Annotated in this window: 56 protein-coding genes and 1 pseudogene (1 of these 57 cut by a window edge); 27 read left to right on the forward strand and 30 right to left on the reverse strand. The window is 59.2% G+C overall.

The window, feature by feature from the left end; translation table 11 throughout:
- A pseudogene (locus BLV67_RS29065) lies at window positions 1-273 on the forward strand (IS110 family transposase); the annotation flags it as partial.
- 155 nt (window positions 274-428) lie between these two features.
- On the opposite strand, the gene BLV67_RS29070 reads toward BLV67_RS29065, so the two are convergent.
- The 7 genes from BLV67_RS29070 to BLV67_RS29100 form a co-directional block, all read right to left on the reverse strand.
- On the reverse strand, window positions 429-713 hold the full coding sequence (locus tag BLV67_RS29070; RefSeq protein ID WP_065911251.1) for a YceK/YidQ family lipoprotein: 285 nt from the start codon (window positions 711-713) through the stop codon (window positions 429-431).
- On the reverse strand, window positions 706-1335 hold the full coding sequence (gene ubiX / locus BLV67_RS29075) for a flavin prenyltransferase UbiX (RefSeq protein WP_017136038.1): 630 nt from the start codon (window positions 1333-1335) through the stop codon (window positions 706-708). The genes BLV67_RS29070 and ubiX overlap by 8 nt, the downstream gene beginning before the upstream one ends.
- Entirely contained in the window at window positions 1332-2681 is a 1350-nt protein-coding gene (gene mpl, locus BLV67_RS29080) for a UDP-N-acetylmuramate:L-alanyl-gamma-D-glutamyl-meso-diaminopimelate ligase (RefSeq protein WP_069786647.1), read from the reverse strand. Before mpl ends, ubiX begins: the two co-directional genes overlap by 4 nt.
- 428 nt (window positions 2682-3109) lie before the next feature.
- Window positions 3110-6337 carry a hypothetical protein gene (locus tag BLV67_RS29085; RefSeq protein WP_141722705.1) on the reverse strand — a complete coding sequence of 1076 codons (3228 nt, stop codon included), beginning with the start codon at window positions 6335-6337 and terminating at the stop codon, window positions 3110-3112.
- Window positions 6338-6715: 378 nt separating this feature from the next.
- Window positions 6716-7669 (reverse strand): hypothetical protein, encoded by a 954-nt coding sequence (locus BLV67_RS29090; RefSeq protein WP_069786649.1) that lies wholly within the window; start codon window positions 7667-7669, stop codon window positions 6716-6718.
- A 279-nt stretch (window positions 7670-7948) separates the two neighbouring features.
- The gene (locus BLV67_RS29095) at window positions 7949-11149 is read right to left on the reverse strand and encodes a hypothetical protein (protein ID WP_141722706.1); all 3201 of its coding nucleotides are present in this window, start codon (window positions 11147-11149) and stop codon (window positions 7949-7951) included.
- 176 nt (window positions 11150-11325) lie between these two features.
- Window positions 11326-13233: a sigma-54-dependent Fis family transcriptional regulator gene (locus BLV67_RS29100; RefSeq protein WP_069786651.1), complete on the reverse strand. Its 1908-nt coding sequence runs from the start codon at window positions 13231-13233 to the stop codon at window positions 11326-11328.
- A gap of 271 nt (window positions 13234-13504) precedes the next feature.
- Between BLV67_RS29100 and exaC the strand changes: the two genes are divergently transcribed.
- From exaC to fic, 10 genes are all read left to right on the forward strand, one after another.
- A complete protein-coding gene (gene exaC, locus BLV67_RS29105) occupies window positions 13505-15025 on the forward strand; it encodes an acetaldehyde dehydrogenase ExaC (RefSeq protein ID WP_056861948.1) in 1521 nt (506 codons plus the stop codon).
- Window positions 15026-15207: 182 nt separating this feature from the next.
- Window positions 15208-16641 (forward strand): ethanolamine permease, encoded by a 1434-nt coding sequence (gene eat / locus BLV67_RS29110; protein ID WP_065911255.1) that lies wholly within the window; start codon window positions 15208-15210, stop codon window positions 16639-16641.
- A 52-nt stretch (window positions 16642-16693) separates the two neighbouring features.
- Window positions 16694-18088 (forward strand): ethanolamine ammonia-lyase subunit EutB, encoded by a 1395-nt coding sequence (locus BLV67_RS29115; RefSeq protein WP_069786652.1) that lies wholly within the window; start codon window positions 16694-16696, stop codon window positions 18086-18088.
- Window positions 18085-18918 carry an ethanolamine ammonia-lyase subunit EutC gene (gene eutC, locus BLV67_RS29120; RefSeq protein WP_069786653.1) on the forward strand — a complete coding sequence of 278 codons (834 nt, stop codon included), beginning with the start codon at window positions 18085-18087 and terminating at the stop codon, window positions 18916-18918. Before BLV67_RS29115 ends, eutC begins: the two co-directional genes overlap by 4 nt.
- A gap of 92 nt (window positions 18919-19010) precedes the next feature.
- A complete protein-coding gene (locus tag BLV67_RS29125; protein WP_065911257.1) occupies window positions 19011-19469 on the forward strand; it encodes a GNAT family N-acetyltransferase in 459 nt (152 codons plus the stop codon).
- A gap of 323 nt (window positions 19470-19792) precedes the next feature.
- Window positions 19793-20446: a DedA family protein gene (locus tag BLV67_RS29130; protein WP_065911258.1), complete on the forward strand. Its 654-nt coding sequence runs from the start codon at window positions 19793-19795 to the stop codon at window positions 20444-20446.
- A gap of 6 nt (window positions 20447-20452) precedes the next feature.
- Window positions 20453-21283 (forward strand): M90 family metallopeptidase, encoded by an 831-nt coding sequence (locus BLV67_RS29135; protein WP_065911259.1) that lies wholly within the window; start codon window positions 20453-20455, stop codon window positions 21281-21283.
- A gap of 93 nt (window positions 21284-21376) precedes the next feature.
- Window positions 21377-21904 (forward strand): inorganic diphosphatase, encoded by a 528-nt coding sequence (gene ppa, locus BLV67_RS29140; RefSeq protein ID WP_003176323.1) that lies wholly within the window; start codon window positions 21377-21379, stop codon window positions 21902-21904.
- Between the two features lie 214 nt (window positions 21905-22118).
- Window positions 22119-22889, forward strand: coding sequence for a LexA family transcriptional regulator (locus BLV67_RS29145; protein ID WP_056861941.1), 771 nt, complete (start codon window positions 22119-22121; stop codon window positions 22887-22889).
- A gap of 497 nt (window positions 22890-23386) precedes the next feature.
- Complete coding sequence (fic, locus tag BLV67_RS29155; protein ID WP_069786684.1) at window positions 23387-24508, forward strand: protein adenylyltransferase Fic; 1122 nt, start codon at window positions 23387-23389, stop codon at window positions 24506-24508.
- A gap of 65 nt (window positions 24509-24573) precedes the next feature.
- On the opposite strand, the gene BLV67_RS29160 is transcribed toward fic, so the two are convergent.
- Window positions 24574-24810 carry a DUF6124 family protein gene (locus BLV67_RS29160; RefSeq protein ID WP_065911273.1) on the reverse strand — a complete coding sequence of 79 codons (237 nt, stop codon included), beginning with the start codon at window positions 24808-24810 and terminating at the stop codon, window positions 24574-24576.
- 449 nt (window positions 24811-25259) lie between these two features.
- On the opposite strand from BLV67_RS29160, the gene ycaC reads away from it, so the two are divergent.
- Window positions 25260-25892: an isochorismate family cysteine hydrolase YcaC gene (gene ycaC / locus BLV67_RS29165; protein ID WP_069786654.1), complete on the forward strand. Its 633-nt coding sequence runs from the start codon at window positions 25260-25262 to the stop codon at window positions 25890-25892.
- A gap of 87 nt (window positions 25893-25979) precedes the next feature.
- On the opposite strand, the gene BLV67_RS29170 is transcribed toward ycaC, so the two are convergent.
- The 9 genes from BLV67_RS29170 to BLV67_RS29210 form a co-directional block, all read right to left on the reverse strand.
- A complete protein-coding gene (locus BLV67_RS29170; RefSeq protein ID WP_069786655.1) occupies window positions 25980-27137 on the reverse strand; it encodes a glutathionylspermidine synthase family protein in 1158 nt (385 codons plus the stop codon).
- A gap of 12 nt (window positions 27138-27149) precedes the next feature.
- Window positions 27150-27863 (reverse strand): DUF1190 domain-containing protein, encoded by a 714-nt coding sequence (locus BLV67_RS29175; RefSeq protein WP_056861937.1) that lies wholly within the window; start codon window positions 27861-27863, stop codon window positions 27150-27152.
- Between the two features lie 18 nt (window positions 27864-27881).
- Complete coding sequence (locus tag BLV67_RS29180) at window positions 27882-28310, reverse strand: DUF350 domain-containing protein (protein WP_056861936.1); 429 nt, start codon at window positions 28308-28310, stop codon at window positions 27882-27884.
- A 16-nt stretch (window positions 28311-28326) separates the two neighbouring features.
- Entirely contained in the window at window positions 28327-29001 is a 675-nt protein-coding gene (locus tag BLV67_RS29185) for a DUF2491 family protein (RefSeq protein ID WP_069786656.1), read from the reverse strand.
- Complete coding sequence (locus tag BLV67_RS29190) at window positions 28988-30022, reverse strand: ion channel (RefSeq protein ID WP_065911277.1); 1035 nt, start codon at window positions 30020-30022, stop codon at window positions 28988-28990. Before BLV67_RS29190 ends, BLV67_RS29185 begins: the two co-directional genes overlap by 14 nt.
- Before the next feature lie 72 nt (window positions 30023-30094).
- Entirely contained in the window at window positions 30095-30655 is a 561-nt protein-coding gene (locus BLV67_RS29195; RefSeq protein WP_069786657.1) for a rhomboid family intramembrane serine protease, read from the reverse strand.
- 226 nt (window positions 30656-30881) lie between these two features.
- Entirely contained in the window at window positions 30882-31580 is a 699-nt protein-coding gene (locus tag BLV67_RS29200) for a PspA/IM30 family protein (RefSeq protein ID WP_056861932.1), read from the reverse strand.
- 17 nt (window positions 31581-31597) lie between these two features.
- Window positions 31598-32179 (reverse strand): YjfI family protein, encoded by a 582-nt coding sequence (locus BLV67_RS29205; RefSeq protein WP_032865490.1) that lies wholly within the window; start codon window positions 32177-32179, stop codon window positions 31598-31600.
- A 285-nt stretch (window positions 32180-32464) separates the two neighbouring features.
- Window positions 32465-33424 carry a PDDEXK nuclease domain-containing protein gene (locus BLV67_RS29210; protein WP_069786658.1) on the reverse strand — a complete coding sequence of 320 codons (960 nt, stop codon included), beginning with the start codon at window positions 33422-33424 and terminating at the stop codon, window positions 32465-32467.
- Window positions 33425-33632: 208 nt separating this feature from the next.
- Between BLV67_RS29210 and BLV67_RS29215 the strand changes: the two genes are divergently transcribed.
- From BLV67_RS29215 to BLV67_RS29245, 7 genes are all read left to right on the forward strand, one after another.
- Complete coding sequence (locus BLV67_RS29215) at window positions 33633-34277, forward strand: NAD(P)H-dependent oxidoreductase (protein WP_065911280.1); 645 nt, start codon at window positions 33633-33635, stop codon at window positions 34275-34277.
- Entirely contained in the window at window positions 34216-34587 is a 372-nt protein-coding gene (locus BLV67_RS29220) for a MerR family transcriptional regulator (protein WP_065911281.1), read from the forward strand. The genes BLV67_RS29215 and BLV67_RS29220 overlap by 62 nt, the downstream gene beginning before the upstream one ends.
- 137 nt (window positions 34588-34724) lie before the next feature.
- Entirely contained in the window at window positions 34725-35864 is a 1140-nt protein-coding gene (locus BLV67_RS29225; RefSeq protein ID WP_065911283.1) for a Fic family protein, read from the forward strand.
- A 76-nt stretch (window positions 35865-35940) separates the two neighbouring features.
- The gene (locus tag BLV67_RS29230) at window positions 35941-36183 is read left to right on the forward strand and encodes an exodeoxyribonuclease VII small subunit (protein WP_003176346.1); all 243 of its coding nucleotides are present in this window, start codon (window positions 35941-35943) and stop codon (window positions 36181-36183) included.
- Window positions 36180-37067, forward strand: coding sequence for a polyprenyl synthetase family protein (locus BLV67_RS29235; protein WP_065911286.1), 888 nt, complete (start codon window positions 36180-36182; stop codon window positions 37065-37067). The genes BLV67_RS29230 and BLV67_RS29235 overlap by 4 nt, the downstream gene beginning before the upstream one ends.
- Before the next feature lie 112 nt (window positions 37068-37179).
- Window positions 37180-39078 (forward strand): 1-deoxy-D-xylulose-5-phosphate synthase, encoded by a 1899-nt coding sequence (dxs, locus tag BLV67_RS29240; protein WP_065911288.1) that lies wholly within the window; start codon window positions 37180-37182, stop codon window positions 39076-39078.
- A 157-nt stretch (window positions 39079-39235) separates the two neighbouring features.
- Entirely contained in the window at window positions 39236-41131 is a 1896-nt protein-coding gene (locus BLV67_RS29245) for a TonB-dependent receptor domain-containing protein (RefSeq protein WP_069786659.1), read from the forward strand.
- Window positions 41132-41150: 19 nt separating this feature from the next.
- Here the strand turns inward: BLV67_RS29245 and BLV67_RS29250 are convergent, their stop codons facing one another.
- From BLV67_RS29250 to nrdR, 12 genes are all read right to left on the reverse strand, one after another.
- Entirely contained in the window at window positions 41151-41498 is a 348-nt protein-coding gene (locus BLV67_RS29250; protein ID WP_065911292.1) for a transcriptional regulator, read from the reverse strand.
- Window positions 41499-41618: 120 nt separating this feature from the next.
- Window positions 41619-42419, reverse strand: coding sequence for a cobalamin-binding protein (locus tag BLV67_RS29255; protein ID WP_069786660.1), 801 nt, complete (start codon window positions 42417-42419; stop codon window positions 41619-41621).
- Complete coding sequence (locus BLV67_RS29260) at window positions 42416-42835, reverse strand: nuclear FMR1 interacting 1 family protein (RefSeq protein ID WP_056861922.1); 420 nt, start codon at window positions 42833-42835, stop codon at window positions 42416-42418. Before BLV67_RS29260 ends, BLV67_RS29255 begins: the two co-directional genes overlap by 4 nt.
- Complete coding sequence (ribA, locus tag BLV67_RS29265) at window positions 42832-43449, reverse strand: GTP cyclohydrolase II (RefSeq protein WP_069786661.1); 618 nt, start codon at window positions 43447-43449, stop codon at window positions 42832-42834. The genes BLV67_RS29260 and ribA overlap by 4 nt, the downstream gene beginning before the upstream one ends.
- A gap of 128 nt (window positions 43450-43577) precedes the next feature.
- Window positions 43578-44303, reverse strand: a complete 726-nt coding sequence (locus BLV67_RS29270; protein WP_065911294.1) for a substrate-binding periplasmic protein — start codon at window positions 44301-44303, stop codon at window positions 43578-43580.
- A gap of 55 nt (window positions 44304-44358) precedes the next feature.
- Window positions 44359-45324 carry a thiamine-phosphate kinase gene (thiL, locus tag BLV67_RS29275; RefSeq protein WP_069786662.1) on the reverse strand — a complete coding sequence of 322 codons (966 nt, stop codon included), beginning with the start codon at window positions 45322-45324 and terminating at the stop codon, window positions 44359-44361.
- A 16-nt stretch (window positions 45325-45340) separates the two neighbouring features.
- Window positions 45341-45841 carry a transcription antitermination factor NusB gene (gene nusB / locus BLV67_RS29280; RefSeq protein WP_056861918.1) on the reverse strand — a complete coding sequence of 167 codons (501 nt, stop codon included), beginning with the start codon at window positions 45839-45841 and terminating at the stop codon, window positions 45341-45343.
- On the reverse strand, window positions 45838-46314 hold the full coding sequence (ribH, locus tag BLV67_RS29285; protein ID WP_003176356.1) for a 6,7-dimethyl-8-ribityllumazine synthase: 477 nt from the start codon (window positions 46312-46314) through the stop codon (window positions 45838-45840). Before ribH ends, nusB begins: the two co-directional genes overlap by 4 nt.
- Before the next feature lie 88 nt (window positions 46315-46402).
- A complete protein-coding gene (gene ribBA, locus BLV67_RS29290; protein ID WP_069786663.1) occupies window positions 46403-47494 on the reverse strand; it encodes a bifunctional 3,4-dihydroxy-2-butanone-4-phosphate synthase/GTP cyclohydrolase II in 1092 nt (363 codons plus the stop codon).
- 15 nt (window positions 47495-47509) lie between these two features.
- Entirely contained in the window at window positions 47510-48172 is a 663-nt protein-coding gene (locus tag BLV67_RS29295) for a riboflavin synthase (RefSeq protein ID WP_017135994.1), read from the reverse strand.
- Between the two features lie 47 nt (window positions 48173-48219).
- Window positions 48220-49356, reverse strand: coding sequence for a bifunctional diaminohydroxyphosphoribosylaminopyrimidine deaminase/5-amino-6-(5-phosphoribosylamino)uracil reductase RibD (gene ribD, locus BLV67_RS29300; protein WP_069786664.1), 1137 nt, complete (start codon window positions 49354-49356; stop codon window positions 48220-48222).
- Window positions 49353-49823: a transcriptional regulator NrdR gene (nrdR, locus tag BLV67_RS29305; RefSeq protein WP_015886108.1), complete on the reverse strand. Its 471-nt coding sequence runs from the start codon at window positions 49821-49823 to the stop codon at window positions 49353-49355. The genes ribD and nrdR overlap by 4 nt, the downstream gene beginning before the upstream one ends.
- 140 nt (window positions 49824-49963) lie before the next feature.
- On the opposite strand from nrdR, the gene BLV67_RS29310 reads away from it, so the two are divergent.
- The 4 genes from BLV67_RS29310 (at window position 49964) to trxA (ending at window position 53280) form a co-directional block, all read left to right on the forward strand.
- Complete coding sequence (locus tag BLV67_RS29310; protein ID WP_065911302.1) at window positions 49964-50419, forward strand: YbaY family lipoprotein; 456 nt, start codon at window positions 49964-49966, stop codon at window positions 50417-50419.
- Window positions 50416-51069 carry a class I SAM-dependent methyltransferase gene (locus BLV67_RS29315; protein ID WP_069786665.1) on the forward strand — a complete coding sequence of 218 codons (654 nt, stop codon included), beginning with the start codon at window positions 50416-50418 and terminating at the stop codon, window positions 51067-51069. The genes BLV67_RS29310 and BLV67_RS29315 overlap by 4 nt, the downstream gene beginning before the upstream one ends.
- A 263-nt stretch (window positions 51070-51332) precedes the next feature.
- Window positions 51333-52334: an Abi family protein gene (locus BLV67_RS29320; protein WP_069786666.1), complete on the forward strand. Its 1002-nt coding sequence runs from the start codon at window positions 51333-51335 to the stop codon at window positions 52332-52334.
- Window positions 52335-52407: 73 nt separating this feature from the next.
- Window positions 52408-53280, forward strand: a complete 873-nt coding sequence (gene trxA / locus BLV67_RS29325; protein ID WP_069786667.1) for a thioredoxin — start codon at window positions 52408-52410, stop codon at window positions 53278-53280.
- Here trxA and BLV67_RS29330 read toward each other — a convergent pair.
- Window positions 53277-53618, reverse strand: a complete 342-nt coding sequence (locus BLV67_RS29330; protein WP_069786668.1) for a hypothetical protein — start codon at window positions 53616-53618, stop codon at window positions 53277-53279. The genes trxA and BLV67_RS29330 overlap by 4 nt on opposite strands.
- A 131-nt stretch (window positions 53619-53749) precedes the next feature.
- Here BLV67_RS29330 and BLV67_RS29335 point away from each other — a divergent pair, with 131 nt between their 5' ends.
- The 4 genes from BLV67_RS29335 to BLV67_RS29350 all read left to right on the forward strand — a co-directional run.
- Window positions 53750-54361 (forward strand): DUF2796 domain-containing protein, encoded by a 612-nt coding sequence (locus BLV67_RS29335; RefSeq protein WP_069786669.1) that lies wholly within the window; start codon window positions 53750-53752, stop codon window positions 54359-54361.
- Between the two features lie 149 nt (window positions 54362-54510).
- Entirely contained in the window at window positions 54511-55221 is a 711-nt protein-coding gene (locus BLV67_RS29340) for an ABC transporter ATP-binding protein (protein WP_058421322.1), read from the forward strand.
- Window position 55222: 1 nt separating this feature from the next.
- Complete coding sequence (locus BLV67_RS29345) at window positions 55223-56488, forward strand: ABC transporter permease (protein ID WP_010206853.1); 1266 nt, start codon at window positions 55223-55225, stop codon at window positions 56486-56488.
- 11 nt (window positions 56489-56499) lie between these two features.
- Window positions 56500-56893, forward strand: the 5' portion of a protein-coding gene (locus tag BLV67_RS29350; RefSeq protein ID WP_065911315.1) for a DUF3299 domain-containing protein. 128 nt of this gene lie beyond the right edge of the window; only the first 394 of its 522 coding nucleotides appear in the window; the start codon lies at window positions 56500-56502; the stop codon falls past the right edge of the window.

Consider the following 56893-nt stretch of genomic DNA (forward strand, 5'->3'; position numbering starts at 1 on the left):
CAAGCGCTGAAGCAAGCCGCCTCTATTGCACGTAACGACAAAAGTTTTATCGGTGCCAGCCACCGAGCGCGCCTGACCCGGATGGACACCTGTTGCGCGATTAAGGCGACAGCGCATCAACTGGCACGACTGATCTACGCGATGCTGACCAAAGGTCAGCCTTATGTTGAGAAAGGAATAGAGGAATTTGAAGAGCGTAGCCGGGACCGGCAACTGCGCGCCTTGGAGCGCAAGGCGCGAAAGTTGGGGTTGCAGCTGGTTAAAGCGGCTTGATTTTTAAGAGCAAAAACAATGAGTTATTTTTTGTTTGATAAGAGCGGGCTTGCTCGCGAATGCGGTGTTTCAGTCAAATTATGCATCGACTGACACACCGCATTCGCGAGCAAGCCCGCTCCCACAATAGATTCAGGTCGCTTATTAGACTGGGGTTAAAGCCCGCCCGTTGCGTTGAACCCCACCCCCAACACCGTCAATAACGACAGCGGCAACAGCAAGGTATCGAGCAGCGCACTGGCCGGCAGGTCGATATGCGGATAGCTCGGCGCCTCAGCGCCAAAGCGGTCCTTGGCGCAACAGCCGCCATTGATCGCATACAAATCCAGCCGCGTGCCGGCATACACCACCGGCGCCCCAGGTTGGGCGGCATCCAGGGTGCGCGCCGTGGCGCAGCCCGTCAGTTGCAGCGCCAACACCATCAACAGTGCCTTATTCATCGCTGCTCAAATGGTGCTCGCCCCAACGTGGCAGCATGTCCTGGGGAATGTTCAGCAGGTTGAGAATGCGCGCCACCACAAAGTCCACCAGGTCATCGATGGTTTGGGGCTGGTGATAAAACCCTGGCGAAGCCGGCAAGATGGTCACGCCCATGTTCGACAACTTGAGCATGTGCTCCAGGTGAATGCTCGAATACGGCGCCTCGCGGGGCACCAGGATCAACTGGCGGCGCTCCTTCAAGGTCACGTCCGCCGCCCGCTCGATCAGGTTGTTGCAGGCGCCCGTGGCAATCGCCGACAAGGTGCCGGTGGAGCATGGCACCACCACCATCGCCGCCGGCGCGCCGGAGCCGGACGCCACCGGCGACATCCAGTCTTCTTTACCGTACACCTTGATCTGCCCCGCCGCCGCGCCGGTGTACTCGGTGAGGAAGGCTTGCATCATCTGCACCTTGGCCGGCAGTTGCACATCCGTCTCGGTGGCCAGCACCAGTTGCGCGGCCTTGGAAATCAGGAAGTGCACCTCGCGATCTTCGCGCACCAGGCAGTCCAGCAGGCGCAGGCCGTAAGGCGCACCGGATGCGCCGGTCATCGCCAGGGTAATGCGTTCCGGGCCACTCATTGGAGCGCCTCGGCCAGCTTGCCGTGCAGGCCGCCGAAGCCGCCGTTGCTCATGACCACCACATGGGTGCCGGGCTTGGCCTGGTGTTTGACGCGCTCGATGATCGACTCAATGGAGTCACACACGATGGAGGGCACCGTGCACAGCGCCGCAATCGCCGGCAGGTCCCAGCCGAGATTGGCCGGGGCGTACCAGACCACTTGGTCGGCGTCGTTGACGCTTTGCGGCAAACCATCGCGGTGCGCGCCGAGCTTCATGGAATTGGAGCGCGGCTCGATAATGGCAATGATATTGGCATCACCGACGCGCTTGCGCAGGCCATCCAGCGTGGTCGCAATGGCTGTTGGATGGTGGGCAAAGTCGTCGTAGATGGTAATCCCGTTCACATCAGCGACTTTTTCCATGCGGCGTTTCACGCTCTTGAACGCGCTCAAGGCGGCGATGCCCATGGACGGCACCACGCCCACATGCCGTGCGGCCGCCAGGGTGACCAAGGCATTGGCGACGTTATGTTGACCGGTCATGCCCCATTCGACGACGCCTTGGGCCTCGCCTTCGAACAGCACTTCAAAGCGCGAGCCGTCTTCGCTGAGCAACTTGACCTGCCACTGCCCGCCCGCGCCGGTGGTTTGCACCGGCGTCCAGCAGCCCATGTCGATCACGCGCTGCAAGGCCGCTTCGGTGGTCGGGTGGATCACCAGGCCTTCGCTGGGGATGGTGCGCACCAAATGGTGGAACTGGCGCTCGATGGCGGCCAGATCGGGAAAAATGTCCGCGTGATCGAACTCCAGGTTGTTGAGGATCGCGGTGCGCGGGCGGTAGTGGACGAATTTGGAGCGTTTGTCGAAGAAGGCGCTGTCGTACTCATCGGCCTCAATCACAAAAAACGGCGTGTCGCCCAGGCGCGCCGACACCGAGAAGTTCTGCGGCACGCCGCCGATCAGGAAACCCGGGGCCATGCCCGCGTGCTCCAGCACCCAGGCCAGCATGCTGCTGGTGGTGGTCTTGCCGTGGGTTCCCGCGACCGCCAGTACCCAACGGCCTTGCAGCACATGGTCGGCCAGCCACTGCGGGCCGGACACATACGGCAAGCCTTTGTTGAGTACATATTCGACCGCCGGGTTGCCACGGGACATGGCGTTGCCGATCACCACCAGGTCCGGCACCGGGTCAAATTGCGCGGGGTCGTAACCTTGGGTCAGTTCAATACCCTGGGCCTGCAACTGGGTGCTCATGGGCGGGTAGACGTTGGCGTCGGAGCCGGTGACGTGATGGCCCAGCTCTTTGGCCAGAACCGCCATCGAACCCATGAATGTGCCGCAGATACCTAGAATATGAATGTGCATAGTTGACCTCGTAAACATCGAGGCAGGTTAGCGCAGGGAGTAGGAAATCGCACCTTTTAAACGGTTGCAGCGCGAGCGAACTGCGCCAGGCACTTCGCTCGAGGGCGCCTTGTTCACGCGGCGAAACACTTTAAGTAGTTGCCTTGATTGAGTGGGCAACTGCTGTTGGGTGGTTGCGTCGGAACAACTCACTGCGAGGTGTACGACACTGGCGCTAACTAGACCGCTGGAGTGTCAACTCGGGTGATCACCACTTGTCGCTCGGTCGCGTTCACGTCGGGCGATGGCTGTGAATAGCTGGCGTCGGCAGCGTAACGAGTGGGCTTGACGGCAGTAGGCTTGCTGCCAAACCAGGGCCGAGGGTGACGATCAAGGCGCGCGCCTTATTGATCATCACCCTCATGCCGTACGGATCGCCGCACCAGCACCTACCGGGTGGCCTGCAGCGCAGAAGACTGCTGAGGTGGTGTCGGACCCGATCCGTTCTCCTTGAATTCTCCTGCCGTCTCAACATGTCCATCACTGTCCTTTATAGCAGTAGAAGTGTCGTAACGAAGATCACGCAACTCTTTCACCGTAATTGGCGTGAAGTCGTTCAATGCAGGGCCATAGGGTTTCAGTGTTTGGGGGTCAATGGCATACCACTTGCTGCCTTGTTTAACCGCAACAACGGGAACGTCACTACCCGTTTTATCCAGCGGCCGGTACGTGCCATCGGCGATGGTCTGCTTGTAACTACCGTGCGGGACATTCCAACCACGCCCAGGCAGATAAAACTTATCCCTAAACGAGGCCAAGTCAACAGAAGGCGCCGCCTTCAAAGCGCTATTGCCCAACTTAAAGAAACCACTCCCGACGTCATAGAACCCCTTAAACGGAATACCTTCCTTAAGTCCTGCCTTGGCAGCGCCTTTTAAAAATGTCAGGACTGAACTTACCCCTTTGGCACCAACGTTAACCGCCTTAAAACCGCCTTTGGCAGCAGGATTAAACAAGCCGATAAAGTCATAGACCCCATTGACAACTGCATCATGCTTATTGCCTTCTATTATATTTTTCACAAGATCGTGAAAAGGCAGGAGGCTCAACAAAAAGTTTTTGACAAAGTGCAATCGAGCGCTTTTTTTTTCGGAGTCGGATAGGCCATTCGCCGCGGACTTCAGATTATCGACAGCCGTTTTATAATCATCACTTAACTGTTTGGCAAACGTACTCATCCTTTCCGAGGGGGTATTCTCCTGCGTCAACGTATGTGGCTCTGGTCGTTCCGGAGCCCCTATATAACTCCAGATCGGCTTTAGGGCGTACGCCTTCCCTTTAACAATCAAACCAGTATTACCAAGGCCTTCGTTCTTTATACGCCACCCTTCAGGAACGCCAGGCAGAGGGTCACCGTTTTTGATGATTCTCCCTAACTGTGGCAAGTAAATATAATCGACCCTTTCACCTTTATATTGCGTCTTGATGAAAAACGCACCCACTCCGAACATCTGAAATAAAGGATCACTCTCACTGTCTTGAGGAAATTTTGAGAATGGTGCCTGGCTCAAATGCTGCATTTGCGTCCTGCCGAACTCAAGTCGTTGCCGATCTTCACTCGGCAACAGCGATACTTGATGCAGGAACATCTCACCCGCCGCCTTGCTGAAGCTGTCGGCGTACGCGTCAAAACCCTCAACGAATTTTTTCTTTATGTCCGGCAACTGGTTGACACTCGCAAGAATAACCGCCCTGGAAAATTCTTTATTATTAGAAGTCCAACCATACCAGGGGTGAAGTGTTCCAGACATATAAAGGTCCACCAGGGAGGTTTTTGACGTATGCAGCCCACTGCGACGCGAGAATATTTTTTTCTCAAACAAGTGGGCGTGTTCTTCACCGAATACCTTGGTTAACGCCTCCAGCGCCAAATCCAGACGAGTCGGCAGCGGAGCCAGAACACCTTCCAGAGTAGCTGCCAGGCGCTTGGTCTGTTGTTCCATGGCCGCCGTTACGCTCGCAATGGCTTGCTCGGAGTAGCCCTCACTGTTTTCCTTGATAATGTTTTTAGCGACACCCCAATCGATCACCGCCTGCAAAACAGCAGCTTTCGTCTGATACTCTTGCTCCCGTGTAACAGGCTCCAGACTCCCTTGTTCCCGGATCTGATCATAGCGCTTGCCCGCCGACGACCCCGCGGTGTTTTGCTCACGACGAAAGACTTCAGCGCTGAACATCACCCATTGCGGGGAGCCAAAAACCACTGATTCGGGTACATCTTTGACCAAAAACTCCGGAGCCGACATAGCCAGCAATTGGTAAGCGGCCACCTTCGCCATCTCGGGGCCGACGATACCTTCCATATGGGTTTCAAAGCGCTTGACGATCTCGGCTGGCGTACGCCCCACGTTGTCTGATTGGCGCAAGTTATACCCGGCTAAATTATTACGCTCCACCCCCGCTGACGATGGGTTGACTTCCAGCCCCAACGCCGTGAGCAGTGCTTCCTGGGCACCGGTTGCGGTGGGTAATGCGCCAATAGCCTCCTGCAGTTGCTTACCCAATGCACGGGCTTGGGGGGTGTTTATCAAGACTTTCAGAAACGCTTCGGGATCGGTATCGGCCAGCGCCCTGACAGACGCTGGAACCGCACGTTTGAGATACTCGAAAAGGCTTGGAGCCTTCCCCTCTGCGCCCAGCGGAACCTGCGTTTGAAGAGCCTTCCAGGCACTGACGGTTTCGCTTATCTTTTTCCGGGCGTCCTCGCCCAGTGGTACATCCTTAGTCAGCAACCCACCAAAGTCACCCTCAGGTGGCGCACTTAAGGGCGCTGCGAACAACACATTCTCCAGATTGACGAGCGCTTCCTGTGTCGTCGGCACTCGCAAACCGTAAGCGGCCATCAATTGCTTGAGATTCATCGTGACAGGCTGCGGTTGGTCTTCGCGCCAAAAGACGGAGTGCGGTGCGATCTCTACGACGATGGATTCCAGATCCGGTTTCGCGCCGGGCGTCTCGATATGTTTTTTCAACGCAGCGAGCAGGTTATGGTACGTGTCGGCTTCACCCGTTTTACTTAAAATATCAACAGGCACCTGATGGTCGGACGACATATTCGCACCGGGGCCATTAATAAATTGACGAACAAGGTTCGAATCGACCGTGCGTGAGCGTCCTGATCCGGCAAGTTCATAGACGTCTTCCCGGCGCAATATGCCAGAAGGCGCCAATTTTTTAGCAATGGCTATCAAGTTGTTAAACAACGCTTGGCCGCCTGGAACATCCTGGATCTCAGGCGAATCTCTATTTATTTTTTTTCTTCCGAAGTCAAACCAGATCTCACCTTTGGTGTGATCAAGGTGAGTAAATGCACCATGACCACCAAACATGCTCTCCAATTGCCTGAACGCAGAGGAATGGGCCGCAAACCTCAGTGCTTCAACCCAACGACCCAGGGTCGACTCGGGTGGAACCGGCACACGCGATCCGCCTGAAGACTTCTGCTTCCAATAATCTTGCTCCACACGCGCATCGGCCGCTGTTCGGGCAGCCTCAAGGTCATCCGACGACGTGTTCTCACTCATCACGGACGGTGCATTACCCGCATGACGGTTCAGTTGAGGAAAACCACTTTTTTGTAAGCCAAAGGGCGCAGCACTTATAGTATGCACAGTCATATTTCATCTCTCTTTCAGGCTTTCGATGAACGGCTTGCAAACGCACCTGAATCAACAGCGCAAATCGCGAAAACTTTTTATAAGGCCAGCCAAATTTAAGGCTTACCTAATAAGCGCCCACCCTAAAAGGCAATCATTCAAATAGCCCAAACTGCGAGCTATTTTAATTCCCCGTACCCTGAGCGCAGACCGTGGTTCGCTGCTGCGTCATGGCACGTTGGTCGATGCGACGATCAGTTATTGCACGAATAATCAAAGTGTTCACCCGCGCGATGGTTATTGTATGAAACACGCTAAGCAGTTGCCCCTGTTACGTGAGCAACTGCCTACGCAGTGGATCCGTCGGAACAACCCACTACAACGTGTACAACGCTGGCATTAACTATTGCTTGCTGTGATAGCTTTCATCAGCTCGGTGATGTATGCCATTCTGGACTCCATGCCAATAGCCCGGCTCTTGATATCATCTTTCTGCGCGCCGAGTGTCGGGGCCTGAACTTCAATATTCAGCGCTTTCGCCTCTTTAGCAAACTCGACTTCAAGGTAGTCAAGCATCTCATCAAGATAGTCCATCCGTTCTTCATTTGTCTTTGCCAACCATTCCACACTTGGTTTGACACCCTCTTCTGAACGAAGGCTACCCAACGTATTGGCTAATAGGAATACACCCCTCTGAGATTCATCAACCAACCGCGACTCCATAACATGTTGCTCTGTAGCCGGAGTTTCCCCTGGATTGATTTTGGGCTTCAGAAATTCAAGAGCGACGCTGGCGGCGAATTTCCCGGCAACTGTTAAGGGTACTGTGATCGCGGCCGTAATTGTGGCGACTTTGACAATATTTCGCGTTTCAAGCGGAAGTGCTCGACCCGCCTTCGGAACTTTAGTGTTCACGACCGCCTTGGCGCTTTCTTCCAGTTTACTCTGCGAAAAAGGCTCCACCTCATTTCCGTCTACTCGACCTGCCGTCGGCTGTTCAAATAGCTTATCCCGGGCGCCAGCATCTTTTTGAGCTTGCCACTTCTTCCTGTTGGCTTCTCTGTGTTGAGCCACTTCCGGAGTAACTGGGGCCTCTGTATCAGGGGCATCCCCAGCCTGACGATGACCCGTGGCTTGCCCCGGCCCGTCGAAACCCACTTTTTTATCAACAAAACCCTGATCAAAATTGTTATTGCTACCGTCTGCCGGCTTGGACCCTCCCGGGCCTTCTACCTTAGGTGCTCCACCTGTCCTTATAACGCTAGGCGTCTCGGTCCTGTAGAATCCACCACTGAAAATCTCCCCAAACTTTATGAATACTACCGGCCTTGCTGCTGCATTTGAAAGCATCATAATGATCTACCTAATGATTGATTTGCATTAGAAAGCCATCCATTTCTTCCACTTACTGTGTAACAGATAGGCCGCAAGCAGTTCCAAGCTACAAAATAAATAGTTCAACCCTATGACGAATACGCAACAGTCATGGAGAATACTTTCCAGGCGCACAGGCACACTTCACCCGCCAGCCTGGCACTCATCAGCCTGCTAAATCGCTCAACGATGTGCATCGCGTATAAATCACTCACACTAATGCGGTGAGCACTCGTCAATCCACCCGTCTGAACATCATTACGTTTTATTCGACGGCGCCTGTGCGCTCAGCACACCAAATTGCGCTAACTGAGGACCAAAGGGTGTATTCATGAGGGAACTGTACGCATACCAAGCCCCGTTTTTTAAGACAGCGACTACTGGCCTACGCACACCATCTGATTCCACCTGATAGAAGCCCTTGACGATATCACCGTCCTTATAAGTCCTTGTCACTTCATAAGACCTATAATTGCCTTTGAGTCGAGGAAGCACCTCATCGGCGTGTTTGTACACCCTCGTCATATCCTTACCGACAGCCACCACCCCTCGCTTGATATTTCTCGGCAGGTTAATGGCATCGGTAACGCCCAGCGAAGCACCGAGACCAGCAAAAAAAGAGCGCTTGAGTACTTTGCCTGTTGACTTGCCCAGTTTCAACGCCTTGTTCGCGGCACTTGCCCCGGGAAGAAAAAACCCCAAAATATCGAACCCGATATTGAAAACTGCGCCTGCGACATTCCCCGATATCGCATCCTTAATACCGTCATAGAAAGGAATAAGCGAAAGGAGAAAGTTATTGACGGTTTGAATACCTGCTGTATTTTTTTCAATCCTCGTTTCACCGACAGCCTGTGCTTTCAAATGCCCATAATCTTTAGTAAAAAACTTACCCACCACAGTAGCCAGCGAACCGTTTCGTCGAGAAAAATAAGGAACTCGTCCTTCGCCGGTGACCTCAGGCACATCACGGTCCTGATTGGTGGCATCAAATTCCGTAAAAACATTATACGTGCCGGGTACGCGGGCTTTGGAATCCGGGGAAAAATACTTGCTGTCATCAAAATTTGACGGTTCTCCCGGATCCCCCTTTTCCTTGACGATCTTTCCTAGGCCTGGGTAGTAACTATAGTACTCGACCTTGCCGTCAGCTCCCTCCACTTTCATAAGTACACCTTGCCCCCCTTCCAACTCTTTAAGTTCATTAGGGGTCGGCGTTCGTGGTCGGCGCCCAGGGTACAGTTGGCTGCTGTTCGTTTCTTCTGTACCCAAAAAAGGGCGAGACACGCCCATGAACGTGACATCCGCTTGGTTGATACGCTCTTGTTCGGCTATAGGCAGCAGAGAAACCTGATACTTGAACTGGATAGCCCAGGCCGCCGTTTGAGTCTTCGTATAGTCTTCAAACGTTTCAGAAAATGTTTTATTGATGTCTGGATCAAGCTCGGAAAAGCGAGACTTAATCGTTGCCCAAGGCAATTCCTTTTCATTTATCGGCGCCCACCATTCCAGATTAAGGGGCTTCGTCATGAAGACATCAAGTGGCGATACACGGTACCCGTCATCCATTTTACTTCGTAGTGTTATCTTCGTCGGGTCAACACCCGGGAACACCCGCTTGAACTCAGCCAGCGCCAACGCCTCACGAGTGGGCGCTGGCTTCATCAGCTCAGCGCGTGCCCACGCCAATTCCTTTTTCTGCTTTTTTAACACTGTTAATGATTGCTCGACGTCTTCGAACGTATATTGACCCTTGGGGTTGTTTTTAATCACCTGATTAGCGAGCCCCCATGCAATAAGCGAATCGGCGGACGCGGCAGCTAACTCATCCCCACCGTCAAGAATACTAAGCTGCGCGTCTGCATAGTTCATGACTTGACTGAGCGTCATGTTCCCCGATGCGCCAGGCGCTTCTTGCTCTACCAGTGCAACGGCTATAGAAAAATCCGCCCACGTATGAGACCCATAAACAAGTCCAGGTGGAATATTTTTTACCAGGAGTTCAGGGGCGACGGCTGACAGTAATAGTTGCGCAGCAAGAGGCGCCGCTTCAGCACCCACCTTAGTTTCAAGGTAAGCGGTAAAACGTTTGACGATTTCAGCAGCGGAGGCACCTGCATTTTCGCTTTGATAGAGGTTATAACCCGCCAAGTTGAAGCGTGACTTTTCTGGATTAGGGTCAAGCTCTTGCACAAGCGCCGCAGTCACGGCCTCAGTTGCACCGGTCGGCGACGCTGCTGATTTGATTTTACCTTGTATAGTTTTGCCCAATGCCTGCGCCTCGGGCGACCGAATGAGTTGGTCAAATGCAAATGAAGGGTTGTCCGCAATCACCTTATTTGTAGACGTCGCAAGTGTGCTGGTCAGGCCGCGTAACAAACTGCCTGCCCCCACCCCTGCCTGCGGATCAGGTGCCTGGCTTGCATGCTTGAGCTTCCACTGATCCACCACCGCTTTCATCTTGCGTAATTCAGTTTTGTTCAGCAGCCCACCAATATGCCTGACGCCACCAGCGTCAACCCCAGGCACCTTATGCGCAAGGTCAAAGGTCAGTGCGTTAGCCAGGTCATGCGCCTGCGTGCTGTCGACGGGTAGTTTATGCCCTTGCTTTTCGAGCAGTTGTGCAACACTTATCTCTCGGCGCTGTTCGGTAAGAAATAAACTTGAACGTCGGTCAATCGGGACCATAACGTTATTCAGATCAATCTTCCCTCCAGCATCGTCTACCTGGGACCTCAGTGCAGCGATAAGTGCATGACGGTTAGCGTCATCACCCAGCGCCTTGCCCTGCTCCGCTAATGCTTCTACCGATCGCTGCGACGCATGCCCCACAGGTTCAAACTCAAACGCGGCGCCTTCTATCAATTTCTCACGGTGCGAGGCAGCTTGCGAAGGGGAGAGGTCGATAGGCGCTCCATAAAATCGCCCCACCGTGTACAGCGGCACCTTACCGTCCGGCCAGGGGTAATTGAACGCCTGGCCGAGCATTGGAGCGATCGCCTTGGCAATCGATAACAGCACGCGAGAAACATCTGACCAGCCCGAATCATCTTTTAGGGAAAACGTCTGCAGCTTGCCATTTACAAGGCCGGTCAACTCCCCGAGGACGGGATCCAGTTTGAGACTCCTGGTATCGAGCCCCTGTGCTTTCGCCCACGATAAAAATCCAGGGCTTTTGAAAGCACTGTCCAATTGGGTGCGCCAACGCCCGAGTGTGGACTCAGGGGTGACTTGAACGTCAGGCGGCGCTATTGAGGCGTGATAGGAGCGCGTCGCTAATGCGATCGCGTAGGTCTTCGCCAATTGAGCGTCAGCCATTGCACGCGCGTCGGGACTGTCAGGCATTTGCGCGTGTGTGTTGCTGTGAACGACTGCACTCTTGATGGCAGCCGCAGGAAGTTCGCTTACCACGTTGCCTGATAAGGTAGGCGTTACTCTGACGTCTTGAAAATTTGTCATTTCCACACTCGCGTACGATTCAAATGAATAACTGTTCGTACGCTGAGTGGTGCAATGTCTTACAAGTCATACAAAAAAAATTCGGAAAAGCTTACCCAGATATTTCAGTTCTAAACGTCGCCCTCATCAGCGCCTCATAATCAGGCTTCATATGTGTTGCGGTTAAAACGTGCAGATCACGCTTGTGGACACCGTTCGATACCATGCTTGCGTAACTTCCGGTAAAGCGTATTCCGGCTCACGCCCAAACTTTCTGCTGCGTGGGACATGTGCCAATGTTGCTGCTTCAGTGCGTTGAGCAACACTACGCGCTCTGCATCGTCCAAAGCGCCCCCTTGCCGGGGCTCGACAACCATCGCCGCTCGCGCCTGGCGGATGAGGGGCGGCAAATCGTCCAACCTGATTCGCCCGTTCTCGCACAAGGCCGCCAGGGTGCGAAGTACGTTGCGCAATTGCCGAACGTTGCCCGGCCAGGCGTAGTCGAGCAACGCGTGCCGCGCCTCCTCATCAAGCAAAACAACCTGTCCTGCTGCCTCTTGCGCCAGCAAAAACGCCAGTAATTGCGCTTTATCACTACGCTCACGCAGGGGCGGCACGGCTATTTCAAGGCCGTTGAGACGATAGTAAAGATCTTCGCGGAAGCTACCGTTCGCAACACGTGCCAACAGGTCACGATGGGTGGCGCTGATGATTCTGACGTCTACCGCCTGCGGCGCACCGCCGATGGGCACCACCACGCGATCTTCCAGCACCCTTAAAAGGCGGGTTTGCAACGCGAAGGGCATGTCGCCAATCTCATCGAGAAACAGCGTGCCGCCGTCGGCTTGCTGTAATTTGCCACGCATCCCTTCCTTTAACGCGCCGGTAAAGCTGCCGCCGCGGTAACCGAACAACTCACTTTCAATCAGGTTTTCCGGGATGGCGGCGCAGTTGAGAGCGACGAAGGCGTTATTGGCACGCGAGCTGGCCTGATGCACGGCCTTGGCGAACGCCTCTTTACCGCAGCCGGTTTCGCCGTTGATCAGCAGCGGCACGTCGCGTTCGAACACCCTCAGCGCCTTGTTAAAATCACGTTGCAACGCAGGGTCACCCAGGCAGATACCCGGCAGGCGTGGCGCCTCGGGCTTGGGCAGCGGCGCGGGCAAACTCTGCACCTGCCCGCGCAGCGCGGCGAATAACTGCCGGCCGTCCCGCGTACGCAACGGCCAGCTGGCCGTGGCATTGGCGCTGGCACGGCCGAGCAGTTGGTCCAGCGAACACTCGAAAAACGCCTCTACCGGCTGCCCGAGCAAACCGCCGCGCGCCTGGCCCAGCAGGTTCAACGCACCTTGGTTGACCGCACAGATACGCCCTTCACCGTCGAACGCCAGCAACCCTTCGCTGAACAACCCCACGGACTCCGCCTGCAGGTGAAAGCGCAGCAGCCAGTGCTGTTCAAAATGGCGCAGGAAGTAACAACTTTCGATCATCTTGGCCGACAAGTTCACCAGCGCCATGGTGTGGAACTGGCTTTGACGCGACACGGCCTCACGCGCCGATGACACGTCCAGCACGGCCAATAGTTCGCCATGGGGGTCGAACACCGGGCTTGCCGAGCAGGTCAGGCCGGTGTGGCGGCCGCGAAAATGCTCGTCGCGGTGAATGGTCAGGGACTGGCGCTCCACCAGGCAGGTGCCGATACCGTTGGTGCCTTCGCACGCCTCGCTCCAATCGGCGCCCAGCCACAGGCCTGCGCGCTCGAACACCTTGCGCTCGGCCGGCGCAGTCACGCAGTTGAGGATCACCCCGCGGGCGTCGGTGAGCAGCACCGCATGCCCGGCGCCGGAGAGTTGTTGATGCAGGCTGTTCATCTCGCTGCCGGCGATGTGCAGCACTTGCTGCAAGCGCTCGCGACTTTCGAGCAGGCGCCCGTGTTCAAGCACGGTGGGGGCCATGGTCAGCGCCGGGTCGAGGTGATAGTCCTCCAGGCAGCGCAGCCAGGAGCGGGCGATGGATGGGTCGCTGCCGGGGCCCTGGCCGAGGTCTTGCCCACGGGTGACGGTGAGGACTTGCTGGGCATGGCGACTGAAATGATCGTTATGCATGTTCTTATTATTCTCCCTGCGTGAGAACGGCCAGCATCCCCCAGCCATCCGGGCATTGCAATCCCGGGCCGACCCACTGGTCACAGGCTGTACCGTTTATGGCACAAACTGTCACCCCACCTGTACCGCAAGTGTCACAGCGACGCTTTGCAACAAAGCCAAAACCCTTGATTTACCTGGCGTGCAAGGCGGTGGCCCGACCTTTGCTCTACGCTTTATCACGCGCAACACCGCTGTACTCCAATAAACATAAAAGCAGGAGATACCCACCATGCGTTACGCACATCCCGGCACCGAAGGCTCGATCGTTTCCTTCAAGGCCAAGTACGGCAACTTCATCGGCGGCGAATTCGTTGCGCCGGTGGACGGCAACTATTTCACCAACACCTCGCCGGTCAACGGCAAGCCCATCGCCGAATTCCCGCGCTCCACCGCCAAAGACATCGACAAGGCCCTGGACGCGGCCCACGCCGCCGCTGACGCCTGGGGCAAGACCTCGGCCCAGGACCGTTCGCTGGTGCTGCTGAAAATCGCCGACCGTATCGAACAGAACCTCGAACTGCTGGCCATCACCGAAACCTGGGACAACGGCAAGGCCGTGCGTGAAACCCTCAACGCCGACATCCCGCTGGCCGCCGACCACTTCCGCTACTTCGCCGGTTGCATCCGCGCCCAGGAAGGCACCAGCGCCGAGATCAACGAACTCACCGCCTCCTACCACTTCCACGAGCCACTGGGCGTGGTCGGCCAGATCATCCCGTGGAACTTCCCGCTGCTGATGGCCGCCTGGAAACTCGCACCGGCCCTGGCCGCCGGTAACTGCGTGGTGCTTAAACCCGCCGAGCAAACCCCGCTGGGCATCAACGTGCTGATGGAGCTGATCGGCGACCTGCTGCCGCCTGGCGTGCTGAACGTGGTGCACGGCTTCGGTAAAGAAGCCGGTGAAGCCCTGGCCACCAGCAAGCGCATCGCCAAGATCGCCTTCACCGGTTCCACGCCGGTGGGCTCGCACATCATGCACGCGGCGGCCGAGAACATTATTCCGTCGACCGTTGAGCTGGGCGGCAAGTCGCCGAACATCTTCTTTGCCGACATCATGAAAGCCGAGCCTTCGTTTATCGAAAAAGCCGCTGAAGGCCTGGTCCTGGCGTTCTTCAACCAGGGCGAGGTGTGCACCTGCCCATCCCGCGCACTGGTGGAAGAGTCGATCTACGACGACTTCATGAAAGTGGTGATGAAGAAGATCGAGCAGATCAAACGCGGCGACCCGCTGGACACCGACACCATGGTCGGCGCCCAGGCGTCCGAGCAGCAGTTCGACAAGATCCTGTCCTACCTGGAAATCGCCAAGGGCGAAGGCGCGCAACTGCTCACCGGTGGCAAGGTCGAGCAACTGACCGGCGACATGGCCGGTGGTTATTACATCCAGCCGACGCTGCTCAAGGGCACCAATGAGATGCGCGTGTTCCAGGAAGAAATCTTCGGCCCGGTGGTGAGCATCACCACCTTCAAGGACGAAGCCGAAGCCCTGGCGATTGCCAACGACACCGAGTTCGGCCTCGGCGCCGGCGTGTGGACCCGCGACATCAACCGCGCCTACCGCATGGGCCGCGCGATCAAGGCGGGCCGCGTGTGGACCAACTGCTACCACCTGTACCCGGCGCATGCCGCGTTTGGTGGCTACAAGAAGTCCGGCGTGGGCCGTGAGACCCACAAGATGATGTTGGACCACTACCAGCAGACTAAAAACCTGCTGGTGAGTTACGACATTAATCCGCTGGGCTTTTTCTAACCCTCCCGATCGTTCCCACGCTCTGCGTGGGAATGCCGCCTGGGACGCTCCGCGTCCCGATGTCTGCACAAGGCTCAAGCCGGTGCAAGGTGACGCAGAGCGTCACGGGATGCATTCCCACGCAGAGCGTGGGAATGATCTCGCTTGCTACACACAATAATAACAACGGACGGTACTTTCCCATGCCTAGCGAACCCACTGGCTCTTCCGTCGACTTCGAAAAAGTCGGCACCGACTATTTCCAACAACGCGAACTGAAAAAAGGCGCTGCCGGTTGGGTGCTGCTGGTCGGCCTTGGCGTTGCCTACGTGATCTCCGGCGACTACGCCGGTTGGAACTTCGGCCTGGCCCAGGGTGGCTGGGGCGGTATGTTCCTCGCCACCTTGCTGATGGCCACCATGTACCTGTGCATGTGTTTCTCCCTGGCCGAACTGTCTTCAATGATTCCTACCGCCGGCGGTGGCTACGGCTTTGCCCGCAGTGCCTTCGGCCCTTGGGGCGGGTTCCTCACGGGCACCGCCATCCTCATTGAATATGCGATCGCGCCCGCCGCCATCGCGGTGTTTATCGGCGCCTATTGCGAGTCGTTGTTCGGCATCGGCGGCTGGATGATTTACCTGGCGTTCTACATCATCTTTATCGGCATCCACATCTTCGGCGTGGGTGAAGCCCTGAAGCTGATGTTTGTGATCACCGCCATCGCAGCGATTGCCTTGGCTGTGTTCCTGGTGTCGATGGTGCCGCACTTCAACGTCGCCAACTTGCTCGATATCCCGGTGACCGAGGCCAAGGGCGCCAGCAGCTTCCTGCCGTTTGGCTATGTCGGCGTGTGGGCGGCGATTCCCTACGCGATCTGGTTTTTCCTCGCCGTCGAAGGCGTGCCCCTGGCCGCCGAAGAAACCAAGAACCCCAAGCGTGACCTGCCGCGTGGCTTGATCGGCGCCATTGTGGTGCTGACCAGCTTTGCCCTGTTGATTCTGGTGATTGCGCCAGGCGGTGCGGGCACTTACGCACTGGTCAAGTCGGGCAACCCGCTGGTTGAAGCGCTGGCATTGTCGTACGGCGGTTCGACCTGGATGGGCAGCTTCGTCAACCTGGTGGGCCTGGCCGGGCTGATCGCGAGCTTTTTCTCGATTATCTACGCCTATTCGCGGCAGATCTTTGCTCTGTCCCGCGCCGGCTACCTGCCACGCAAGCTGTCGCAGACCAACAAAAGCAAGGCGCCGGTGCTGGCCTTGATCATTCCCGGCATCATCGGCTTTGGCCTGTCGCTGACCGGTCAAGGTGACCTGCTGATTCTGGTGGCGGTGTTCGGCGCGACCATTTCCTACGTGCTGATGATGGCCGCGCATATCACGTTGCGCATCCGTCGCCCCAAGATGGAGCGTCCGTACCGTACGCCGGGTGGCATTTTCACGTCAGGTATCGCGCTGCTACTGGCCTGCGTGGCCGTGGTGGCGGGCTTTCTGGTGGATCCACGGGTGGTGATTGGCGCGGCGATCATCTATGGAGTATTAATTGCTTACTTTGCTTTCTACAGCCGGCATCACTTAGTAGCGGGCACGCCCGAAGAGGAATTCGCGGCGATCCAGGCCGCAGAGGCCGCCTTGCACTGATAGCCGTAAACCTCGGCGCGAGCATCTGCTTGCGCCGCCCAGGAGACACTGTATGGCAAGCTTTTCCCACGCGGTGGGTACACAGACTTACCGTTTCGACAGCCTCAAGGACGTGATGGCCAAGGCCAGCCCGGCGCGCTCCGGCGACTTCCTCGCAGGCGTGGCGGCGCAAAACGACGGCGAGCGCGTGGCGGCGCAAATGGCGCTGGCCAATATCCCGTTGAAACACTTCCTCGAAGAAGTGCTGATCCCCTACGAAAGCGACGAAGTCACCCGGCTGATCATCGACACCCACGATAAACAGGCGTTTAGCGTAGTCAGCCACCTGACCGTCGGTGGCCTACGGGACTGGCTGCTCAGTGATGCGGCCGATGAACAAAGCCTGCGCGCCCTGGCGCCCGGACTGACACCGGAAATGGCCGCTGCCGTGTCGAAGATCATGCGCGTGCAGGATTTGGTGCTGGTGGCGCAGAAGATCCGCGTGGTGACACAGTTTCGCGGCACCATGGGCCGGCGCGGGCGGCTGTCGACCCGCCTGCAACCCAACCACCCGACGGATGAACCCGCAGGCATCGCCGCCAGCATTCTCGACGGCCTGCTCTACGGCAACGGCGACGCGATGATCGGCATCAACCCGGCCACCGACAGCATCGCTTCGATCTGCGCCATGCTGGAGATGCTCGACGCGATCATCCAGCGCTACGAAATCCCCACCCAAGCCTGCGTGCTGACCCACGTGACCACCTCCATCGAGGCCATCAACCGTGGCGTGCCGCTGGACCTGGTGTTCCAGTCGATTGCCGGCACCGAAGCGGCCAACGCCAGTTTCGGCATCAGCCTGAGCGTGCTGCAGGAAGGCTACGAAGCGGGTTTGAGCCTGAATCGCGGCACCTTGGGCCAGAACCTGATGTATTTCGAAACCGGCCAGGGCAGTGCCTTGTCGGCCAATGCGCACTTTGGCGTCGACCAGCAAACCTGTGAAACCCGCGCCTACGCCGTGGCGCGGCATTTCAAGCCGTTTTTGGTCAATACGGTCGTAGGTTTTATCGGCCCGGAGTACCTGTACAACGGCAAGCAGATCATCCGCGCCGGCCTTGAAGACCACTTTTGCGGCAAGCTGCTCGGCGTGCCGATGGGCTGTGATATCTGCTACACCAACCACGCCGAGGCCGACCAGGATGACATGGACACGCTGCTGACCCTGCTGGGCGTGGCCGGGATCAACTTCATCATGGGCATCCCCGGCTCCGACGACATCATGCTCAACTACCAGACCACCTCGTTTCACGATGCCCTGTACGCCCGGCAAACATTGGGTTTAAAGCCGGCGCCGGAGTTTGAACAGTGGCTGGCGAAAATGGGCATCTTCACCCAGGCCGACGGCAAGGTGCACTTTGGCAACAGCCTGCCACCGGCGTTTCGTCACGCCTTGAAGCAATTAGGATGAAGGAGCCGCCCGTGCAACTCGACCTGCCTGACAACCCGTGGCTGGAACTGCGCCGCCTCACGCCTGCACGCATTGCGCTGGGCCGCACCGGCACCAGTATTCCCACCAACGCGCAACTGGATTTCCAGTTCGCCCACGCCCAGGCGCGCGACGCGGTGCACTTGCCCTTCGACCACGCGGGCCTGAGCAGCCAAATGGCCGAGCGCGGGCGTGACAGCCTGCTGCTGCACAGCGCTGCGGTGGACCGGCACATGTACCTGCAGCGCCCGGATCTGGGTCGACGTTTAAGTGATGAGTCAGCCCAGAGCCTGCGGGACTACGCCGCCGCCAACCCAGGCGGCGTGGATTTGGCCGTGGTGGTGGCCGATGGCCTGTCGGCGCTGGCGGTGCATAAACACACATTGCCGTTTCTTACACGCATGGAGGAGCAGACCCAGGCTGAAGGCTGGTCCTTGTCGCCGGTGATCCTGGTGGAACAGGGCCGCGTGGCCGTGGCCGATGAAATCGGCCAGTTGCTGGGGGCCAAGATGGTGGTGATTCTGATCGGCGAACGGCCGGGGCTCAGCTCGCCGGACAGCCTGGGGCTGTATTTCACCTACAACCCCAAGGTCGGCCTCACCGATGCCTACCGCAACTGCATTTCCAACGTGCGCCTGGAGGGCCTGAGCTACGGCATGGCCGCCCATCGCCTGCTTTATTTGATGAAAGAAGCCTGTCGTCGGCAGCTGTCGGGGGTCAACCTCAAGGATGAGGCGCAGGTTCAAACCATCGAATCGGATGATCCTGACCTGATGAAAGGCAATTTCCTGCTTAGCCCACCCAATGACTGATCGCTGCACGATTGCGCTTTTTTGCGTCATTAGGCAGCATCGAGTCACGGCCGCGTGTGTGGTCATACCCCATTTGGAAGTTGAGGCCTGGCATGCGGATTACTCAAGCGACCCTGGAACACCTGGACCTGCTGACCCCGTTGTTCGTCAAGTACCGTGAATTTTATGGCGCACTGCCCTTCCCGGATTCGTCGCGGGCCTTTCTGGAAAAGCGCCTGCGCCGCAAGGAGTCGGTGATCTACCTGGCCCTGGCGGATGATGACGACAAAAGGTTGCTGGGTTTCTGCCAGCTGTACCCGAGCTTTTCGTCGCTGTCGCTTAAACGCGTGTGGATCCTCAACGATATCTACGTCGCCGAAGATGCCCGCCGGCAGTTGGTGGCCGACAACCTGATGCGCACCGCGAAGAAAATGGCCAAGGAAACGCACGCGGTGCGGCTGCGGGTGTCGACCAGCAGTGACAACGAGGTGGCGCAGAAGACCTATGAGTCGATCGGCTTTCGAGAGGATACGGAGTTCAAGAACTACGTGCTGCCGATCAGTGAGGACTGACGCTGTTAGCCCAACCACCATAGATCCCCTGTGGGAGCGGGCTTGCTCGCGAAAGCGGTGTATCAGTTAATAAAGACTCGACTGACCCACCGCTTTCGCGAGCAAGCCCGCTCCCACCTTTACATCTAAGCAACATTTGAATCGGTGTAGAGCCTTGCTACCAGCGACACTCCCCGCTACAAAACCAACACGCTTTTCACCTCTCAATCCGTATAATGCGGACCTCTCAGAGTTGTAAGAATCGCGACATACGCTTGTAGCCTAACTTACCCGTAGCTTCCGCACAGGCCCGCTGAGCCGGGCCATTCACACAGGTGCCATTCATGGATTTCAACCCGCTCGACCTTATCCTGCATCTCGACGTGTACCTCGACATGCTGGTAAGAAACTACGGAGTGTGGATCTACGCCATTCTGTTCCTGGTTATCTTTTGCGAAACCGGTTTGGTGGTAATGCCTTTCCTGCCCGGTGATTCCTTGCTGTTTATCGCCGGCGCCATTGCCGCAGGCGGCGGCATGGACCCGGTCCTGCTGGGCGGCCTGTTAATGCTGGCAGCCATCCTCGGCGACAGTACCAACTACGTGATCGGACGAACGGCCGGGGAACGCTTGTTCAGCAACCCGAATTCGAAAATTTTCCGCCGCGATTACCTGCAAAAAACCCACGACTTCTACGACAAACACGGCGGCAAAACCGTGACCCTGGCGCGCTTCCTGCCGATCCTGCGCACCTTTGCGCCGTTCGTGGCCGGTATCGCCAAAATGCCTTACCCGCGCTTCTTCGGCTTCAGCGTGTTCGGCACCGTCCTGTGGGTCGGCGGCCTGGTCACCCTGGGTTACTTCTTCGGCAACGTGCCGTTTATCAAGAAGAACCTCTCGCTGCTGGTGGTGTTTATTATCCTGCTGTCGCTGGTGCCGATGATCATCGGCGTGTTCCGCAGCCGGTTTGGCCGCAGCTCCGAAGCCAAGCCGCAGTAACCCGCGATGTGGTCCCTCAGCGCCTGGCGTCGCCGGCGCCTGCTGGCCAAGCACCCGATTGCCGATGACACCTGGCAGCGGGTGCGCCATCACCTGACCTTCCTCGACGGCATCAGCGCCGAGCAGGACCAGTGGCTGCGCGAAGCCTGCGTGGTGTTCCTGAGTGAAAAGCACCTCACCGCCCTGCCCGGCGTCGAGCTGCATCAGGAACAGCGCCTGCTGCTCGCTGCCCAGGCGCAATTACCACTGATGAACCTGGGCGACCTCGACTGGTACCAGGGCTTCCACGAAATCGTGCTGTACCCTGACGACTTCCTCAGCCCCCAGCGCCATCGCGATGCCAGCGGCGTTGAGCACGAGTGGGACGGTGAACACAGCGGCGAAGCCTGGCAGCAAGGCCCGGTGATCCTCGCCTGGCCCGGCGTTCTGGCCAGCGGCCAGTGGGAAGGCTACAACCTGGTGATTCACGAGCTGGCGCACAAGCTGGACATGCTCAACGGCGACGCCAACGGCTTGCCGCCGCTGCACCACGACATGCGCGTGCAGGAATGGGCCAGCGTGATGCAAAGCGCCTTTGACGACCTCAACCGCCAGCTGGATGCCAACCCGGACGCCGAAACCGACATCGACCCCTACGCCGCCGAAAACCCGGCGGAGTTCTTTGCCGTCACCAGTGAGTATTTCTTCAGTGCCCCGGATTTACTGGTCAGCAGTTATCCCCAGGTGTACGCGCAATTGAGCCGCTTTTATCGCCAGGACCCGCTGGCCCGCCTGCACCAACTGCAAACCGGCGATGCCCGCTACCAGACTGAACCGCTGGCGCCACACGACGTCTGACGCATGGCATCGGCGTCAGAATATGCCTATAATCGCCGCCACTTTTAGGCCAATCCGGCCATGTTTCATGGCCAACTACGGGGGCACCGCCCAATGAGCTACAGCAAGATTCCGGCTGGCAAAGACCTGCCGAACGACATCTACGTCGCCATCGAAATTCCGGCCAACCACGCGCCGATCAAATACGAAATCGACAAAGACAGCGACTGCCTGTTCGTTGACCGTTTCATGGCCACCCCAATGTTCTACCCGGCCAACTACGGTTTCATTCCTAACACCTTGGCTGACGACGGCGACCCCCTCGACGTGCTGGTAGTAACCCCTTACCCGGTTACCCCAGGCTCGGTCATCCGTGCGCGCCCAGTCGGCATCCTGAACATGACCGACGACGGCGGCGGCGATGCCAAAGTTATCGCGGTGCCACACGACAAGCTGTCTCAGCTGTATGTGGACGTGAAGGAATACACCGACCTGCCGCCACTGCTGCTGGAACAGATCAAGCACTTCTTCGAGAACTACAAAGACCTCGAAAAAGGCAAATGGGTGAAGATCGACGGTTGGGGCAACGCAGACGCCGCCCGCGCCGAGATCATGAAGTCGGTCGCTGCCTACAAAGGCTGATACCCGCTCCTCATTGCCTCGGCAATCTAAAAAGCCCCGACGATTCGGGGCTTTTTTTGTGGGAAAAATTAAACGCAAAGTTCAATGTTTAATTCGGAGCGTTTAATAAGATTAGATAACTGAAATATCAGACTACAACTAAGCAAATCCCTACACACGAAACTCAACGCATAGTTTATTTGATGTGTTTTTCAGGCCAGTAAACTCTGCGTTTATGAATACATCAGGTGATCGACTAAAAGCGTTACTGCGGGAAGTTCATCTTTCCGCTTCCGACTTCGCCAAGAACCGTGGTGTCACGCCTCAACACGTGAACAACTGGTTCAAGCGCGGCGTGCCCATGGGCCGACTCAACGAGATCGCAGAACTGCTCTGCGTCTCCAGCCGTTGGCTGCGCACCGGCGAAGGCCTCAAACACCCACCGGCCAACTTCCTGCTGGAAGGCCCGGACCCAAGGAAAGGCATCGCCACCCGCGAAGAAAGCGGCAAGTACCTCACGGGCCCCGTCCGTCTCCCGGAAAAAATCGACGTGGAGATTCCCCTCCACCCCACGTTCACTTCGACCGAGCGCATCCGCGTCTCCCTGCACACCCTCGAAACCCTCAACGTAAACCCCGACCGCGCGGTAGGCGCCTACATGGTCGACAACAGCATGATCGACATCATCCAGCAAGGCGCCACCCTCGCCATCGACCGAGGCCGCAGCCAAATCACCGACGGCGAAATCTACGCCGTCGAACACGACGGCATGCTACGCATCAAATACCTCTACAACCGCCCTGGCGGCGGCCTGCGCATGCGCAGCCACAACGCCGGCGAACACCCGGACGAATACCTCACCCACGAACAACGCTTTGAACAGAACTTCGAGATCGTCGGCTGGGTGTTCTGGTGGTCCACCCTGAACAACCGCCGACCGGTCCCACTGGACGAACACCTGCTGGGCTGGGAAGGCTCTAAATCGGACCCGGAGGTAGGCATATGAGGTGAATGTGGGTAGAATGCCGCCCACATTTGGCAGGGGGTGGCTTTGCGCTACCTATCCTGCCTGGCGATGCGGAGGAGTTCCCGCAGATGCCCCTACTATTCAGCCCGACTCGACGTGGGCTGAGCGATTTGAAGGCTGGTGAGGTTTGTCAAAAACAAGCTGAGGCAGTCCCCGAGAAGCCGGCCACAAGCCGGCTTTTTAATGCCATTTAAACCTCAAAAACGCGTTGGTACCTGCTGGGGCGAGTAGGTCCGCTGCGTACTATCACCTCTACTCCGCAAAAACTCTGTTCTAAAGCGCACGCCTAAATGAATAGTCGCCTGGCCGGTTGGCTCTTAGCTAAAGTGTCGTCGCCAGCGACACAAGAACAAGACATGTCGCAAAAATCACAAAATAGCGACACATGACGCCCACATGATTACACTGATGCCATGAGAGGACGTTTATGACAGCGACCTCGCCTATAAATGGACCTCGTGGACACACTCTCATCCATGACAACACCTCATTTCCCATGGCAAGCCGATAAGCCTTACAACCAGCTTCCGCCACTACCGCCGTCAGCACAGCTGGAAACCCGGGCAGTACTCAAACGCTGCATTGAAGCCCGCGCAGCCTTGGCCGAATTGAAACAAGCTGCCGAGCTGATCCCTAATCAAACGATGCTGATCAATACCATCCCCTTGCTGGAAGCCAAGGACAGCTCCGAGATTGAAAGTATCGTCACTACCACGGACCTGCTCTTCCGGCATGCCCAGGATGGGGCCAACCATGCAGATCCCGCGACCAAAGAAGCCCTGCGGTACCGCAAGGCTCTTCATAACGGTTACCAATCGTTGGCTGAGCGCCCACTCTCCACAGGCACGGCAGTAGAAATCTGTCGCACGCTCAAGGGCGTGAACATGGACATTCGCCGTGTACCAGGCGTCCAGCTAGCCAATGACCGCACCGGCGAGATCATCTACACGCCACCAGAGGGCGAAGATCGATTACGCGACTTGCTAGCCAATTGGGAACGTTTTTTACACAACGAGACAGACCTCGATCCTTTGGTACGAATGGCCGTGGGGCACTATCAATTCGAGGCCATTCACCCGTTCACCGACGGCAATGGCCGTACCGGCCGGGTACTCAATACCCTGTATCTGATTCAGGAAGGTCTGCTGAATCTACCGATTCTCTACCTAAGCCATTTCATCATTGCGCATAGAGCCGATTACTACCGACTGCTACTTGATGTGACCCGCGAGCAAGCCTGGGAGCCCTGGCTGCTCTATATGCTCACCGCCGTAGAAGAAACCGCCCGCTGGACCAGTGCCAAAATTGCCGCCATTCGCAGCCTATCCGAGCACACAAGCCAGTTTGTTCGCGAACGTCTGCCAAAAACCTATACCCGCGAATTAGTGGATGTGATTTTCGAGCAACCCTACTGCCGCATTAGCAACGTCGTCGATAAGCAGATCGCTCAACGCCAGGCCGCCTCTCGCTACCTCAAAGAGTTAGTGTCCATTGGCGTTCTACAGGAAGTTCAGATTGGCAAGGAAAAGCTCTTCATTCATCCCAAGCTGATGCAGCTATTGATTCGCGACAGCAACGACTTCAAGACGTACGCCTGAGCCGTACTGAAGAACACTGAGTATTGAGTCGCCTGAACGGTGAAGAATGAACAGGCGACATTTTCTTACTTCGGCTGCATACACTCCACAGCCCGATCCGCCACCATCTTCGCCATCTCCACCAAATGCATCACCGCCCGATGCGGCGCACCCAGCGGTTCACCCAGTGCCTGCGATGTAGCCACCGCACACTGCAGCAACTCGGCCACTCGCACCCAGGCATCTTCGAAGCTCAATTCTTCATTAACAGTAAATGGTTTAGTCGCAGCCGACGCTGGCGAATCCGAGACAACGTTATTCATAGCAAAACTCCAATCGATAATTTGGAGCTGCCAAGATCCGCGACTAAACGAAAGGCGGCAGCTGTACGCAGGTTAGTCGACCGGTCGATTGGGAACCCGGCGCACCCGGAGGTGCCCTGCGCACAGCCACCATAAGATGCAGGCGAAGGGGTGCCTGACTCATGAATTGCTTATGCGCCAATCGAATCCGGGCGACTAAACCCGATCACTGAAAAAGCAGTGACGGAACGCAGCCTAGTCGCGAGATTTTGCTGACGCAAGCGGCCGGGATTCTCTAGGAAACGTCCTGCAAATGAAAGGGATCCGTACTGCTGGCCATCCAACCATTGTCACCTTTTAGTTGACAGTATTACCTACCCCGCCCGATTTATCCCCCGCCACCCACCCATTAATCTGTGCCCATGTTGAACGCAACGCCAACCCAACCTAAACAAAAAAGGATTTCAACCATGAGCACTCCAACCCTTAGCCGCTTGAACAAAGACGACGCCATTGTTTTGCTGGTCGACCACCAAACCGGCCTGATCTCGCTGGTGCAGGATTTCTCCCCCAATGAGTTCAAGAACAATGTGCTGGCCCTGGCGGACGTGGCCAAGTTCTTCAACTTGCCGACCATTCTCACCACCAGTTTCGAGCAAGGCCCCAACGGCCCGTTGGTGCCGGAGTTGAAAGAGATGTTCCCGCAGGCGCCGTATATCGCTCGCCCCGGTCAGATCAATGCGTGGGACAACGAGGATTTCGTCAAGGCGGTCAAGGCGACTGGGCGTAAGCAGATCATTATTGCGGGTGTGGTGACGGATGTGTGTGTGACGTTCCCGACGTTGTCGGCGCTGGCGGAGGGGTTTGAGGTGTTTGTGGTGACGGATGCGTCGGGCACGTTTAATACGACAGTGCAGCAGGCGGCATGGAGCCGGATGGTGCAGGCGGGGGCGCAGATGATGAATTGGTTTTCGGTGGCGTGTGAGTTGCAGGGTGACTGGCGCAACGATATCGAGGGGCTGGGGAATTTGTTGTCGCAGCGAATTCCTAACTATCGCAATTTGATGAACAGCTATTCGGCGCTGGCGGCGCGTCAGGGTTGAGATTGAGCGTTTCTCCCCCCTAAAAATTGTGGGAGCGGGCTTGCCCGCTCCCACATTTGGTCTTTGCTGCGTTGCGATTGGGGTGGTTCAGTCAAGGATCAGGTGCGGTAGAAACCGGCTTGAGTCCTTGGTGATCAGGCTGTTGTCTTCGCGCACGCCGATGCCTGCGGCTTGGTCAGCGATGACCCAGGAGCCGATCAGTGTGTAGCTGTCGCCAAAGCGTGGCAGCGGCGCGAATTCCTGAAGGATAAACGGCGCGTCCGTGTAGGGGCCGTCTTCTTTTACGATCAGGCCGTCGGCCGTTTGCAGTTCGATGTTGGCGCCTTCGCGGGAGAAGAAGGGCTTGCGCACCCAGCCTTTGGGCACGGCTTTGTCAGGGTCGGTATCCAGGTTGGAGGCGAGCAGGTTCGGGTGGCCCTTATTGAATTCCCACAGCAGCGGCAGGATGCCTTTGTTGGAGAGGATGGCTTTCCACGCGGGCTCGAAAAACTGCGTGTCGCTCTGGGCAATCGCGGCGCCGAAGGGTTCGTGGAAGATGAATTCCCAGGCGTGCAATTTGAACAGGTGGGGAATCCAGCGATCCTCAAGGTCGACAAAGCGGCCTTCGCTGGTGAGGCCGATGTCTTCGATGTCGATGTGGCGGGATTCGATACCGACTTTTTCGGCGACCAGGCGCAGGTAGTCGGTGGTGCCTTTGTCTTCGATCGAGTCTTTCATCGAGGCGAAGTAGAACGGCTGGTTGAGCTGCAATTGCGCGAAGGCTTGATGCAGCTTGGTGTCGATGCTGTTGAACTGGTCGGCGTGCTTGGGCAACAGGCCGCGTTCGATGCATTGCTCCAGCCAGCCCCATTGAAACGCGGCCGCTTCATAGAGGCTGGTGGGTGTGTCGTAGTTGAGCTCAAGCAGTTTGGCTGGCCCGTTGCCGTTGTAGGAGAAGTCCATGCGCCCGTACAGGTGCGGGTGGCCTTCGAGCCATGAGGTGCGGATCATGTCGAAGAACGGCGCAGGAATGCTCAGGCGTTCCAGCAGCTCCTCGTTTTGCACCACGCGGGCCACGAGGTCCATGCACATGTCATGGATATCGGTGGTCGGGTCTTCGAGGTCGCGCTCGATTTGCTCGAGCGTGAACTGGTAGTACGCGCTTTCGTCCCAGTAAGGTTCACCGTCGATGGTATGGAACAGGAAGCCGAGGCTGTCGGCGGTCTGCTTCCAGTCATGACGTTCTGCGCAGTGGATCTTCTTCATGAACTGGCTTCCTTAACTGCTCGACCCGCCGCCGCCCCAGCCGCTACGAGCACTGGCTTTGCTGCCGAAGCCGCCACGGGAGGTGGACGACGCAACGTTCACCGGCTTGCTGGAGGAGCGCAGCGTGTTGGAGTAATTGCTGCTGCCATATCGGGCCTGGTTGGAACGGCCAAAGGTCGCCCCGTTGGAGACACGCTGGTTGAGCGTCGAGTTGCCGTAATTGCCGCGATCATCGCGGTAGCGGTACACCGGCTCGGAGCGGTAGCTGTTGCGATTGTTGCTGAGCATGTTGCCGATCAACAGGCCGGTGAGCAGGCTGCTGGTGGAGAAACCTGAGCCACCGCTGTTGGCTTGCGAGCCGGCCACCTGGGCATTGGCCGCGTCGACCTGGGATTGGGTCACCTGGCCTTCGGCGGTCAGTTCGAAACCGCCCAGCCTTGGGATGAACTTGCCGGTGGAGTCTTGCTGGCACCAGTCGGCGACAAAGTCGGCATCGCAATCGGTCTGACTGTCGTACACCGGCGCGATGCGGCGGTGCTCGGCCATGGCGGTCATGTAGGCGTCCGAGCAGACGTCTACCGGCAACTTTTCATCGGCGCATTGCTGGACCGACTGGAAGTTGTACTTCTTCTGCAAATCGTAGGTTTTTTCTGTCGGCCCGCAGCCGGATATCGCCATGGCGACCGACGCTGCCAGCGAAAGCTGGACGTACTTGCTTCGTTTCATCGAGAGCTCCGTGCGCAATCAGTACTGGGTGGGCGTCATGCACGCGGCGTTCAGCATGCCGACGCTGATGGCGACGGCGGCCACGTAGATGCCGGCCGCGACTTCGCCGTTCTTGATGCGCTCGGACGTGCCTTTGAGCACCAGGCTGGTCAGCAGAAACGCCAGCAACTGGACGACGGCCGCGATCACCGACCAGACGACAAAATCCAGCAGGCTGATGGAGTAGGCGATCACGTTGCTGGCCGGAATGGCAAAACCAATGATCGCGCCACCCAGGGCCACCGCCGCCGAAACGTTGCCGGCGCGGATCAGTTCGAACTCCTTGTGCGGGGTGATGCGGGTGTAGATGAACTGGAACAGCGCGAACAACACCGCAGCCCCCAGGATGTAGATGACAAAGCCGAGCACAGCGGCTTTGTTCAGGGAGATGGAGAGAGCTTCTAGCATGGACGGCTTCCTTTTTTTAGAGCGCGGTCAGGTCGGTTGTGTACAGCGAAATGCCCAGCGACGTGCTCAGGCTGATGCCACCCTCGGCATCTTCTTCGACGGAAAACAGCAGGAACTCGCGGCGATCGGTCAGGCCGGTGTCGCGGGCGTAGAGCATCGAACGGTGCTCGACGTTGTAGGCGTCTTCCGGGTTTATCACGCGCTCGCTCATCGCCACCAATTCGGTCTGCCCGGCTTCGCTGCCCCATACACGGGTGTACTCGACGCCGTTGTGGGTGTAAGTCGGCAGCCCGATCAAACTCTGTGGGCCTGCCAGCCTGCGCAGTTCCGCTTCGCTGCTGATGGTGACGTAGCTCAAGTAGTTGAACAGGATCACCGACTCGACCTGCCCGGCGATGTCGCCGGTGGTGTGCACCTGCAGCCAGTAATCTTCGTCGTTCATGTAATAGCGTGACAGCCAGGTCGACTGCCCGAGGTCGACGGTGCCGTTACTCCAGATTTCCTGGGAGCCTGGGATCACCACCGAGGTTTTCCCATCGAGCAACAATTTCAGGGTGGTGTCGAACATCACGCCTTTGCCAGGCGCCAGGCCCAGCGGCCCGGTGGTCGGCACGGGTTCGGCGGCGAGCCGGTTCGATTGTGGATTGGCGTTCGGGGCCTCGAGCCCCATCAACTGTTTAAACCATCCCATTGGAGATTTCCTTGAGGCGGGTGGAGGCAATGTAGAAGAGCTCGCCGCCTTCAACGCGCGTGGCACTGGGCGGGTTGATCGACGGTTGCTGCGCACCTTTGGCGCGATAGCCGATAAGGGTGGCGTTGTGGTGTTCTTTCATCCGCGTGTACAGATCGCCGAAGGTGGCTTCAAAGGCCTCGGGCAATCGCATCAGGTATTGAGTGGCGCCCTGCCCCACGCACAGCAGCTCATTGATGACCACTGACGAGCCCGGATCCTGGGAGGCACGCACCAGCATTTCGATGGCCATGCTGGACGTGCATTCCAGGCGCGGGGCATAGGAGCTGGCCAGTGCGGCAATTTCACTTTCATTGAAGTGGGCGACCACGTGCCCGACGGGGCTCAGTTGATTCACCGCCAGCACCGTGGCCAGCGTCAGGTCGTCAGACGGGGTTCGCACCAGCACACGCTCGGCACCGGGCACACCGGCGCGCAGCAACAACGCGGTGGAGGACAGGCTTTCACCACGGATAAACGCGGCTTTGCCCGGCATCGGGTTTTCTTCGAGGGTGCAATCGCAAATCACGATCAGGTTGTCGTTCGAGGTTTCATCTTGCAGCAACAACTCGATGACCCGCTCACTGGACGCACCTTCCCAGCCGATGAGTACCGTATGGCCGACCTTGCCGGTGAAATCACCTTTGCCCTTCATGCCTTTTCTCCATGCATCGATAACACTGCTGGTGGTTTTGCCGATGGCTGCCGTTAAAAGCGCAATGCCCCCGAGCATCACCCAGGTCGCCACGAAAATGCGCCCTGCCGAGGTCTGCGGGGCGAGGTCGCCGTAGCCGACGGTGAGCGTGGTGGTGAGATAGAAGTAGATAAACGTGGCGAGGGCGGTGAGGTGTTGTTCGCCCAGAAGCACCAGGCCCAGGTAAGCCGTGCTCAGGTGTACACCCAGGGCAATGATCAAGCCTGCCCAGCCGAAGCGGTGAAAGAGGGAGGAAGCGTACATGCGCAACAAAAGGAAAATCGACATTTCGCCCCTGGCTCCCTGGGTGCTTGAATCCTGATGACGTCATCGCCTCGGCGTCTGGATGCTCAAGTGCGTTCACCCGGCATTAAACCTGCTGCGCGGTGTTGAGAGAAGTACCTTGGCAGCAATAAATCCGGCGAGCGCACCAAACAGATGCCCTTCGAAGGAAATCCCCTGGCGCGGCACAAACCCCATGATCAATCCGCCATAAAACACCGCCACGACAGCGGCGACTATCAGGTTGATCCAGCTCCTGTGGAACCAGGCGCGCGACAAGAGGTAGGCCCATAGCCCAAAGACCCAGCCGCTGGCACCGACGTGTACGCCGCTGAACCCGAACAGCCAGACCAACGAACCGCCCAGCAGGATAATAATCGCGCTGACGGTTATGAACCGGTTGAGCCCTTCGACCATGACCAGGGTGCCCAGCGCTACAAAGGCAATCAGGTTTGCGCTCAGGTGGGCGAAGGAGGCGTGCAGAAATGGCGAGGTGAGGATGCCGAACAGGCCCGACACGGTCCTCGGGACCAGCCCGAACGCCATGAGGCTGTAACCGGTGGCGACATTGAGCAGTTGCAGCGCGACCATGAACACGGCCAGGCTTGCGATTGTCTTGAAACCCTTCAGGGCGTCCATCCAGACCTCGACGTAAAAAAGATGGGCAGACCTTAATGCCGGTCGGTTAAGCGCAAGCCCCCCTGTGGGAGCGGGCTTGCTCGCGAAAGCGGTGGGTCAGCCAACGCCTATGTTTGCCGAGCCGACGCCTTCGCGAGCAAGCCCGCTCCCACATTTGATCTTCGCTGCCTTGAGCATTTCGCTCACTTAACTGTCCGGCTTTAGGGCAGACCTGCTTCGGCGTCGTTTACTCGGCCGACTTTTGCTTCAGACGCTCCAGAATCGCATTGGCGCTGCCAGTGTCCGGCGTGATGCCGGCGTCGCGCAGTTTGCGTTCCAGGTCAGTACCGGTCGATGCCTCGGCCAATTCATCCTGGGCTTGCAGTTCAGCGGCACGTTGCTGCTGTTTGGCTTGCAGGCGGTTAAGCGTACCCACCGCAGTTTCCAGCTTGCCGTTGGCGCCGCCGCTGGCGATGGAAGCGCTGACCTGGGCCTTTTGCACGCTTTCGCGGGCCTTGGCCATGTCCACTTGCTGGCGCAGGCTTTTGATCCGGCTTTCGGCCTTGGTGATGTCCTTGCGCATGCTGTCGGCGTAACCACCGAACTCGGCGGTCTGCTTTTGCTCGGCGTCACGTTCGTTGGTCAGGGTCGAAATGGCTTCGGCCACTTCCAGGGCCAGGTCTTCACGGTTGGCCTGAATAGCGGCCATCGCCTTGGATTCCAGGTCTTTGATCTTGGCGTCGTACTCGCCTACGCGATCCGCTGCCAGCTTGTGCTTGGCCATGATGCTCACCAACTCACGCTTGGCGTTGGCCAAGGCGGTGTCGGCGTCGCGAATTTCTTGATCAAGGATGCGCAGGGCCTGTTGGTCGACGATCGATTCGCCGACTTCGCTGGCACCGCCACGCAGCGCGGTGAACAATTTGCTCCAGATGGACTGAGTCATTGGATACTCCCGAATACTTAATTGAAGAAACGTTCGAAGGCTTCGCTGGCGCGCTGCACGTTATCGACCAGGGTTTTCACCTCGGTCACGATGTTGGTCAGGCTGGAGTCGGAACTCAGCGCACCAAACATGTTGTAAACAACCTGGCCGTTCGGCATGGACTCGATGCCGATCGACGACAACGGGAACATTTCCCGGCTGCGCAGCACGGCGTCATTGAAGGCCGTTACGTCGTTGATCGACTCGACGTCGACCAGCACGGTGTCGACGATGATCTGCTCGCCCACCACCGCGATGTAAATCGGCAAGCCCCCGAAGTCGTTCATTTCCAGCTTGATGCTGGACTCGGAGCCTTGAACCAGAGAAAGCGTAATGTCTTTGGCGACCACTTCGTCCAGGGCTTGCAGCGCGCTGAAGAGGCGGTCGATGTTCCAGTTGGTACCTGCGCTCATGAAATTCTCCGACATGAATGAGCCAGCCAGAATCGGTTGGCGAAGCTGTTTCTCCATTTGCTTGAGCAGGCTTCGGTTTTCGGGAAGCACCCAAGTCTCGTGTTTCACATAACCGGCGGCCGCCAGCCCCGCGCGCATCTGCTTCATGTAAAAGCTCGACGGCTTTTTAACCGGCGGTTTCAAGCGCTCTCCCTTGCGGCTTGCTGAATCGGTATCGGGCTCTGCTGGCGGGCTCGATGGAGAGCTGCTTTTCATGGTACTGGCCTCGTTGTGAAAATCTCACGCGTGAGAAAATCTACAGGCAATGTTTGCAATGCTCAATAGCTCACGCGTGAGATTTTTGTCTCACTGGTTCGGACATGGATACGGGAAAGAAGAAAAGCGCCTGCTTTATCCAGCCAACCATTGCAGCCTGTCCTGAACGGCAAGCTGTCACGGTTGAATGCACCCCGCCAGCTCCCGCTCAATCTGCTCAATGCTTGGCAAACTTGTTCGTAGCTCTGCCGGTAAAGATTCCACCAACTGATATTCCTCCACGCTGATCGGTCGGTTGTTGTCTCGCAATGCGTATTCAGCCACCACTTCATTTTTGCTCTTGCACAACAACAGGCCGATGGTGGCCCCGTCCTGCGGGTGTTTAAGCTGGGCATCCACTGCCGACAGGTAAAAACTCAGCTTGCCGAGGTGTTCAGGCTTGAATACATCCAGCAACACCTGCTGCCCGACAAAGGCGAAACCGGCGCCCAGTTCAAGCAGGAAGTCGGTGACGTGCTTGATTAACGCGTTTTCTATATCGCGCTCCTGTGCATCCAAAGCCAGGCTGAGGAAGTCGAAACGATATGGATCCTTGAGCGATTCGCGCGCCAGGTTGGATTGGGGTTTGGGCAAATGGTGTTCAAAATTGCTGACGGCCTTGCCACTGCGCTCCAGCAGGCGATGCTCGATGTGCATCACGAGGGTGTTACGTGACCAGTTGTGTTCGATTGCCTGGGCGATGTACCACCGGCGCGTTTCGGGGCCGGGGAGCTTGTCCAGAAGCACCACATTGTGGCCCCACGGCAATTGTGCAGCAGCCTGTTGCACAAATTCGGCATTCGGCCACGCCTCGGCAAAGGCGCGCATATATTTGAGGTTGCGCGGCGAAAAACCCTTCATTTTCGGAAAGGCCGCGCGCAAGTCTTGGGCAAGGCGATCAACCACCTTGCTGCCCCAACCCTGCGCAGCCTGGCGGGTCAAAATATCGTGGCCGATCTGCCAGTAAAGCAGCACCAGTTCGCGGTTCACCGCCAGCGTCGCTCGCTGCTGGGCCGTGTGGATGCGCAGTTTAAGGTCGCTCAGCCAGTCGCTGTAGCCCACAGGAGGCGTGATCAAGCCGATAGAGGTTTCGCTCATGCCCGTTTCACTCTTGACTGGAAGGGCTCAGGCTAGTCAGTGGTTTTTACCGTCACAAGGGGCCGCGAACGGTTAAAGAAGGGCCTTGCACAGATTACAGAAACGTCCTGCTGGCCTTTGCAAATCGGCACAGTGCAGCGCCACGCCTTGACTCTCCCCTATACAGCACACCCTACCCTGAAAGACCCACTTTTCAGGCTTCGGCACCATGACTCAGCGCATCCTGCTCATTCTCGGCCACCCTTCCAATACCAGTTTCTGCTCAGCCGTCGCTGACACCTACATTCACGCGGCTACACTCGCCGGCCACGAAGTCCGCGCCCTGCGCCTGGGCGAACTGGATTTCGACCCGGTCCTGCGTAACGGCTTCGCCCTGCCCCAAGCCTTGGAACCCGATTTGCTCAGCGCCCAAGCCGATATCCTCTGGGCAACTCATCTGGCGTGGGTTTTCCCGATCTGGTGGGGCGGTATCCCGGCGTTGATGAAAGGCTTCATCGACCGCATTTTCCTACCCGGCTTTGCGTTTAAGTACCGCAAGGGCAAGGCATTCCCGGATAAGCTGCTGCAGGGCCGCACCGCCCATTTGTTGGTGACCCTGGACACGCCAGCGTGGTATTACCGCTGGTTCTATCACATGCCGGGCATTCATCAGATGCGCAACACGACTCTGGCCTTTTGCGGCATCAAGCCGACCAAGACCTTAATGTTCGGACCGGTACTGGGATCCACAGCGACGCAGCGCGACACGTGGCTGAAACAGGTCGGCGCACTCTTTGAAAAAGGGAGTTTTCATGTACATCGGCAAAGCCGCGCAGTTGTCGGGCACGACCATCAAGGCGATTCGCCACTATGAAGCGATTGGCCTGTTACCAGCGCCGCAGCGTGTAGGGCGTTATCGGGTGTACTCGGCGCAGAGTGTCGAGCTGCTGACGCTGATCAAATGCGCCCAGCAGTTGGGGTTCAAGCTCAAGGAGTTGCAGGGGATTTTGCACGGCAGCCAAGGCGATGCTCGTCTTTGGGAGCGGGCAGCCCAGGCCATCGCCATCAAACAGCAGGAACTCGCTGCGCAAATCGCGGAGCTGCAAAAGATGCAAGCAGGGTTGTTTGAACTGGAGGCAATGACTCAATGCACCGAATCCCTGCTAGGCAAAGCATTGCGATGAACAGCCAACCAAGCTCGTCGCCAACCGGACATAGGTAGTCAGCGCAAGTGGACGACGAGCCGAATAGAATGCACAATCGGCTCATTCAATGAGCCGAATAATCTCCTTATTCGGCTCACATACCCAGGCACACTTCCATGGACCAACCGAACTGGATCTGGCAACACACCGACTGGCCGCACTTCCACTGGCAGCCTGGGCACCTTGCGGCCCTGCTGCGTGAGTGCGGGCAGGCCCAAGGCAAGTTGCTGGGCATGCTCGGCTCCGTCAGCCAGGCGACGAGCGCGCAGAATGAACTGGATGCACTGCTGCAAAACATCCTGACGTCCTCGGCCATTGAGGGCGAGCACCTGAATGTTGGCTCTGTGCGCTCTTCATTGGCGCGCCGCCTGGGCATGGAGGCGCAGGAAGGTGGCCAAGTCAGCCGCCGCAGCGAAGGGCTTGCCGAATTGATGATGGATGCCACCGCGCAATTCGCGCAGCCGTTCACCCTCGCTCGTTTATTGAATTGGCATCAATGGCTTTTCCCTGAGCCGGATGCCGGCATCACTGCACGCATGCTCAATATCGGGGGTTTGCGGGGCGATGAGCCTATGCAGGTGGTGTCAGGGCGACTTGATCGGCCGACCGTGCACTTCGAAGCCCCACCACGCCTGGGCCTGGATCAGGCAGTGGATGACTTCCTCGAATGGTTTGAATCCAGCCGCGATCAGCCTGAACTGGACCCGCTGGTACGCGCAGGCGTTGCGCACTTCTGGTTTGTGACGCTGCACCCGTTTGATGACGGTAATGGCCGCCTGACCCGCGCAATTACTGACTTGGCGCTGGCCCAGGGTGAGCATCAGGCCATTCGCTTTTATGCCCTGTCAGCCAGCATTCTTGAGGACCGCGCTGGGTACTACCACGCGTTAGAGACCAGCCAAAAGGCCACGCTGGACATTACCGACTGGTTGCAATGGTTCCTCAAGACCCTGCTGCGCAGCCTGCAGCAAGCCATGGCGCGGATTGATCGGGTGCTGGACAAGACCCGGTTCTGGCAACAGCACCATGACCTTTCTTTTTCCGTTGAACAGATCAAAGTACTCAACCGCTTGCTCGATGGTGGTGAGAACGGTTTTGAGCAGGGCATCAGTGCCGCGCAATACCAGGCCGTAGCGAAGGTGTCCAAGGCAACGGCGACACGGCATCTGGCTTATCTGCTGGAAAAAGGCTGCCTGGCACGTTTGCCCGGCGCAGGCCGCAGTACGCGCTATCAAATCCCTGAAACGGGCAACTGAACCACCCCGCTCATTTGCCCAGAATCCCCATGTCTGCTAGTGTCGCGCCGGTTTACCGTCTACCGGATTAGCCGCCATGGCCCGCAAAAAAGTTGCACTCGATTTCGAACAATCCCTCGCCGACCTGCAAACCCTGGTTGAGCGTCTGGAGAACGGCGAGTTGTCGCTGGAAGACTCGTTGACGGCGTTTGAGCAAGGCATCGGCCTGACGCGTGACTGCCAGAGCGCGTTGGCGCAGGCAGAGCAGAAGGTGCAAGTGTTGCTGGAGCGTGACGGGGAGTTGGCCGAAGAACCTTTCGATGCGGAACAGCCCGAATGATCGACGCGTATCAGGCCAGCAGCCAGGCCCGGGTCAACGCGGCGCTCGAACCCTTGTTCGTGGCACCAGGCCCGCAAATGCAGCGTTTGTATGAAGCCATGCGCTACAGCGTGATGAATGGCGGCAAGCGTGTGCGCCCGTTGCTGGCGTATGCGGCCTGTGAAGCCCTGGGCGCGCCGGCCGAGCAGGCCAATGGTGCGGCGTGTGCGGTTGAGCTGATTCACGCCTATTCCCTGGTGCATGACGATTTGCCGGCCATGGACGACGACGATCTGCGTCGCGGCCAGCCCACCACCCATAAAGCCTTTGACGAAGCCTACGCGATTCTCGCCGGTGACGGCCTGCAGAGCCTGGCGTTCAGCGCCCTGCTGGACCCGCGCCTGAACAGCGTGAATGCCGAGATCAGCCTGCGCATGGTCACGGCCCTGGCCCTGGCCGCAGGCCCGGCCGGCATGGTCGGCGGGCAGGCCATCGACATGGGTTCGGTCAGCCTCAAGCTCGACCAAAAAGCCCTCGAACATATGCACCGCCACAAGACCGGTGCGCTGATCGAAGCCGCCGTGCACTTGGGCGCCCTGGCCAGTGGCCGCGCCGAAGCTGCGCAGTTGGCAGCCCTGCAGACCTATTCCCGGGCCATCGGCCTGGCGTTTCAGGTGCAGGACGACATCCTCGACGTGGAAAGTGACACCGCGACCCTGGGCAAACGCCAAGGCGCGGATATCGCCCGGGACAAACCGACGTATCCGGCGTTGCTGGGTCTTGAGGCCGCCAAGGCTTACGCCCTGGAACTGCGCGATCAGGCCCTGGCCGCCCTGCGACCTTTCGACGCGGCGGCCGAGCCACTGCGCGACCTGGCGCGGTATATCGTCGAACGCCGCCACTGATAAGCGCGGCCTTTTCGCGCCGCATATCGGCCAAGTTCGGCGCCCTGCGTGGGCAGTTTGCACCGCTTGAGGTAAACTGCCGCCTCTTCTTATACCTATAACGATTCGCCTGATGCCCACGACGTTTCAAGAGATTCCCCGCAAGCGCCCGTCCACGCCCCTGCTCGACCGTGCCGTCACGCCGGTCGGCCTGCGTCGACTGGGTGAAGCCGAGCTGGAAACCCTGGCCGATGAGTTGCGCCTGGAATTGCTCTACACGGTCGGCCAGACCGGTGGGCATTTCGGTGCCGGGCTGGGCGTCATCGAGCTGACCATCGCCTTGCACTACGTGTTCGACACCCCGGACGACCGGCTGGTGTGGGACGTGGGCCATCAGGCGTATCCGCATAAAATCCTCACGGGCCGCCGCGAGCGCATGGGCAGCCTGCGCCAGAAGGACGGCCTGGCCGCCTTCCCGCGCCGCTCCGAAAGCGAGTACGACACTTTTGGCGTCGGCCACTCCAGCACCTCCATCAGCGCTGCGCTGGGCATGGCAATTGCCGCCCGCCTGCAAGGCAGCGACCGCAAGGCGATCGCGGTGATCGGTGATGGTGCGCTGACCGCCGGCATGGCCTTTGAAGCACTCAACCACGCGCCGGAAGTGGACGCCAACATGTTGGTGATCCTCAACGACAACGACATGTCGATTTCGCGCAATGTGGGTGGCCTGTCCAATTACCTGGCAAAAATTCTTTCGAGTCGCACCTACGCCAGCATGCGCGAAGGCAGCAAGAAGGTGCTCTCGCGTCTGCCCGGCGCGTGGGAAATTGCCCGGCGTACCGAAGAATATGCCAAGGGCATGCTGGTACCCGGCACCCTGTTTGAAGAGCTGGGCTGGAACTACATCGGCCCAATCGACGGCCATGACCTGCCGACCCTGATCGCCACGCTGCGCAACATGCGTGACCTCAAGGGCCCGCAGTTCCTGCATATCGTCACCAAAAAAGGCAAAGGTTTCGCTCCTGCAGAAGTCGACCCGATTGGTTACCACGCCATCACCAAGCTCGAACCTGTGGATGCGCCCGCCGCTGCGCCGAAAAAAGCCAGCGGGCCGAAGTATTCCGGTGTGTTTGGCGAATGGCTGTGCGACATGGCTGCCGCCGACCCGCGCCTGGTGGGTATTACCCCGGCGATGAAGGAAGGTTCGGACCTGGTGGCATTCAGCGAGCGTTTCCCGCTGCGCTACTTCGACGTGGCCATTGCCGAACAACACGCGGTGACCTTCGCCGCCGGCATGGCTTGTGAAGGCGCCAAGCCGGTGGTGGCGATCTACTCCACCTTCCTGCAACGCGGCTATGACCAGCTTGTTCACGATGTGGCAGTGCAGAACCTCGACGTGCTGTTCGCCATCGACCGCGCAGGCTTGGTAGGTGAAGACGGCCCGACTCACGCAGGCAGCTTCGACTTGTCTTACCTGCGTTGCATCCCCGGCATGCTGGTGATGACCCCGAGCGATGAAAACGAACTGCGCAAGATGCTCAGCACCGGCCACCTGTATAACGGCCCGGCTGCCGTGCGCTACCCGCGCGGCAATGGCCCGAATGCGGTGATCGAAAAAGACCTGGAGCCGATCGAGATTGGCAAAGGTATCGTGCGCCGCCAAGGCAGCAAGACCGCGTTTCTGGTGTTTGGCGTGCAATTGGCCGAAGCCCTGAAGGTCGCCGAGAAAATCGACGCCACCGTGGTCGACATGCGCTTCGTCAAACCGCTGGATGAGGCCCTGGTGCGTGAAATCGCCGCCAGCCATGAACTGCTGGTGACCATCGAAGAAAACGCCATCATGGGCGGTGCTGGCGCGGCAGTCAGTGAGTTCCTGGCGCGGGAGAACATCCTCAAGTCGGTGCTGCACCTGGGCCTGCCGGATGTGTATGTGGAACACGCCAAACCGGCGCAGATGCTGGCCGAGTGTGGCTTGGACGAGGCCGGGATCGAGGCTTCGGTGCGCACGCGCATGGCGCTGCTGGGCCTGTAACCCCGTCTCCCGGTAGAAACCTGGACTAAATGTGGGAGCGGGCTTGCTCGCGAATGCAGAGTGTCAGTCAACCAAGATGTTGAATGTGCCACCGCTTTCGCGAGCAAGCCCGCTCCCACATTGGCTTTATGCCATTTTCAAACGCTATGGACGGCCCATGAATCGCCTTCGCTTTGCCTTGCCCCTGCTGTTGCTACCCACCATTGACGTGCTGGCCGACAGCTTCGAGCGCGACGACGCCCTCAAACTCTCCGACGTGGTGATCAGCGCCAACCGCCAGGTGCAGGCGCGCAACGACAGCAGTGCCGCCAACAGCGTGTTCACCCGCGACGACATTGACCGTTTGCAGCCCACCAGCGTGAGCGACTTGCTCAGCCGTGTACCTGGCGTACAGGTGGCGCAAAGTGGCGGCCGTGGCAGCGTGACCAACGTGTATGTGCGTGGCACCTCTACCGCCCAGAGCCTGGTTCTGGTGGATGGCCAGCGCATCAGCAGCTCCACCACCGGCACCAGCAACCTGCAATACCTCAACATCGACCAGATCGAGCGCGTAGAGGTGCTGCGCGGTTCGCGCTCGGCGATCTACGGCAGCGATGCGATTGGCGGGGTGATTCAGATCTTCACCCGGCGCAACACCGACTCTGGCCTGCAACCGCGACTGCATGTGGGCTTTGGCAGTAACCAGACGTGGGAGCGCAGCCTGGGACTGTCCGGCGGCGACCAGCAAACCCGCTTCAGCCTCGGCGCCAGCCTGGATGACACCGCCGGGATCAACCGCACACACACGTCCTACCCGAGCGATGGCGACCACGATACCTATCGCAACCAGGCCATCAGCTTCAGCCTGAGCCATGCCTTTACCGATGACATCGACGCAGGCGTGAACGTGCTGGATAACCGTGGCAAAAGCGAATTCGATAACCCTTTTGGTCGCTATGACTCGCTCACCTACCAGAGCTTCCAGCAAAAACCCTATACGGACTTCACCGTCAGCAGCGTCAGCAGCTATGTCGACGCGCGCCTCAACGATGCGTGGAAGTCTCGCCTGGAGCTGGGTCACAGCGAAAACCGCGAAAAGACCCTGGATAAACTCAGCGACGACCGCAGCGTGTTCAACACCTACCGCGACTCGCTGACCTGGCAGAACGACTTGACCCTCAATGACCAGAACAGCCTGATCCTGGGCGGCGACTGGTACGAAGACCGGGTCAACAGCAGCACCGTGCTCGCCGAAGACAGCCGCTGGAACCGCGCCGCGTTTATCCAGCACCGCTTTGAAGCGCAGTATTTTTCCACCGAGCTGGGCCTGCGCCGCGACCAGAACCAACAGTTCGGCGGTCACACCAGCTGGAGCGGCACTCTGACCCTGCCGGTGAACCCGGATAACGACCTGTTGTTCAGCTACAGCGAAGGCTTCCGCGCACCGACCTTCAACGATCTTTACTACCCGGACGAATACGGCTTTAAAAACGCCAACCCGAATCTGAAACCCGAAACTTCCAAAAGCTATGAACTGCAGTGGCGCAGCCAGCTCAGCGACACCAGCCGCCTGGAAGCCTCGCTGTACCGCACCGATATTCAGGACGCCATTGTGTTCGGCAGCGACGGCCCGCAGAACGTCAGCTCCGCACGTATCAATGGTTTTGAAGCCGCGCTCAAGCAAGAGCTGTTCGGTTGGCAGGGCAGCCTTGGGCTGGCGATGATTGACCCACGCGACCGCGACTCCGGCCGCACATTGGCGCGCCGCGCCAGACGCACGGTGAGCCTGGACCTGGATCGCCAGTTCGATCAGTTTGGCGTCGGCGCCAGTTGGCAAGCGGTGAGTAGCAGCTACGATGACCCGAACAACCAGCAGCGACTCGGCGGTTACGGGCTGCTGGGGCTTCGCGCCAGCTGGGCCGTGAACCGTGAAGTGACGCTGAATATGAAGGTCGATAACCTGCTGAACAAAGACTACAGCCGGGCGTTGTATCAGTATCAAAGCCAGCAATATGGCTATCGGGAAGAAGGCCGGGCGCTGTTGTTCGGCGTGACCTGGACGCCGCAGCTGTAGCTAAGTCACTCCATAAACGCTAACGCAGAGCCGTTTTGGCGTCCAAGTAACCGGCCTTGATCGCCTCGTCACAGGTTATGAACCCAAACGCGCCAACACGGCCTGTATCGGTAACACCCACGTAAAATTCCTTTTTCTTACCTTTGTTTTCCAGCTCATAGTCAAGGCACTCTGTGCGGCCATCACGTGCGGGAATGACACGCTTGGGCGCCTGGATCGCAAGCATATCCTGCTTCGTGGCCCCACCTTCGTGTGCCTTGGCAGCAATGGGGTGATCGCTGAAATTCATCAACGTCGAGATACCTTCGAATGTGTTGCAACCCGCCAACAGAATGGCGGTTGAGATACCAATGATCAAACGTCGCACGGTCACCTCCTGTATGTGAGCAATCGCCATGCAGCAAGCATCGCGAGCCGTAGCGTACCGCCATGGCGCCGAAATCACCCGACCGACAAATCCGAATAACCAGTAGGAGAACCCGTACCGTTAACGTTGCGGCGCAATCAACTCGCACAGTTTCGCCACCGCCTCGACCATCTGCCCGCTTGGGCGCTCCAAGCCTTTGTCGGGAACCACCAACAAACGCCCCTGCGCCACGGCGGCTATTTGCGGCCACGCGTTCCAGGCGTCCGCCTGAGCCTGATCACCCGCCAGGATCAGTTGGGGGTTGCGTTGCAGCACTGACTCAACGCTGACCTGCGGCGCGGGCAGCTTGAGGTCGGCAAACACGTTGCGTGCGCCGCAAACCTGCAAGGCATCACTGATGATCTGCCCACCGCCCACGGTGTACAGCGGTTGGTTCCACACCTGGTAAAACACGCGCAACGGCTCGGCACGCTGATAGCGCTGGCGCAGTTCGGCCAGGCGTTGGCGTAACTGCGCGGCCAGCGTGCGCCCCGCCGCTTCGCGGCCCAATTGTTGCGCGATGGCTTGTACCTGGGCCGTCAGCTGTTCCAGGCTATGGGGTTCGGCCACATAGACCGGAATGCCCAGGCGTTGCAACTGTTCGCGCTGGGCCGGGCCGACACTGCCGGGCCAGAGCAGAATAAGGTCGGGCTTGAGGCTGAGCAGGCGCTCCATATTGAGTTGGCCGTATTGCCCAACCGATGGCACTTGCGCCAATGCCTCCGGGCGTTCGCCACCGTCGAGCACGCCCACCAGCAAGTCGGCGGCGCCCAGTTCGACCACGATTTCAGACAGGGATGGCGCCAGGCTGACGACCCGCTCGACCGCAATCGCCTGGGTACTGAATGCCAGCACCAGAAGCGACAGCCAAAAACGCATCATCCCAACTGACGCGGAATGCGGTAGAGATAGAACAGCACCAGCGTCGATAACGCCAGGAGGCACAGTGGCACTGCTTCCAGGCCGACAAATACGGCCAATGCGCCGATCCAGGCCGGCAGCGCGGCTACCAACAAAGCCGCACGCCGACGAGCCGCGAGGGTAATCCAGGCAGCCGGTTCTTCGGGTGTATCGAGCGCTTTGGAAGTGGCGATCAGTGCGTGTTTATAGCCATGAAAATAACGCAGGCTCAGAAACATCGAGGCCACGCCGGCAATAAAGAACGGCATGGCCAACACGGGAAGCAGGGACTGGGCCTGACCAAACACCAGGTTGAGCACGAACAGCGGGAGCAATGCCAGGGCCAGGTACTGCCACCAGTTGAAGGACAGTCGCCGTTTTACCTGGCCGCGGGTCACGCGCGGTCGACCTCGCCCTGATGCTCGTTGCCCATCATGTGGTCGAGCTTGCTGGCTTTGGTGGCCAGGTAGAGTTTGTTGTGCGGGTTTTGCCCGGTGTGCAGCGGCACGCGCTCGGACACGGTGATGCCCATCTCGGTCAAGGCTTTGACCTTGCGCGGGTTATTGGTCATCAAACGCAGGGATTTGACGCCCAAATGCTCGAGCATCGGCAGGCAGATTGCGTAGTCACGCTGGTCGGCGGCAAAGCCCAGGCGTTCGTTGGCTTCGACGGTGTCGGCGCCTCCGTCTTGCAGCTCGTAGGCGCGGATCTTGTTCATCAGGCCAATGCCGCGGCCTTCCTGACGCAAGTACAGCAGCACACCGCGGCCTTCACGGGCGATGGCGCGCATGGCCGCTTCCAGTTGTGAACCACAGTCGCAACGCTGGCTGAACAGGGCATCGCCGGTCAGGCACTCGGAATGTACGCGGCCCAGCACCGGCGCGCCGTCGTCGATAGCCCCCAGGCTGAGCACAACGTGCTCGCGGCCGGTGGCTTCTTCGAGAAAGCCGTTCATGGTGAACGTGGCAAAGGGGGTAGGCAGCTTGGAAGCGGCGACGAAAACGACGGGCACCGTGTGCTCCTGATTCAGATTTCACAGAGGGCGTCATTGTAACAGCAGGTTCCTACAGACGCTTAAGCTGAATTATCGCTGATAAAGATCAATAGGTTCGATTGGCCTTCGTCCTGGTTCTATGCAGGTCAGAACGGGTACGGCTGCTTCCAGTGCGCGAAAATCGGTTTCAGCTCGCCGCTCTTTACCAGTACAGCCATGCGATGGTCATACACGCCCATCAGCGCCCGCCCCCGGTCGGTGTCGGCAAAGCCGATGTAGAGCGGCAGTTCGGCTATATGAGTGAGCTTGAATTGCGCCGGGTCATCCGACTGGCTGAGCACGTATTTGGCTTCAGTGAGGGCATCAATATAGAAGTCGGCGCGGCGGTGTTGCAGCATCGGCAGGATGCCACTGCGACGTTCTATCGGGTTGAAGCGGCGCACATTCGGCAGGTATTCCTCGTACTTGTAGCCGCGCACCCAGGCCAAGCGATAATTGCCCAGCGTCGCGATGCTCGGTGCCGGTGTGGCGGCCAGCCCGAGGGCGTAGATGTGGTCGGAATCGAAATTCCAGTGCGGGTAGAGCACGCCGCCGGCCTCATCGCGATAGGAACCGACCCAGCCATCCACCTCGCCACGCTGGGCCAGGCCGACCGAACGGGTATAGGGCACGCTGCGGGTTTGCACGGTAATGCCCACTGGCTCGAAGACCTGCCGCAACACATCCCAAGCCAGGCCGCTGCCATCTTTGTTGGTGAAGTCGTTCCATTGCTCACTGGCCAGCATGATCTTGCCAGGTACAGGGGCTTCATCCGCCAGAACCTGCGGTGCAAGAGCGCACAACACGATCAGCAGCCAACGGCGCACACCCATGGTGACAACCTCCTGCACGGGGGGAACCGTATAGAGGGTAGCGCAGGTCTGCCGCTTACGGCGTGTCGCGAAAATGCTGATAGCCGCGCACCGCTGGCGTGATGTCTTGCCCGGCGGCGTCGAGCAGCGTCACGCCCTGCCCGGCCTCGACCCGGCCGATTACGTGGACGGGCCAGCCGCCCGCCAACAACGGCGCCAGCTCGGCCGGTGGCAGGGTGAATGCCAACACATAGTCGTCGCCCCCGCTCAATGCCGCCACGCGAGCCTCGTCATCGCCGACAAACGCCAGCAACGCCTGGGATAACGGCAGCGTCTCACGCTCAATGACCAGGCTGACAGCCGATGCCTTGGCGATATGCCCACAATCGGCCAGCAGACCGTCGGAGATGTCCATCGCAGACGTGGCCTTACCCCGAAGCGCGAGGCCCAGCGCCAACTGCGGTTGCGGTGACCAGTAATGGGCGAGCAGCGGATCAGCGATGGCCGCGTCCGCCGTGCGTTGCCCCAATACCAGCGGCAAAGCACCGGCAGCGTTACCCAACTCCCCGCCCACACAGAGCAAGTCACCCGGCTGCGCACCGCTGCGAACCAATGCCTGCCCGGCCGGTACACGGCCAAACACGGTCAGGGTCAGGCTCAGCGGCCCGCGCGTGGTATCGCCGCCCACCAGGCCCACGCCGCAGCTTTGCGCCATGGTGTTCAAACCCTGGGCATAGCGTTGCAGCCAATCGGCATCGACGGTTGGCGTGGTGAGTGCAAGGGTAAAGGCCAGAGGGCGGGCGCCCATGGCGGCCAAGTCGCTGACTGCCACGGCCAACGAGCGCTGGCCGAGCAGGAACGGGTCGCAGGGGTCGGCAAAGTGCACGCCGGCCACCAGCGTATCGGTGGAGATTGCCAGTTGCTCCCCGGCGGGGAGCGCCAGCAGGGCGCAGTCGTCGCCGATCCCCAGGGCAATACCTTCACCGCCCTGCGCACAGGGCGCGGCGGCGAAGTAGTTGCGGATCAGCTCGAACTCACCCATTCGGGACTCAAGCGACTTAGCGCTTGTGTTCCTTCACTTCGGCTTCACGCAGGCGCGGGGCCAGCTTGTCGAGCACACCGTTGACGAACTTGTGGCCGTCGGTCGAACCGTAGACTTTCGCCAGTTCGATACCTTCGTTGATCACCACGCGGTACGGTACGTCGACGCGCTTGAGCAGTTCCCAGGTGGACAGGCGCAACACAGCCAGTTCAACCGGGTCGAGCTCTTCGATGGTCAGGTCAAGGCACGGGGCCAGCGCGGTGTCGATCTCGGTCAGGTTGGCCGGAACACCGTGCAGGATGTCGTGGAAATAGCTCTGATCGGCGAAGGTAAAGTCGTTATCAACGCGAAATTGCGCTTCGATTTCGTTCAGCGAAGTACCCGCCATGTGGCGCTGGTACAGCGCCTGGGTGGCGAGCTGACGGGCAGCACGGCGTTTTTCGCTTTTCGAAGGCTTGCCGGCGTCGGCTGGACGTTCGTCGCGAGGGTTGAAACGATCGCTCTCGTCGGAAATCACTTGGCCTCCAACTGCGACAGCAGGCTGACCATTTCCAGTGCGGACAGGGCAGCTTCTGCGCCCTTGTTACCGGCCTTGGTGCCGGAACGCTCAATGGCTTGCTCGATGGAGTCTACGGTCAGTACGCCGAAAGCGACTGGCACGCCGAACTCCATGGACACCTGGGCCAGGCCCTTGGTGCATTCGCCGGCCACGTATTCGAAGTGCGGAGTACCGCCACGAATGACCGCGCCCAGGGCGATGATCGCCGCGTATTCACCCTGCTGCGCAACTTTTTGCGCAACCAGTGGAATTTCGAAGGCGCCAGGGGCGCGGATGATAGTGATGTCGCTCTCGCTCACACCGTGGCGAACCAGGGCATCCACGGCACCGCTTACCAGGCTTTCAACCACGAAGCTGTTGAAGCGGCCAACCACCAGGGCATAGCGGCCTTTGGGGGCGATGAAGGTACCTTCGATGGTCTTCAGGGTCATTCGACAAATCTCTTAAAGAGCCGGGACGCGAAAAGTGCGTCCCTCAGTGATGATTTAACCGCGAACAAGGGGCAGAAAACGCCGGCCTTTATTCGGAGGGCACGTATTCTACAACTTCCAGGTCGAATCCGGATATCGCATTAAATTTCATCGGTGCGCTCATCAGGCGCATTTTGCGCACACCGAGGTCACGCAGGATCTGTGAACCGGCACCGACGATGCTGTAGGTGGTCGGTGTTTTGACCTGGGTGTGCTCGGCGGTTTCACGAATATGCGCGAGCAATACGTCGCCATCCACCGGGTTGCCGAGCAACAGCACCACACCACTGCCAGCCTCGGAAACCGCGGCCATGGCGGCGCGCAGGCTCCAGCGGCCCGGCTGCTTGACCATCAGCAGGTCGCGCAGCGGGTCCATGTTGTGCACACGCACCAGGGTCGGTTCTTCGGCGCAAATGGAGCCCAGAGTCAGGGCCATGTGCACGTCGCCTTCCACGGAATCACGGTAGGTCACCAAATTGAATTGGCCCAGTTCGCTGTCCAGCGGCTGCTCGGCAATCCGCTGAACGGTACGTTCGTGGATCATGCGGTAGTGAATCAGGTCGGCAATGGTGCCGATCTTGAGGCCGTGTTCGGCCGCAAACGCCTCGAGTTCGGTGCGACGGGCCATGGTGCCGTCGTCGTTCATGACTTCGCAGATCACGCCGCTCGGTTCAAAACCGGCCATGCGCGCCAGGTCGCAGGCGGCTTCGGTGTGGCCGGCACGAGCGAGGGTGCCGCCCGGTTGGGCCATCAGCGGGAAAATGTGGCCGGGGCTCACAATGTCTTCGGCCTTGGCGTCTTTGGCCGCAGCGGCTTGCACGGTGCGGGCACGGTCGGCGGCGGAAATGCCGGTGGTGACGCCGGTGGTCGCTTCAATCGATACGGTGAACTTGGTGCCGAAACCCGAGCCATTGCGCGGCGCCATCAACGGCAGCTTGAGCAGCTCGCAGCGCTCGCGGCTCATGGGCATGCAGATCAGCCCACGGGCGTGCTTGGCCATAAAGTTGACGTGCTCGGGCTTGCACGCCTCGGCGGCCATGATGATATCGCCTTCGTTCTCGCGATCTTCGTCATCCATCAGGATGACCATCTTGCCTTGGCGGATGTCTTCAACCAGTTCTTCGATGCTATTGAGCGCCACGCGGCACCCCCTTGGTCAGGATTTCAGGTAGCCGTTAGCGGCCAGAAAACTTTCAGTGATGTTCCCGGATGCTGGCTCTGCGGCCTTATCGCCCATCAGCAGGCGCTCCAGGTAACGGGCAAGCAAGTCGACTTCCAGGTTCACCCGGCGACCTGGCTGGTAGGACGCCATGATGGTTTCGCTCAGGGTGTGCGGGATGATGGTCAGTTCGAATTCGGCGCCATTCACGGCGTTCACGGTCAGGCTGGTGCCGTCGACGGTGATCGAGCCTTTGTGGGCGATGTACTTGGCCAGCTCTTTCGGTGCGCGGATACGGAATTCCACGGCGCGCGCGTTTTCGCTGCGTGCAACCACCTCGCCGACGCCGTCGACGTGGCCGCTGACCAGATGGCCGCCCAAGCGGGTGGTCGGGGTCAGGGCTTTTTCCAGGTTGACCGGGCTGCCGGCCTTGAGGTCATTCATCGCGGTGCAGTCCAGGGTTTCCCGGCTGACGTCGGCGGCAAAGCCGTTACCCGGCAACTCGATGACGGTCAGGCACACGCCGCTGACGGCGATGCTGTCGCCCAGTTTGACGTCGCCGAGGTCGAGCTTGCCGGTTTCAACCAGCAGGCGCACGTCGCCGCCCTTTGGGGTCATGGCGCGGATGCTGCCGATGGATTCGATAATGCCGGTGAACATGGCCTTCTCCTGGAAAACGGTGCGGACGCTTGAGCGCCCGGTCGGAATTATACGCTCGCTGGTGGTAGCGGGATGGCAGTGACTCGCCAGTCGTCGCCTACAGCGCGCATTTCAGTGATCTTGAGTTGGGGGGCATCGGCCAGTTTCTCAAGCGGCCAGTCCAGCAAAGGCCGGGCGGCGGAGCCCAGGAACTTGCCGGCGACGAAAATCACGTATTCGTCGACCAGGCCTTGCTGGGCAAACGCGCCCGCCAGGCTTGGGCCGGCCTCTACCAGCACGTCATTCACGCCGCGGGCGGCCAGCGCCACCAGCGCCGAACGCAGGTCGACCTGCCCTTCAACGCCCGGTACCACCAGGCATTCCGGGCCACGGGGGAACTGGTTTTCCGGGGTGACGCAGGTGATGACCAGCGCCGGGCCCGCCTTGAAGAACGGTGCGTTGAGCGGCACCCGCAGGCGGCCGTCGATCAGCACGCGCAATGGCGGGCGCGACATGGCCAGAGCGGTGGTTTCTGCGTCCAGCCCAAGCTCAGCGGCGCGCACAGTAAGGCGCGCACCGTCAGCCAGCACGGTGTCGGCGCCGGTCAGCACCACACTGGCCTCGGCACGCAGGCGCTGCACGGCGGCGCGGGCAGCAGGCCCGGTGATCCATTGGCTTTCGCCGCTGGCCATCGCGGTACGGCCGTCCAGGCTCATCGCCAGCTTGACCCGCACAAACGGCAGGCCGCGTTCCATACGTTTGAGGAAGCCGGGGTTCAGCGCGCGCGCTTGTTGTTCCAGCACGCCGCTGTGGGTTTCGATGCCGGCTTGAGCCAAACGCTGCAGGCCGCGCCCGGCGACTTCCGGGTTCGGGTCCTGCATCCCGGCCACCACGCGCGCCACACCGGCGGTCACCAGCGCATCGGCGCAGGGCGGCGTACGCCCATGGTGGCTGCACGGTTCGAGGGTCACGTACACCGTGGCGCCACGGGCCTTGTCGCCGGCGGCGCGCAGGGCGTTCGGCTCGGCATGGGGCTCGCCGGTGCGCTCGTGCCAGCCTTCGCCGACAATCTGCCCATCCCGCACAATCACGCAGCCCACCCGTGGGTTGGGGTGCGTGGTGTACAGGCCTTTGCGCGCCAGTTCGAGGGCGCGGGCCATGTAATGGGCGTCGAGGACGGCTTGTTCGGCAGACGGAGGGTTCATTCTTTGGCAGGCTCACGGGCCAGGCGGTCGATTTCTTCGCGGAACTCATTGAGGTCCTGGAAGCGTCGATACACCGAGGCGAAACGGATATAGGCGACTTCGTCGAGCTTTTGCAGCTCGCCCATCACCAGTTCTCCAACCACCAGGCTCTTGACCTCGCGCTCGCCGGTGGCGCGCAGCTTGTGCTTGATATGCACCAGCGCCGCCTCCAGCCGCTCGACACTCACCGGGCGTTTTTCCAGGGCACGCTGCATACCGGCGCGCAGTTTTTCTTCGTCGAAAGGCTGGCGGCTGCCGTCGGACTTGATCAGACGTGGCAATACCAGTTCGGCGGTTTCGAAGGTGGTGAAACGTTCACCGCAGCCAGAGGCCAGGCATTCGCGCCGGCGGCGTACTTGATCGCCCTCGGCGACCAGACGCGAGTCAATGACCTTGGTGTCGTTGGCACCGCAGAAGGGACAGTGCATGGTTGGCAGGCAACAAAAAATGGGAGGGCCATGGTAGCGCATCCCCGTGGCAAGACAAGCCATAGCCTTTACGGTATATAGGCTGACTATTATGTTTCATATTTTTTAAGCCACGGATTTTGCCCTTTCTGGAGCCGTACATGCAGTTACGACCACTTGTTTTACTCGCCCTGTTCAGTGTTCTGGTCGCCTGCAGCAGCGAAGCCCCGAAACCATCGACACCGCAACCGACGCCCGTTCAAGAGAAAAAAGTGCCGGGCATTGAAGACCTCGGCCCTTTGCCGGCTTACCAGCGTGAAATCAACGGCACCCTGAATGGCGTGCCGGCCAACGCCGAAGTCGAACTGGCCCTGTTGGTGATCGATGAACGTAACCGCCCGCAACAATTGCTCGCCAGCAGCGTACTCACCGGCAACGGCAAGCCCATGGCCTTCCGCTTGCGTTTCAACCCGGAAGCCTTCCCGGTGGGTGCACGGGTTGAACTGCGCGGTCGCGCCAGCCAGTCCGGCCAGTTGATCCTGCACCTGCCCGCGGTGCGCATCACCCAGGCGATCACCCAGACCACCGGCCCGCTGCAACTCGTCCGGGCACCATGACGCCACCGCTGGGCCTGCAACGCGCCCTGAGCGAACTGATCGGCGACGCGCACCTGGTGCCCTGCCCGCTGCCGGGCACCGCGCTGTCGTTGTGGCTGCTGGATGCGGACAACATGGACCGTGCCTTCAGCCAGGAAGAGACCCGGCGCATCCTGCATGAACCACCGTACTGGAGTTTTTGCTGGGCCAGCGGTTTGGCACTGGCACGCTACCTGGCGGCGAATCCCGAGTGGGTGGCGGGCAAACGCGTGCTGGATTTTGGCGCCGGTTCCGGCGTGGCCGGCATCGCGGCGGTTAAAGCCGGCGCGCTGGAAGTGGTGGCCTGCGACCTCGACCCGCTGGCCCTGGCCGCTTGCCGGGCAAATGCGGAACTCAATGGTGTGGAGCTGGGTTACTCAGCCGACTTTTTCGCCGAGGCCGACCGCTTCGACCTCATCCTGGTGGCCGACGTACTCTACGACCGCGCCAACCTGCCGCTGCTCGACCACTTCCTGGCACGCGGCCGCGAAGCGCTGGTGGCCGACTCACGGGTGCGTGACTTCCAGCACCCGGCTTATCAGCGCCTGGGCATCCTCGATGCGCTGACCCTGCCGGACCTGGCCGAGCCTTGGGAGTTTCGCAAGGTGAGCCTGTACCATTCGCGGCGTTAAGGCTCAGCGTTACAAATTTTCAGCAATAGATCGACTAAGACAGAGCGCGACAGGCCATGGAGAATATTGTCCCTTCACACACGCCGTGGACAATCAACCCGTATGCCTTTGCACACAGTTTTGCTTATCGGCTCGCGGGCAGAGACCTTGCAAATAGCCAGGTATCTGCCTAACCTTCGTCGCAATACACCCGCCATGCCTCTGGATGCGTCAGCACCCAAGCACAAATTGTGCGGGTTTTTTATGCCCGGTATTTTTTGAGCATGAGGGCGTTCAGCAAACCTGCCATCGACGTTCCTGCACAGTTGGAACTGCTCAAGCTACGCGGACTGATTATTCACAATGAGGCCCGTGCAGAACGCTTCTTGCAATCAGTGAGCTTTTTTCGACTCAGCCCCTACATGCGACCTTTCCAACGACCGGAAGACAGTGATCATCACTTTCGTGAAGGTAGCCAGTTGGGCCAACTGACGCGGCTCTACGACTTCGACCGGAGGCTGCGCTTACTCACCATGGATGCCCTTGAGCGAGTCGAAATTGCATCACGCTCAGTCATCAGCAACCACATGGGGCCGACCCATGGCAGCCATTGGTATATCAATCCACAGATATTTCACCCGGCATTTGATCATCAACGACTGCTGACAATGCTGTCCAACAAGCAAACCACGGCGGCACGTGACTACCAACGCGAATGCGAGCGCATCGATAGATCCCACGCCAGCAACAACAGAAAGGATCTTCTTAAACGCCAAAGGGCGAAAGAAAGCTATGCCCGTCATTATCCAGTGACCTACGCCCATCCATCCCTGATGCCGGGCTGGGCGATGCTGGAGGAACTGACACTGGGTGACCTCTCCCACCTTTATAAAGGTCTGGCCAAGGATGCTGATAAGAAGGCCATTGCCAGACGCCTGATGCTGCCGGCACCCCTTATGCAGTCGTGGTTGCACACCCTGACGACCATCCGAAACATTTGCGCCCATCATTCACGAATGTGGAACCGGGAATTGGGAATTCGCCCCGAATTACCGAAGAAAGCCAATTTTTTGTGGCCGGAACATCTGTTTCAACCCGGGCAACATAGCCGCATGTTTTCGGTACTCTGCATTCTGAATCATCTGATGCGTCAGGTAAGCCCACACACTCGTTGGGGCCAACATTTGTATCAACTGATCAGCGAGTTTCCTGACGTCGGCTTAAAGGCGATGGGTTTTCCTCACGACTGGCATCAAGACCCTTTTTGGCACACGCCTCACGTCTGACTCCCCGTGCGGCTTCCGGTCAACCTCGCCAGCCCTTATAGTTGCCCCATTCCCGCTTTATTCGAGACGCCCCATGAGTGAGCCCACGCCGTACATCTTCGACGCCACTACTGCCACGTTCGACCAGGCAGTGATTCAGAACTCATTCGAAAAACCCGTGCTGGTGGATTTCTGGGCCGAGTGGTGCGCGCCGTGCAAGGCACTGATGCCGATGCTGGCGAAAATCGCCGAGAGTTATCAGGGCGAGTTGCTGCTGGCCAAGGTCGATTGCGAAGCCGAGCAGGACATCGTCGCGCGTTTTGGCATTCAAAGCCTGCCCACGGTGGTGCTGTTCAAGGACGGCCAGCCGGTGGACGGGTTTGCCGGGGCACAGCCGGAGTCGGCCGTGCGAGCAATGCTCGAACCCCACGTGAAGATGCCGCCACCGAAGGCGGCTGACCCGTTGGAACAGGCCCAGGCGTTGTTTGCCGAAGGCCGTATCAGCGATGCAGAGGCCGTGCTGGTGGCGCTGCTGGGCGAGGACAACACCAACGCTGGCGCGCTGATTCTGTATGCACGCTGCCTGGCTGAGCGCGGTGAATTGGGCGAAGCTCAGGCTGTACTCGACGCGGTGAAAAGCGACGATCACAAAGCCGCCCTCGCCGGCGCCAAGGCGCAAATCACCTTCCTGCGCCAGGCCGCCGACCTGCCGGATGCCGCCGACTTGAAAAGCCGCCTGGCGCAAGACCCGCAGGATGATGAAGCAGCCTATCAACTGGCGATTCAGCAACTGGCGCGCCAGCAATACGACGCCGCACTGGAAGGCTTGCTCAAGCTGTTTGTCCGCAACCGCAGCTACAGCGAAGGCTTGCCGCACAAAGCCTTGCTGCAGGTGTTCGAACTGCTCGGCAATGACCACCCGCTGGTCACGGTGTACCGTCGCAAGTTGTTCGCCGCGCTGTATTAATCGCCGATCCAGCTGTACAGCGGCGTATCCCCGCCGCTGGCCACTTTCACACGGGCGCTGTGGCGCAACCGCACAAGCAGGCGTTTGCCTGAGGCCGCATCACCGGCCAAGCCCTCAAGCTGATCAAGCAACTCAAGCCCATTGAGTTGCCCGGCCTTGCGCAGCAAGTCTTGGGCGTTCTGCCACAAATCATCATTCTGTTTGACCGGCGCAGCAGCGGGCGCACTCGGCGCCGGTGTTGCCTGCAAGTGGGCGCCCAGGCGCGCCCAATCGCCGTCATCGAGTTCCAGGGTCAAATCCACCGGCAAGTCGCCGACGGTTCCACGAATTCGCAACATCGCGCTTACTCCCGCAGTTTTCCGACCCGCATGCTCCCACGCGACTTGCACAACGCCAAGCGGGCGTTCAAACTGGCGCGAATATTGTTATAAGATCACATAACAAAACTTTCATCTTATGGAGCCTTCTCATGCGCCGTCTGCTGCTTGCCTTGCCGTTTGCCCTGCTGCCCCTGGCCATCGCCCATGCCGCCGATGAACACGATCATGAGCATGAACACGGCAGCCTCGGCGCCCACGAGCATGGTGTCGGCCGCCTCAACGCGGCACTCGACGGCCAGGCGCTTGAGCTGGAATTCGACAGCCCGGCCATGAACCTTGTCGGCTTTGAACACAAGGCCACCACGCCTGCCGACAAAGCCAAGGTCGCCGCCGCGCGCAAACAATTGGAAAACCCGCTGGCATTGTTCAACCTGCCCAAATCTGCCGGTTGTGTGATCAGCACCCAGGAACTCAACAGCCCGTTGTTCGGCGACAAGCCAGAAGCCGACCATGATGAGGACGATGACGACCACGCCACCGACGGCAAAGGCGCCGCCGCCCACGAACATCATCACGACCACAGCGAAATCCACGCCCACTACCAGTTCACCTGCGCCACACCGACGGCTTTGAGCAACCTCGACCTGACCCAAGTGTTCAAGACCTTCCCTGCCACCCAGAAGATTCAGGTACAACTGATCGGCCCAAGCGGCCAGCAAGGTGTTGAAGCGACGGCCACCGCAGCCACTCTTAAATTCTGATTTGAAACACGGTCAATGTGGGAGCTGGCTTGCCTGCGATAGCGGTATCACAGACACATCGATATTGAATGTGCCGCCGTCATCGCAGGCAAGCCAGCTCCCACATTGGATCGGCGCCACGCTCTACAACCAGGCGATATTGATTTCACATGACCCAAGCACTGATCGAACTGTCTGACCTGGGCTTCAACTGGCCCGGCCACCCGCAGTTGCTGGACATCCCCGCGTTCCGCCTGGAAGCGGGAGAAACCTTGTTTCTAAAGGGCCCGAGCGGCAGCGGCAAAACCACTTTGCTCGGGCTGCTGGGTGGCGTGCAGAAACCCAGCCAGGGCAGCATCCGCCTGCTCGGCCAGGAGCTGACCGAACTCTCGGCCGGTGCCCGCGACCGCTTCCGCGTTGATCACACGGGTTACATCTTTCAGCAATTCAACCTGCTGCCGTTTCTCTCCGTGCGCGAGAACGTCGAGCTGCCGTGTCACTTTTCCAGGCTGCGTGCGCAGCGGGCAACTCAGCGTCACGGCAGTGTCGACCAGGCCGCCGCGACCTTGCTGGCGCATTTGGGCTTGAAGGACAAAGACCTGCTGGAACGCCGCGCCGACTCGCTATCCATCGGCCAGCAACAACGCGTGGCCGCCGCCCGCGCGTTGATCGGCCAACCGGAACTGGTGATCGCCGACGAACCCACCTCGGCCCTGGATTACGACGCCCGCGAAGCGTTTATCCGGTTGTTGTTTGCCGAATGCCGCGAAGCCGGCGCCAGCCTGTTGTTTGTCAGCCATGACCAGAGCCTCGCGCCGCTGTTCGACCGCCACCTGTCGCTGGCCGAACTCAATCGCGCCGCCACGCCCGCAGAGGTTTGAGATGTATCTGTTCCGTCTAGCCATGGCCAGCCTGGCTAACCGCCGCTTTACCGCGATCCTCACCGCCTTCGCCATCGCCCTTTCGGTGTGCCTGTTACTCGCCGTGGAACGCGTGCGTGTTGAGGCGCGCAACAGTTTCGCCAGCACCATCAGTGGCACCGACCTGATCGTTGGCGCCCGCTCCGGCTCGGTCAACTTGCTGCTGTACTCGGTATTCCGCATCGGCAACGCCACCAACAACATCCGCTGGGACAGCTTCGAGCACTTCGCCGCCAGCCCGCAGGTGAAATGGGCGATCCCGATTTCCCTCGGCGACTCGCACCGTGGCTATCGCGTGATGGGCACCAACGAGTCCTACTTCGAGCATTACCAATACGGCCGCAAGCAAAACCTCGAACTGGCCAGCGGCCGCGCCTTCGCCACTGACCCTTTTGAAGTGGTGCTCGGCGCCGAAGTGGCGGATGCGCTGCACTACAAGCTCGGCGACAAGCTGGTGCTGGCCCACGGCGTAGCAGTGGTGAGCCTGGTCAAGCACGATGACAAACCCTTCACCGTGGTCGGCATTCTCAAGCGCACCGGCACGCCGGTGGACCGCACGCTGCACATCAGCCTCGGCGGCATGGAGGCGATCCATATCGACTGGCACAACGGCGTGCCGGCCCAGGGCAAAGGCCGTATCAGTGCCGATCAGGCGCGCAATATGGACCTCACGCCGCAGGCGATCACCGCGTTCATGCTCGGCCTGAACAACAAGATTTCCACCTTCGCGCTGCAACGCGAGATCAATGAATTCCGTGGCGAGCCGATGCTGGCGATCCTTCCCGGCGTCGCGCTGCAGGAGCTGTGGAGCATGATGGGCACCGCCGAAAAAGCGCTGTTCGTGATCTCGCTGTTCGTGGTGCTGACCGGCTTGATCGGCATGCTCACGGCGATCCTCACCAGCCTCAATGAACGCCGCCGCGAGATGGCGATTTTGCGTTCGGTGGGCGCACGGCCGTGGCACATTGCGACCCTGCTGATCTTCGAAGCCTTCGCGCTGGCCTTGTCTGGCGTCGTCGCGGGCGTGGGTCTGCTGTACGTGTGCATCGCCGCGTCGCGCGGGTATTTGCAGGCCAACTACGGCCTGGACCTGCCGATGTCATGGCCGAGTGAATATGAATGGACCTTGCTCGCCGGTATCCTGGCCGCCGCGCTGTTGATGGGCAGCGTGCCCGCGTGGCGCGCCTATCGGCAATCTTTGGCCGATGGCCTGTCCATACGTTTATGAGGAAGCTGTCGATGCGTCGTGCCCTGTTTGCGCTGTTGCTGCTGGTGGTGGTGCCCGCCTGGGCCGACGAGCAGCCCAAGGACCTGTCGTGGCAGGAAATGATTCCACCGGACGCGCCGCCGGAAATCCCCAATATGAAACCGCTGCACGACCTGTCGAACATGGCCGATGCGCTGTCGGTGGAAGCGGCGCCTGCGGCCAAACAGGAACTGCCCGACGCGCCGGTGGTGCAGAGCCTTAACGGCAAGCACATCCGTTTACCGGGCTATATCGTGCCGCTGGAAGTCAGCGAAGAAGGCCGCACCACCGAGTTTCTGCTGGTGCCGTATTTCGGCGCGTGCATCCACGTACCGCCGCCGCCGTCGAACCAGATCGTGCATGTGAAAAGCGAAGTCGGCGTGAAGC

The organism is Pseudomonas salomonii, from assembly GCF_900107155.1.
Lineage (GTDB): Bacteria > Pseudomonadota > Gammaproteobacteria > Pseudomonadales > Pseudomonadaceae > Aquipseudomonas > Aquipseudomonas salomonii.

Bases quoted from the DNA above. Each gene is read 5' to 3' on its own strand.
- BLV67_RS29070 (WP_065911251.1), bottom strand. From the start codon at position 713: ATGAATAAGGCACTGTTGATGGTGTTGGCGCTGCAACTGACGGGCTGC.
- ubiX (WP_017136038.1), bottom strand. From the start codon at position 1,335: ATGAGTGGCCCGGAACGCATTACCCTGGCGATGACCGGCGCATCCGGT.
- mpl (WP_069786647.1), bottom strand. From the start codon at position 2,681: ATGCACATTCATATTCTAGGTATCTGCGGCACATTCATGGGTTCGATG.
- BLV67_RS29085 (WP_141722705.1), bottom strand. From the start codon at position 6,337: ATGACTGTGCATACTATAAGTGCTGCGCCCTTTGGCTTACAAAAAAGT.
- BLV67_RS29090 (WP_069786649.1), bottom strand. From the start codon at position 7,669: ATGATGCTTTCAAATGCAGCAGCAAGGCCGGTAGTATTCATAAAGTTT.
- BLV67_RS29095 (WP_141722706.1), bottom strand. From the start codon at position 11,149: ATGACAAATTTTCAAGACGTCAGAGTAACGCCTACCTTATCAGGCAAC.
- BLV67_RS29100 (WP_069786651.1), bottom strand. From the start codon at position 13,233: ATGCATAACGATCATTTCAGTCGCCATGCCCAGCAAGTCCTCACCGTC.
- exaC (WP_056861948.1), top strand. From the start codon at position 13,505: ATGCGTTACGCACATCCCGGCACCGAAGGCTCGATCGTTTCCTTCAAG.
- eat (WP_065911255.1), top strand. From the start codon at position 15,208: ATGCCTAGCGAACCCACTGGCTCTTCCGTCGACTTCGAAAAAGTCGGC.
- BLV67_RS29115 (WP_069786652.1), top strand. From the start codon at position 16,694: ATGGCAAGCTTTTCCCACGCGGTGGGTACACAGACTTACCGTTTCGAC.
- eutC (WP_069786653.1), top strand. From the start codon at position 18,085: ATGAAGGAGCCGCCCGTGCAACTCGACCTGCCTGACAACCCGTGGCTG.
- BLV67_RS29125 (WP_065911257.1), top strand. From the start codon at position 19,011: ATGCGGATTACTCAAGCGACCCTGGAACACCTGGACCTGCTGACCCCG.
- BLV67_RS29130 (WP_065911258.1), top strand. From the start codon at position 19,793: ATGGATTTCAACCCGCTCGACCTTATCCTGCATCTCGACGTGTACCTC.
- BLV67_RS29135 (WP_065911259.1), top strand. From the start codon at position 20,453: ATGTGGTCCCTCAGCGCCTGGCGTCGCCGGCGCCTGCTGGCCAAGCAC.
- ppa (WP_003176323.1), top strand. From the start codon at position 21,377: ATGAGCTACAGCAAGATTCCGGCTGGCAAAGACCTGCCGAACGACATC.
- BLV67_RS29145 (WP_056861941.1), top strand. From the start codon at position 22,119: ATGAATACATCAGGTGATCGACTAAAAGCGTTACTGCGGGAAGTTCAT.
- fic (WP_069786684.1), top strand. From the start codon at position 23,387: ATGACAACACCTCATTTCCCATGGCAAGCCGATAAGCCTTACAACCAG.
- BLV67_RS29160 (WP_065911273.1), bottom strand. From the start codon at position 24,810: ATGAATAACGTTGTCTCGGATTCGCCAGCGTCGGCTGCGACTAAACCA.
- ycaC (WP_069786654.1), top strand. From the start codon at position 25,260: ATGAGCACTCCAACCCTTAGCCGCTTGAACAAAGACGACGCCATTGTT.
- BLV67_RS29170 (WP_069786655.1), bottom strand. From the start codon at position 27,137: ATGAAGAAGATCCACTGCGCAGAACGTCATGACTGGAAGCAGACCGCC.
- BLV67_RS29175 (WP_056861937.1), bottom strand. From the start codon at position 27,863: ATGAAACGAAGCAAGTACGTCCAGCTTTCGCTGGCAGCGTCGGTCGCC.
- BLV67_RS29180 (WP_056861936.1), bottom strand. From the start codon at position 28,310: ATGCTAGAAGCTCTCTCCATCTCCCTGAACAAAGCCGCTGTGCTCGGC.
- BLV67_RS29185 (WP_069786656.1), bottom strand. From the start codon at position 29,001: ATGGGATGGTTTAAACAGTTGATGGGGCTCGAGGCCCCGAACGCCAAT.
- BLV67_RS29190 (WP_065911277.1), bottom strand. From the start codon at position 30,022: ATGTCGATTTTCCTTTTGTTGCGCATGTACGCTTCCTCCCTCTTTCAC.
- BLV67_RS29195 (WP_069786657.1), bottom strand. From the start codon at position 30,655: ATGGACGCCCTGAAGGGTTTCAAGACAATCGCAAGCCTGGCCGTGTTC.
- BLV67_RS29200 (WP_056861932.1), bottom strand. From the start codon at position 31,580: ATGACTCAGTCCATCTGGAGCAAATTGTTCACCGCGCTGCGTGGCGGT.
- BLV67_RS29205 (WP_032865490.1), bottom strand. From the start codon at position 32,179: ATGAAGCAGATGCGCGCGGGGCTGGCGGCCGCCGGTTATGTGAAACAC.
- BLV67_RS29210 (WP_069786658.1), bottom strand. From the start codon at position 33,424: ATGAGCGAAACCTCTATCGGCTTGATCACGCCTCCTGTGGGCTACAGC.
- BLV67_RS29215 (WP_065911280.1), top strand. From the start codon at position 33,633: ATGACTCAGCGCATCCTGCTCATTCTCGGCCACCCTTCCAATACCAGT.
- BLV67_RS29220 (WP_065911281.1), top strand. From the start codon at position 34,216: ATGTACATCGGCAAAGCCGCGCAGTTGTCGGGCACGACCATCAAGGCG.
- BLV67_RS29225 (WP_065911283.1), top strand. From the start codon at position 34,725: ATGGACCAACCGAACTGGATCTGGCAACACACCGACTGGCCGCACTTC.
- BLV67_RS29230 (WP_003176346.1), top strand. From the start codon at position 35,941: ATGGCCCGCAAAAAAGTTGCACTCGATTTCGAACAATCCCTCGCCGAC.
- BLV67_RS29235 (WP_065911286.1), top strand. From the start codon at position 36,180: ATGATCGACGCGTATCAGGCCAGCAGCCAGGCCCGGGTCAACGCGGCG.
- dxs (WP_065911288.1), top strand. From the start codon at position 37,180: ATGCCCACGACGTTTCAAGAGATTCCCCGCAAGCGCCCGTCCACGCCC.
- BLV67_RS29245 (WP_069786659.1), top strand. From the start codon at position 39,236: ATGAATCGCCTTCGCTTTGCCTTGCCCCTGCTGTTGCTACCCACCATT.
- BLV67_RS29255 (WP_069786660.1), bottom strand. From the start codon at position 42,419: ATGATGCGTTTTTGGCTGTCGCTTCTGGTGCTGGCATTCAGTACCCAG.
- BLV67_RS29270 (WP_065911294.1), bottom strand. From the start codon at position 44,303: ATGGGTGTGCGCCGTTGGCTGCTGATCGTGTTGTGCGCTCTTGCACCG.
- thiL (WP_069786662.1), bottom strand. From the start codon at position 45,324: ATGGGTGAGTTCGAGCTGATCCGCAACTACTTCGCCGCCGCGCCCTGT.
- ribH (WP_003176356.1), bottom strand. From the start codon at position 46,314: ATGACCCTGAAGACCATCGAAGGTACCTTCATCGCCCCCAAAGGCCGC.
- BLV67_RS29295 (WP_017135994.1), bottom strand. From the start codon at position 48,172: ATGTTCACCGGCATTATCGAATCCATCGGCAGCATCCGCGCCATGACC.
- ribD (WP_069786664.1), bottom strand. From the start codon at position 49,356: ATGAACCCTCCGTCTGCCGAACAAGCCGTCCTCGACGCCCATTACATG.
- nrdR (WP_015886108.1), bottom strand. From the start codon at position 49,823: ATGCACTGTCCCTTCTGCGGTGCCAACGACACCAAGGTCATTGACTCG.
- BLV67_RS29310 (WP_065911302.1), top strand. From the start codon at position 49,964: ATGCAGTTACGACCACTTGTTTTACTCGCCCTGTTCAGTGTTCTGGTC.
- BLV67_RS29315 (WP_069786665.1), top strand. From the start codon at position 50,416: ATGACGCCACCGCTGGGCCTGCAACGCGCCCTGAGCGAACTGATCGGC.
- BLV67_RS29320 (WP_069786666.1), top strand. From the start codon at position 51,333: ATGAGGGCGTTCAGCAAACCTGCCATCGACGTTCCTGCACAGTTGGAA.
- trxA (WP_069786667.1), top strand. From the start codon at position 52,408: ATGAGTGAGCCCACGCCGTACATCTTCGACGCCACTACTGCCACGTTC.
- BLV67_RS29330 (WP_069786668.1), bottom strand. From the start codon at position 53,618: ATGTTGCGAATTCGTGGAACCGTCGGCGACTTGCCGGTGGATTTGACC.
- BLV67_RS29335 (WP_069786669.1), top strand. From the start codon at position 53,750: ATGCGCCGTCTGCTGCTTGCCTTGCCGTTTGCCCTGCTGCCCCTGGCC.
- BLV67_RS29340 (WP_058421322.1), top strand. From the start codon at position 54,511: ATGACCCAAGCACTGATCGAACTGTCTGACCTGGGCTTCAACTGGCCC.
- BLV67_RS29345 (WP_010206853.1), top strand. From the start codon at position 55,223: ATGTATCTGTTCCGTCTAGCCATGGCCAGCCTGGCTAACCGCCGCTTT.